Origin of the sequence: Pseudomonas sp. AF03-9 (assembly GCF_020515815.1) — a bacterium.
GTDB lineage: Bacteria > Pseudomonadota > Gammaproteobacteria > Pseudomonadales > Pseudomonadaceae > Aquipseudomonas.
Genome location: NZ_JAHPJF010000002.1, coordinates 1 through 55,297 on the forward strand (window position 1 = coordinate 1; position 55,297 = coordinate 55,297).

The 55,297-nt window shown below is 59.8% G+C and carries 59 protein-coding genes, 1 tRNA gene and 1 pseudogene (1 of these 61 cut by a window edge); 44 read left to right on the forward strand and 17 right to left on the reverse strand.

What is annotated here, in order from left to right; translation table 11 throughout:
• From araG to LIY36_RS03615, 3 genes and pseudogenes are all read left to right on the forward strand, one after another.
• Positions 1-238, forward strand: a pseudogene (gene araG / locus LIY36_RS03605) (L-arabinose ABC transporter ATP-binding protein AraG); the annotation flags it as partial.
• A gap of 16 nt (positions 239-254) precedes the next feature.
• Positions 255-1,220 (forward strand): L-arabinose ABC transporter permease AraH, encoded by a 966-nt coding sequence (gene araH, locus LIY36_RS03610; protein WP_192300696.1) that lies wholly within the window; start codon positions 255-257, stop codon positions 1,218-1,220.
• A gap of 182 nt (positions 1,221-1,402) precedes the next feature.
• Positions 1,403-2,206, forward strand: a complete 804-nt coding sequence (locus tag LIY36_RS03615; RefSeq protein WP_226454831.1) for an IclR family transcriptional regulator — start codon at positions 1,403-1,405, stop codon at positions 2,204-2,206.
• Here LIY36_RS03615 and LIY36_RS03620 read toward each other — a convergent pair whose 3' ends face one another.
• Positions 2,207-3,259: an NAD(P)-dependent alcohol dehydrogenase gene (locus LIY36_RS03620; RefSeq protein ID WP_226454832.1), complete on the reverse strand. Its 1,053-nt coding sequence runs from the start codon at positions 3,257-3,259 to the stop codon at positions 2,207-2,209.
• A gap of 183 nt (positions 3,260-3,442) precedes the next feature.
• Between LIY36_RS03620 and LIY36_RS03625 the strand changes: the two genes are divergently transcribed.
• Positions 3,443-4,336: an AraC family transcriptional regulator gene (locus tag LIY36_RS03625; protein WP_192300699.1), complete on the forward strand. Its 894-nt coding sequence runs from the start codon at positions 3,443-3,445 to the stop codon at positions 4,334-4,336.
• A 166-nt stretch (positions 4,337-4,502) separates the two neighbouring features.
• On the opposite strand, the gene LIY36_RS03630 is transcribed toward LIY36_RS03625, so the two are convergent.
• Positions 4,503-6,167 (reverse strand): electron transfer flavoprotein-ubiquinone oxidoreductase, encoded by a 1,665-nt coding sequence (locus LIY36_RS03630; protein WP_226454833.1) that lies wholly within the window; start codon positions 6,165-6,167, stop codon positions 4,503-4,505.
• A gap of 505 nt (positions 6,168-6,672) precedes the next feature.
• On the opposite strand from LIY36_RS03630, the gene LIY36_RS03635 reads away from it, so the two are divergent.
• The 14 genes from LIY36_RS03635 (at position 6,673) to LIY36_RS03700 (ending at position 18,250) form a co-directional block, all read left to right on the forward strand.
• Positions 6,673-7,422, forward strand: coding sequence for an electron transfer flavoprotein subunit beta/FixA family protein (locus LIY36_RS03635; RefSeq protein WP_024076934.1), 750 nt, complete (start codon positions 6,673-6,675; stop codon positions 7,420-7,422).
• Positions 7,423-7,424: 2 nt separating this feature from the next.
• Positions 7,425-8,354, forward strand: a complete 930-nt coding sequence (locus LIY36_RS03640; RefSeq protein WP_192300701.1) for an electron transfer flavoprotein subunit alpha/FixB family protein — start codon at positions 7,425-7,427, stop codon at positions 8,352-8,354.
• A 73-nt stretch (positions 8,355-8,427) separates the two neighbouring features.
• On the forward strand, positions 8,428-9,243 hold the full coding sequence (locus LIY36_RS03645; RefSeq protein WP_226454834.1) for a substrate-binding periplasmic protein: 816 nt from the start codon (positions 8,428-8,430) through the stop codon (positions 9,241-9,243).
• 9 nt (positions 9,244-9,252) lie between these two features.
• A complete protein-coding gene (locus LIY36_RS03650; RefSeq protein ID WP_226454835.1) occupies positions 9,253-9,615 on the forward strand; it encodes a DUF4398 domain-containing protein in 363 nt (120 codons plus the stop codon).
• Entirely contained in the window at positions 9,612-10,427 is an 816-nt protein-coding gene (locus tag LIY36_RS03655; RefSeq protein WP_226454836.1) for an OmpA family protein, read from the forward strand. Before LIY36_RS03650 ends, LIY36_RS03655 begins: the two co-directional genes overlap by 4 nt.
• Before the next feature lie 287 nt (positions 10,428-10,714).
• Positions 10,715-12,154 carry an aminotransferase-like domain-containing protein gene (locus LIY36_RS03660; protein ID WP_192297207.1) on the forward strand — a complete coding sequence of 480 codons (1,440 nt, stop codon included), beginning with the start codon at positions 10,715-10,717 and terminating at the stop codon, positions 12,152-12,154.
• A gap of 104 nt (positions 12,155-12,258) precedes the next feature.
• Entirely contained in the window at positions 12,259-12,726 is a 468-nt protein-coding gene (locus LIY36_RS03665) for a translation initiation factor 2 (protein ID WP_226454837.1), read from the forward strand.
• Between the two features lie 162 nt (positions 12,727-12,888).
• On the forward strand, positions 12,889-13,143 hold the full coding sequence (locus LIY36_RS03670) for a YkgJ family cysteine cluster protein (RefSeq protein ID WP_015885398.1): 255 nt from the start codon (positions 12,889-12,891) through the stop codon (positions 13,141-13,143).
• A 41-nt stretch (positions 13,144-13,184) separates the two neighbouring features.
• Positions 13,185-13,790, forward strand: a complete 606-nt coding sequence (locus LIY36_RS03675; RefSeq protein WP_192297205.1) for an START domain-containing protein — start codon at positions 13,185-13,187, stop codon at positions 13,788-13,790.
• A 103-nt stretch (positions 13,791-13,893) separates the two neighbouring features.
• Positions 13,894-14,130, forward strand: coding sequence for a hypothetical protein (locus LIY36_RS03680; protein ID WP_226455214.1), 237 nt, complete (start codon positions 13,894-13,896; stop codon positions 14,128-14,130).
• Positions 14,131-14,343: 213 nt separating this feature from the next.
• A complete protein-coding gene (locus LIY36_RS03685; RefSeq protein ID WP_025854181.1) occupies positions 14,344-14,685 on the forward strand; it encodes a ribonuclease E inhibitor RraB in 342 nt (113 codons plus the stop codon).
• A 400-nt stretch (positions 14,686-15,085) separates the two neighbouring features.
• A complete protein-coding gene (locus LIY36_RS03690; RefSeq protein WP_192297204.1) occupies positions 15,086-16,495 on the forward strand; it encodes a circularly permuted type 2 ATP-grasp protein in 1,410 nt (469 codons plus the stop codon).
• A gap of 4 nt (positions 16,496-16,499) precedes the next feature.
• Positions 16,500-17,450: an alpha-E domain-containing protein gene (locus tag LIY36_RS03695; RefSeq protein WP_192297203.1), complete on the forward strand. Its 951-nt coding sequence runs from the start codon at positions 16,500-16,502 to the stop codon at positions 17,448-17,450.
• Positions 17,447-18,250 (forward strand): transglutaminase family protein, encoded by an 804-nt coding sequence (locus tag LIY36_RS03700; RefSeq protein WP_226454838.1) that lies wholly within the window; start codon positions 17,447-17,449, stop codon positions 18,248-18,250. The genes LIY36_RS03695 and LIY36_RS03700 overlap by 4 nt, the downstream gene beginning before the upstream one ends.
• Before the next feature lie 68 nt (positions 18,251-18,318).
• On the opposite strand, the gene LIY36_RS03705 is transcribed toward LIY36_RS03700, so the two are convergent.
• Positions 18,319-19,125: a c-type cytochrome gene (locus tag LIY36_RS03705; RefSeq protein ID WP_226455215.1), complete on the reverse strand. Its 807-nt coding sequence runs from the start codon at positions 19,123-19,125 to the stop codon at positions 18,319-18,321.
• Positions 19,126-19,774: 649 nt separating this feature from the next.
• Between LIY36_RS03705 and LIY36_RS03710 the strand changes: the two genes are divergently transcribed.
• The 3 genes from LIY36_RS03710 (at position 19,775) to LIY36_RS03720 (ending at position 23,970) form a co-directional block, all read left to right on the forward strand.
• The gene (locus tag LIY36_RS03710) at positions 19,775-20,980 is read left to right on the forward strand and encodes an acetyl-CoA C-acetyltransferase (RefSeq protein WP_226454839.1); all 1,206 of its coding nucleotides are present in this window, start codon (positions 19,775-19,777) and stop codon (positions 20,978-20,980) included.
• 16 nt (positions 20,981-20,996) lie between these two features.
• The gene (locus tag LIY36_RS03715) at positions 20,997-23,141 is read left to right on the forward strand and encodes a 3-hydroxyacyl-CoA dehydrogenase NAD-binding domain-containing protein (RefSeq protein WP_226454840.1); all 2,145 of its coding nucleotides are present in this window, start codon (positions 20,997-20,999) and stop codon (positions 23,139-23,141) included.
• Between the two features lie 103 nt (positions 23,142-23,244).
• Positions 23,245-23,970 carry an amidotransferase gene (locus LIY36_RS03720; protein WP_192297199.1) on the forward strand — a complete coding sequence of 242 codons (726 nt, stop codon included), beginning with the start codon at positions 23,245-23,247 and terminating at the stop codon, positions 23,968-23,970.
• On the opposite strand, the gene LIY36_RS03725 is transcribed toward LIY36_RS03720, so the two are convergent.
• The 3 genes from LIY36_RS03725 to LIY36_RS03735 form a co-directional block, all read right to left on the reverse strand.
• Positions 23,967-24,938, reverse strand: coding sequence for a magnesium and cobalt transport protein CorA (locus LIY36_RS03725; protein WP_192297198.1), 972 nt, complete (start codon positions 24,936-24,938; stop codon positions 23,967-23,969). The two genes, LIY36_RS03720 and LIY36_RS03725, sit on opposite strands and share 4 nt — an antisense overlap.
• A gap of 125 nt (positions 24,939-25,063) precedes the next feature.
• Positions 25,064-25,786: a lysophospholipid acyltransferase family protein gene (locus LIY36_RS03730; RefSeq protein WP_226454841.1), complete on the reverse strand. Its 723-nt coding sequence runs from the start codon at positions 25,784-25,786 to the stop codon at positions 25,064-25,066.
• Between the two features lie 212 nt (positions 25,787-25,998).
• On the reverse strand, positions 25,999-26,691 hold the full coding sequence (locus LIY36_RS03735; protein ID WP_226454842.1) for a crotonase/enoyl-CoA hydratase family protein: 693 nt from the start codon (positions 26,689-26,691) through the stop codon (positions 25,999-26,001).
• Between the two features lie 336 nt (positions 26,692-27,027).
• Here LIY36_RS03735 and LIY36_RS03740 point away from each other — a divergent pair.
• The 3 genes from LIY36_RS03740 (at position 27,028) to LIY36_RS03750 (ending at position 29,579) form a co-directional block, all read left to right on the forward strand.
• Positions 27,028-27,117: transfer RNA gene (locus LIY36_RS03740), tRNA-Ser, on the forward strand.
• A gap of 204 nt (positions 27,118-27,321) precedes the next feature.
• Complete coding sequence (locus LIY36_RS03745) at positions 27,322-27,540, forward strand: hypothetical protein (RefSeq protein WP_226454843.1); 219 nt, start codon at positions 27,322-27,324, stop codon at positions 27,538-27,540.
• A 260-nt stretch (positions 27,541-27,800) separates the two neighbouring features.
• A complete protein-coding gene (locus LIY36_RS03750; protein ID WP_226454844.1) occupies positions 27,801-29,579 on the forward strand; it encodes an NACHT domain-containing protein in 1,779 nt (592 codons plus the stop codon).
• Positions 29,580-29,860: 281 nt separating this feature from the next.
• Here the strand turns inward: LIY36_RS03750 and LIY36_RS03755 are convergent, their stop codons facing one another.
• From LIY36_RS03755 to LIY36_RS03815, 11 genes are all read right to left on the reverse strand, one after another.
• Positions 29,861-31,045: an Arm DNA-binding domain-containing protein gene (locus LIY36_RS03755; RefSeq protein WP_226454845.1), complete on the reverse strand. Its 1,185-nt coding sequence runs from the start codon at positions 31,043-31,045 to the stop codon at positions 29,861-29,863.
• A 269-nt stretch (positions 31,046-31,314) separates the two neighbouring features.
• Positions 31,315-31,563 carry a hypothetical protein gene (locus tag LIY36_RS03760; protein WP_226454846.1) on the reverse strand — a complete coding sequence of 83 codons (249 nt, stop codon included), beginning with the start codon at positions 31,561-31,563 and terminating at the stop codon, positions 31,315-31,317.
• A gap of 66 nt (positions 31,564-31,629) precedes the next feature.
• Positions 31,630-31,923 carry a hypothetical protein gene (locus LIY36_RS03765; protein WP_226454847.1) on the reverse strand — a complete coding sequence of 98 codons (294 nt, stop codon included), beginning with the start codon at positions 31,921-31,923 and terminating at the stop codon, positions 31,630-31,632.
• 15 nt (positions 31,924-31,938) lie between these two features.
• Entirely contained in the window at positions 31,939-34,737 is a 2,799-nt protein-coding gene (locus LIY36_RS03770; protein ID WP_226454848.1) for a toprim domain-containing protein, read from the reverse strand.
• Positions 34,738-34,739: 2 nt separating this feature from the next.
• Entirely contained in the window at positions 34,740-34,973 is a 234-nt protein-coding gene (locus LIY36_RS03775; RefSeq protein ID WP_032887471.1) for a hypothetical protein, read from the reverse strand.
• Positions 34,974-35,046: 73 nt separating this feature from the next.
• On the reverse strand, positions 35,047-35,409 hold the full coding sequence (locus LIY36_RS03780) for a hypothetical protein (RefSeq protein WP_181644368.1): 363 nt from the start codon (positions 35,407-35,409) through the stop codon (positions 35,047-35,049).
• Positions 35,406-35,885 carry a YmfL family putative regulatory protein gene (locus tag LIY36_RS03785; protein ID WP_274603015.1) on the reverse strand — a complete coding sequence of 160 codons (480 nt, stop codon included), beginning with the start codon at positions 35,883-35,885 and terminating at the stop codon, positions 35,406-35,408. The genes LIY36_RS03780 and LIY36_RS03785 overlap by 4 nt, the downstream gene beginning before the upstream one ends.
• A 29-nt stretch (positions 35,886-35,914) precedes the next feature.
• Entirely contained in the window at positions 35,915-36,127 is a 213-nt protein-coding gene (locus LIY36_RS03790; RefSeq protein ID WP_122757077.1) for a DNA-binding protein, read from the reverse strand.
• A gap of 734 nt (positions 36,128-36,861) precedes the next feature.
• Positions 36,862-37,119: an ogr/Delta-like zinc finger family protein gene (locus LIY36_RS03805; RefSeq protein ID WP_181644371.1), complete on the reverse strand. Its 258-nt coding sequence runs from the start codon at positions 37,117-37,119 to the stop codon at positions 36,862-36,864.
• Positions 37,120-37,193: 74 nt separating this feature from the next.
• Positions 37,194-38,063 (reverse strand): phage portal protein, encoded by an 870-nt coding sequence (locus LIY36_RS03810; protein WP_226455216.1) that lies wholly within the window; start codon positions 38,061-38,063, stop codon positions 37,194-37,196.
• On the reverse strand, positions 37,975-40,026 hold the full coding sequence (locus LIY36_RS03815) for a terminase large subunit domain-containing protein (RefSeq protein WP_226454850.1): 2,052 nt from the start codon (positions 40,024-40,026) through the stop codon (positions 37,975-37,977). The genes LIY36_RS03810 and LIY36_RS03815 overlap by 89 nt, the downstream gene beginning before the upstream one ends.
• 162 nt (positions 40,027-40,188) lie before the next feature.
• Between LIY36_RS03815 and LIY36_RS03820 the strand changes: the two genes are divergently transcribed.
• The 20 genes from LIY36_RS03820 to LIY36_RS03910 form a co-directional block, all read left to right on the forward strand.
• Complete coding sequence (locus tag LIY36_RS03820) at positions 40,189-41,106, forward strand: GPO family capsid scaffolding protein (RefSeq protein ID WP_226454851.1); 918 nt, start codon at positions 40,189-40,191, stop codon at positions 41,104-41,106.
• A 1-nt stretch (position 41,107) separates the two neighbouring features.
• A complete protein-coding gene (locus LIY36_RS03825; RefSeq protein ID WP_226454852.1) occupies positions 41,108-42,127 on the forward strand; it encodes a phage major capsid protein, P2 family in 1,020 nt (339 codons plus the stop codon).
• Entirely contained in the window at positions 42,124-42,849 is a 726-nt protein-coding gene (gene gpM, locus LIY36_RS03830) for a phage terminase small subunit (protein WP_226454853.1), read from the forward strand. Before LIY36_RS03825 ends, gpM begins: the two co-directional genes overlap by 4 nt.
• A gap of 98 nt (positions 42,850-42,947) precedes the next feature.
• Positions 42,948-43,409, forward strand: coding sequence for a head completion/stabilization protein (locus tag LIY36_RS03835; RefSeq protein ID WP_032887489.1), 462 nt, complete (start codon positions 42,948-42,950; stop codon positions 43,407-43,409).
• Positions 43,406-43,852, forward strand: coding sequence for a phage tail protein (locus LIY36_RS03840; protein ID WP_226454854.1), 447 nt, complete (start codon positions 43,406-43,408; stop codon positions 43,850-43,852). Before LIY36_RS03835 ends, LIY36_RS03840 begins: the two co-directional genes overlap by 4 nt.
• Positions 43,839-44,522 (forward strand): phage virion morphogenesis protein, encoded by a 684-nt coding sequence (locus LIY36_RS03845; RefSeq protein ID WP_226454855.1) that lies wholly within the window; start codon positions 43,839-43,841, stop codon positions 44,520-44,522. The genes LIY36_RS03840 and LIY36_RS03845 overlap by 14 nt, the downstream gene beginning before the upstream one ends.
• Before the next feature lie 11 nt (positions 44,523-44,533).
• Positions 44,534-45,646 (forward strand): DUF2586 domain-containing protein, encoded by a 1,113-nt coding sequence (locus tag LIY36_RS03850; protein ID WP_226454856.1) that lies wholly within the window; start codon positions 44,534-44,536, stop codon positions 45,644-45,646.
• A 5-nt stretch (positions 45,647-45,651) separates the two neighbouring features.
• A complete protein-coding gene (locus tag LIY36_RS03855) occupies positions 45,652-46,101 on the forward strand; it encodes a phage protein (protein ID WP_032887496.1) in 450 nt (149 codons plus the stop codon).
• On the forward strand, positions 46,101-46,313 hold the full coding sequence (locus LIY36_RS03860; RefSeq protein ID WP_032887498.1) for a TraR/DksA family transcriptional regulator: 213 nt from the start codon (positions 46,101-46,103) through the stop codon (positions 46,311-46,313). Before LIY36_RS03855 ends, LIY36_RS03860 begins: the two co-directional genes overlap by 1 nt.
• Positions 46,310-46,606, forward strand: coding sequence for a hypothetical protein (locus LIY36_RS03865; RefSeq protein ID WP_122757064.1), 297 nt, complete (start codon positions 46,310-46,312; stop codon positions 46,604-46,606). Before LIY36_RS03860 ends, LIY36_RS03865 begins: the two co-directional genes overlap by 4 nt.
• Positions 46,603-47,136 (forward strand): lysozyme, encoded by a 534-nt coding sequence (locus LIY36_RS03870; RefSeq protein ID WP_226454857.1) that lies wholly within the window; start codon positions 46,603-46,605, stop codon positions 47,134-47,136. The genes LIY36_RS03865 and LIY36_RS03870 overlap by 4 nt, the downstream gene beginning before the upstream one ends.
• Complete coding sequence (locus LIY36_RS03875) at positions 47,136-47,585, forward strand: lysis system i-spanin subunit Rz (RefSeq protein ID WP_226454858.1); 450 nt, start codon at positions 47,136-47,138, stop codon at positions 47,583-47,585. The genes LIY36_RS03870 and LIY36_RS03875 overlap by 1 nt, the downstream gene beginning before the upstream one ends.
• Before the next feature lie 37 nt (positions 47,586-47,622).
• Positions 47,623-47,907, forward strand: coding sequence for a putative phage tail assembly chaperone (locus LIY36_RS03880; protein WP_032887505.1), 285 nt, complete (start codon positions 47,623-47,625; stop codon positions 47,905-47,907).
• 23 nt (positions 47,908-47,930) lie between these two features.
• Positions 47,931-48,071: a DUF6890 family protein gene (locus tag LIY36_RS27775; protein WP_032887507.1), complete on the forward strand. Its 141-nt coding sequence runs from the start codon at positions 47,931-47,933 to the stop codon at positions 48,069-48,071.
• 6 nt (positions 48,072-48,077) lie between these two features.
• Positions 48,078-50,363 (forward strand): phage tail tape measure protein, encoded by a 2,286-nt coding sequence (locus tag LIY36_RS03885; RefSeq protein WP_226454859.1) that lies wholly within the window; start codon positions 48,078-48,080, stop codon positions 50,361-50,363.
• Complete coding sequence (locus LIY36_RS03890) at positions 50,363-50,680, forward strand: DUF2590 family protein (protein ID WP_226454860.1); 318 nt, start codon at positions 50,363-50,365, stop codon at positions 50,678-50,680. Before LIY36_RS03885 ends, LIY36_RS03890 begins: the two co-directional genes overlap by 1 nt.
• On the forward strand, positions 50,677-51,846 hold the full coding sequence (locus LIY36_RS03895) for a baseplate J/gp47 family protein (RefSeq protein WP_226454861.1): 1,170 nt from the start codon (positions 50,677-50,679) through the stop codon (positions 51,844-51,846). Before LIY36_RS03890 ends, LIY36_RS03895 begins: the two co-directional genes overlap by 4 nt.
• Positions 51,843-52,367: a phage tail protein gene (locus tag LIY36_RS03900; RefSeq protein WP_226454862.1), complete on the forward strand. Its 525-nt coding sequence runs from the start codon at positions 51,843-51,845 to the stop codon at positions 52,365-52,367. The genes LIY36_RS03895 and LIY36_RS03900 overlap by 4 nt, the downstream gene beginning before the upstream one ends.
• Before the next feature lie 9 nt (positions 52,368-52,376).
• A complete protein-coding gene (locus LIY36_RS03905) occupies positions 52,377-54,707 on the forward strand; it encodes a phage tail-collar fiber domain-containing protein (RefSeq protein WP_226454863.1) in 2,331 nt (776 codons plus the stop codon).
• Between the two features lie 8 nt (positions 54,708-54,715).
• A protein-coding gene (locus LIY36_RS03910; RefSeq protein WP_226454864.1) for a DUF4376 domain-containing protein crosses the window boundary here: on the forward strand, positions 54,716-55,297 show its 5' portion. It continues 138 nt past the right edge of the window; 582 of the gene's 720 nt are visible here — the first part of the coding sequence; it begins with the start codon at positions 54,716-54,718; its stop codon lies off the right edge, out of view.

Sequence of the window (55,297 nt, forward strand, 5' to 3'; positions counted from 1 at the left end):
CGACGAACCCACCCGCGGCATCGATATCGGCGCCAAGTCGGAGATCTACCAGATCATCCATACCCTGGCGGCAAGCGGGATTGCGGTGATCGTGGTGTCCAGCGATTTGATGGAAGTGATGGGCATCAGCGACCGCATCCTGGTGATGAGTGAAGGCGCCTTGACCGGCGAATTGACCCGCGCCGAAGCGGACGAAGCACGGCTGTTGCAACTGGCTCTCCCGCGTTCGCGGGCTTGATGAATTCGAGGTGAGTATGTCCGAGGTAAAAACTGCAAAGGGCTTCTGGCCGGGTTTCAACCAGCGCAAGTTCCTCGATGACTGGGTGATGTTGCTCGCGGCGCTGGGCATCTTTGTGCTCAGTGCGTTGTTTATCGACAACTTCCTTTCGCCGCTGAACATGCGCGGGCTGGGCCTGGCGATTTCCACGGTGGGCATCGCCGCCTGCACCATGTTGTTCTGCCTGGCGTCGGGGCATTTCGACCTGTCGGTGGGCTCGGTAATCGCCTGCGCCGGCGTGGTGGCCGGCATCGTGATCCGCGACACCGACAGCGTGGTGCTCGGCGTGTCGGCCGCGTTGGCGATGGGCCTGGTGGTGGGGCTGATCAACGGCATCGTGATTGCCAAGCTGCGCATCAATGCGTTGATTGCGACGCTGGCGACCATGCAGATCGTGCGCGGCCTGGCCTACATCTTCTCCAATGGCAAGGCGGTGGGGGTGATGGATGAACGTTTCTTCGTGTTCGGCAACGGCCAACTGCTGGGTGTGCCGGTGCCGATCATCATCACCGTGCTGTGTTTTGTGTTCTTTGGCTGGCTGCTCAACTACACCACCTACGGGCGCAACACCATGGCCATTGGCGGCAACCAGGAAGCGGCGCTGCTGGCCGGGGTGAATGTGGATCGCACCAAGATCATCATCTTTGCCGTACACGGCTTGGTGGGTGCGTTGGCCGGGGTGATCCTCGCCTCGCGCATGACCTCGGGCCAACCGATGATTGGCCAGGGCTTCGAGCTGACGGTGATTTCGGCGTGCGTGCTGGGTGGGGTGTCGTTGAGCGGCGGGATCGGCATGATCCGGCATGTGATCGCCGGGGTGTTGATCCTGGCGATCATCGAGAACGCGATGAACCTGAAGAACATCGATACCTTCTACCAGTACGTGATCCGTGGTTCGATCCTGCTGTTGGCGGTGATCATCGATCGCATGAAACAACGCTAAGCCATGCCATGTGAGGACTAAATGTGGGAGCGGGCTTGCTCGCGAATGCGGTGGGCCAGCTAGCTCATCAGGTGACTGACACACCGCATTCGCGAGCAAGCCCGCTCCCACATTTTGATCTTCGCTGTGCTCAGGTTCAGCTTTTGCCATAATGCCCGCGCTTTCACACTTATAGGCCCGATATGCAGGAAAACGCCCACACCCCCGTCAAAGAAGCCGCCCCCACCGGCACCCAGACCCTGCTCCGTGGCCTGGGCGTGGTACAAGCGGTGGCGGCCGGTGCGCGGGATCTCAAAGAGATCGCCAAACGCATCGGCACCACCCGCAGCACCACCCACCGCCTGGCCAGTTGCCTGGTGGAGGAGCGCTACCTGCGCGTGGTGCCGCAAGTCGGTTACCTGCTGGGGCCCAAACTGATCGAGCTGGGTTTCCAGGCGCGTGAAGAGCTGCCGTTGGTGACGTTGGCGGTGCCGTACCTGGACGAATTGTCGGCGTTGACCGGGGACACCATCCACCTGGCCATCCGCGAGTACGACGACGTGCTCTACCTGCACAAGAACCCCGGCCGCAATGGCCCGGAAATGCGCTCGCGGGTCGGCCACCGCATGCCGCTGGCGCGTACGGGCATCGGCAAGGCATTGCTGTTGGATGATTCGGTCGAAGAGTGGCAGCGCCTGTACGACGTCAGCTTGCCGGCCGCAGGGAAAAGCCCGCAGTGGCCGCAGCACCCGGAGCAGTCCTGGGCCCAGTTCGAGCAGCGCATGCGTGAATACGTGGTGGGCGGTTATGCGTTCGACCTGGAAGACAACGAACCGTCGATCCGTTGTGTCGCGGCACCTGTGCGCGATGCCAGCCGGCGGATTGTCGCCGGCATCAGCATCGCCAGTACCGTGCCCTACATGCCGCTGGAGAAAATGGCCGAGCTGATCCCTGTGATCAAACAGGTCGCAGCGCGGCTGTCAGCGGAGTTGGGCGCGAAGGCCTGATCAGGCCTTGAGGGTCGCCATGTCGATGACAAAGCGGTACTTCACATCGCCGGCGATCATGCGGCTGTAGGCTTCGTTGATGTTGCGGATGTCGAGCATTTCGATGTCGCAGCTGATGCCGTGTTCGGCGCAGAAATCCAGGACTTCCTGGGTTTCGGCAATGCCACCGATCAGCGAACCGGCCAGCACCTTGCGGCCCAGGATCAGCTTGGCGGCGTTGACCGGCGGGTCGACCGGCTCGATCAGGCCGACCAGGATGTGCACGCCGTCAAAGCGCAGCACGTCGAGGTAGGGGTTGAGGTCGTGCTGCACCGGGATGGTGTCCAGCAGGAAATCGAACTGCCCGGCAGCAGCTTGCATCTGCGCAGCGTCGGTGGACACGATCACGTGGTCGGCGCCCTGGCGACGGCCTTCCTCGGCCTTGCTCGCCGAGCGGGTGAACAAGGTCACTTCGGCGCCGATCGCCTTGGCCAGCTTGATGCCCATGTGGCCGAGGCCGCCCATGCCCAATACGCCGACCTTGTCGCCAGCCTTGATGCCGTAGTGCTTGATCGGCGAGTACATGGTCACGCCGGCGCAGAGGATCGGCGCGGCGCTGGCCAGGTCGAGCCTGGCCGGGATCTTCACCACGAAGTGTTCGCTGACCACGATGCTGTCGGAGTAGCCACCCATGGTGTTGCTGCCGTCGACGCGGTCCGGGGTGGCGTAGGTCATGGTCGGGCCTTCGAGGCAGTATTGCTCCAGGTCCGACTTGCACGCGTCGCAGTGACGGCACGAGTCGACCATGCAGCCCACGCCGACCAGATCGCCGACTTTGTGCGCGGTGACGTCGGCGCCGACGGCGGTGACTTTGCCGACGATCTCGTGGCCCGGCATCAGCGGGTACACGGCGATGCCCCACTCGTTGCGTGCCTGGTGGATGTCAGAGTGGCACACGCCGCAGTACAGGATCTCGATGGCCACATCATCGACGCGCGGGCTGCGGCGCTGGAAGGACATGGGGGCGAGGGGAGTGGTGGCCGACTGGGCGGCATAACCGATGGCGGTGTACATGGGAAAAACCTCGCAAAAAGCAATGACAGGTGAGGCGGCGCATTCTCCGCGCCGGGCTTTGCAGCGGCCATGGCGATTGCTCCGAGTCTCATGCCTATTCGTCCGGAGGTGCCCCGGGTTTGGGTTTTTGTGTCGCCGGACCTGCGATGATGCGTTCATCCCTTTTTCGCGAAGTTTTTTGCCATGTTGTTGACTCGCCATCTTGATGCCAACGCCACGCTGGTTTCCTTGATTGAGGGGCTGACGCCCTGCGACGGTTTCTCGCCGACCCACCTGCCGGGCGTGAAGGTATTGCGCGCCAGCTGCGATGTGGCGCGCGGCCCGCAGATCTATGAGCCCAGCCTGATGTTCGTGGCCCAGGGCAGCAAAGTCGCCTACCTGGGCCCGCGCACGCTGGAGTATGGCGCCGGGCACTATTTGATCCAGGCCATGCCGGTGCCGTTCGAGTGCGAGACGTTTGCCATGGCACCGGATGCGCCGCTCTACGGGGTGACGGTGGGCATCGACCGTGTGGTGCTGGGGGAGTTGGTGATGGCCATGGGCATTCAGGCCGGGCCGCCGCCGACGGCGCAGACGTTGGAGTCGATGAGTTCGGTGGTGCTGGATGACGCCATGCGTGGCTGCGTCGAACGGCTGCTGCAGTGCCTGCATGATCCGCTGGAAAGCCGGATCATGGGCCCGGCGCGGGTGCGTGAATTGTTGTTCACCGCGCTGCGCGGGCCGCAGGCCGATGTGTTGCGCGCCTTGGTGGAACAGCAGGGGCAGTTTTCGCGAATCGCCACGTCATTGAATCACCTGCACGCCCATTATGCCGAGCCGCTGAATATCGAGACATTGGCGGGGTATGCGCACATGAGTGCGTCGACGTTTCACGAGCATTTCAAGCGCTGCACCTTGTTGTCGCCGGTGCAGTACCTGAAGCGATTGCGCTTGTTGAAGGCGCAGCAGTTGCTGATGGTGGAAGGCATGGGGGTGGCGCAGGCGGCGCATAGCGTGGGGTATCAGAGTACGTCGCAGTTCAGTCGCGAGTACAAGCGCTACTTCGAGCGTAACCCCGGCGAGGAGCGCGTCGCCTAGATCTTACTGATTCAATGGGTCAATGTGGGAGCGGGCTTGCTCGCGAAAGCGGTTTGTCAGTCAAATATGCTCTAACTGACCCACCGCTTTCGCGAGCAAGCCCGCTCCCACATTTGACCGAGTTCCTGCCACAAAAAAGGCTCCCATTTGGGAGCCTCAGTTGGCGTTACATATTCGGGTAAGTCGGCCCACCCGCGCCTTCCGGCGTTACCCAGGTGATGTTCTGCGAAGGGTCCTTGATGTCACAGGTCTTGCAGTGCACGCAGTTCTGGGCGTTGATCTGGAAGCGCTTGGCGCCGTCTTCCTGGGTGATCACTTCATACACGCCCGCCGGGCAGTAGCGCTGCGCCGGTTCATCGTAGAGCGGCAGGTTGGTACCGATCGGGATGCTCGGGTCTTTGAGCTTCAAGTGGCACGGCTGTTCTTCTTCATGGTTGGTACCGGAGATGAACACCGAGCTCAACTTGTCGAAGCTCAGCTTGCCGTCGGGTTTGGGGTAGTCGATCTTCTTGCTGTCCTTGGCCAGCTTGAGGCAGGCGTAGTCCGGCTTGGTGTCGTGCAGGGTGAATGGCATCTTGCCGCCGAGGATGTTCTGGTCGAACCAGTTGAAGCCGGCGCCGAGGATCGGGCCGAACTTGTGCATCGCCGGGCCGAAGTTGCGGCTGGCGAACAGTTCTTCGTAGAGCCAGCTGGACTTGAAGCTGTCGACGTAAGCGGTCAGTTCATCACCGCCTTCGGATTCGGCAAACAGGCGGTCGGCCACGGCGTCGGCGGCGAGCATGCCAGACTTCATCGCGGTGTGGCTGCCCTTGATCTTGGCCACGTTCATGGTGCCCAGGTCGCAGCCGATCAATGCGCCGCCCTTGAACACCATCTTCGGCAGCGAGTTGATGCCACCTTTGGCCAGGGCGCGGGCGCCGTAGCTGATGCGCTTGCCGCCTTCGAGGTACTGGGCCAGCACCGGGTGGTGCTTGAGGCGCTGGAACTCATCGAACGGCGACAGGAAGGTGTTGCTGTAGGACAGGTCGACGATCAGGCCGACGACCACCTGGTTGTTTTCCAGGTGATAGAGGAACGAACCGCCGGTGTTCTCGTTGCTCATGATGTCCAGCGGCCAACCGGCGGTGTGCACCACCAGGCCTGGTTGATGCTTGGCTGGGTCGATTTCCCAGATTTCCTTGAGGCCGATGCCGTAGTGCTGGGCGTCGGCGTCGCTGTCCAGGTTGAAGCGCTGGATCAGCTGCTTGCCGATGTGGCCACGGCAACCTTCGGCGAACAACGTGTACTTGCCACGCAGTTCCATGCCCGGGGTGTAGACGCCTTCTTTCGGGTTGCCTTCGCGGTCGACGCCGAGGTCGCCGGTGATGATCCCGCGTACCACGCCGTTTTCGTCGAACAGCGCTTCCTGGGCGGCGAAGCCTGGGTAGACTTCCACGCCCAGGTTCTCGGCCTGCTGGGCCAGCCAGCGGCACAGGTTGCCCAGGGAGATGATGTAGTTGCCTTCGTTGTGCATGGTCTTGGGCACAAAGAAGTCAGGAACCTTGGTGGAGGCTTCGGGGCTGCGCAGTACATAGATGTCATCGCGCACCACGGGGGTGTTGAGCGGGGCGCCGAGTTCTTTCCAGTCCGGGAACAATTCGTTCAGGGCGCGGGGTTCAAACACCGCACCGGAGAGAATATGTGCGCCCACTTCGGAGCCTTTCTCGACCACGCAGACGCTGATTTCCTTACCGGCTTCGGCGGCCTTCTGCTTCAGTCGGCAGGCGGCAGACAGGCCCGCCGGGCCAGCGCCGACGATGACCACGTCGAATTCCATGTATTCGCGTTCCACAGGTTATCTCCTACTCAAGGCTCAACAGGCTTTTTTTCTAATGGATGGAGGTTCGGTGTCGTCTGGCGCAAAGGCCTGACCCACCTTTCTCTCTAGGTGGCGCATTATATATAGACCACTGCGAGCGTCCAATACAAACGTTTGTTTGAATTGCCCGCAGGCTAGGTAAATCAAAGCAACGCGGCTTATGACTGGCTATTTTGCCGTATTGACCAGAATAGGCGTTCCGGTCAATATACGGTCGGTTTTGCGCTTACCGTAGGCAGACAGCAGGTTTCAAGAGCACGTCCAAAAGCAAGACAGGTGACGCGCGCCGAAACTCGGGCGCGCAGTTTACACGCTGCGATAAAGAATGACCTCTCAGTCACCACTGACGAACGGTCGTCATTTCCCGTGAGCAAGGTCATCCGCCGACGTTTTTGGAGGTGCCCTTGTGTGCCGATGAGCATCAACCGCCAGGTTCGCCTAGGCGACTTTCTTTTCACCGGAGAGTAACGAGGAATCCATGAAGGTTCTTGTAGCTGTCAAACGCGTTGTCGATTACAACGTGAAAGTTCGCGTCAAGGCGGACAATTCCGGCGTCGATCTTGCTAACGTCAAGATGTCGATGAACCCGTTCTGTGAAATCGCCGTGGAAGAAGCCGTACGCCTGAAAGAGAAAGGCGTGGCAACTGAAATCGTCGTGGTTTCCATCGGCCCGACCACTGCTCAAGAGCAGCTGCGTACCGCCCTGGCACTGGGTGCCGACCGCGCCATCCTGGTCGAGTCCGCTGAAGAGCTGACCTCCCTGGCCGTGGCCAAGCTGCTCAAGGCTGTTGTCGACAAGGAACAGCCTCAGTTGGTGATCCTTGGCAAGCAAGCCATCGACAGCGACAACAACCAGACTGGCCAGATGCTGGCTGCACTGACCGGTTACGGCCAGGGCACCTTCGCGTCCAAAGTCGAAGTGAGCGGTGACAGCGTCGCTGTGACCCGTGAAATCGACGGCGGCGCCCAGACCGTTTCCCTGAAACTGCCGGCCATCGTCACCACCGACCTGCGTTTGAACGAGCCGCGCTACGCGTCCCTGCCAAACATCATGAAAGCCAAGAAGAAGCCTCTCGAAGTGCTGACTCCGGATGCTTTGGGCGTTTCCACCGCGTCCACCAACAAGACCGTCAAGGTTGAAGCACCGGCTGCACGCAGCGCGGGCATCAAGGTCAAGTCGGTCGCTGAACTGGTCGAGAAACTGAAAAACGAAGCGAAGGTAATCTGACAATGACTATCTTGGTAATCGCTGAACACGACAACAAGGTCGTGGCCCCGGCCACCCTGAACACCGTGGCTGCTGCCGCTAAAATCGGTGGCGATATTCACGTGCTGGTTGCAGGTCAGGGCGCTGGCGCCGTGGCTGAAGCCGCCGCGAAAATCGCTGGCGTGAGCAAGGTGCTGCTGGCCGACAACGCCGCGTACGCTCACCAGTTGCCGGAAAACGTTGCCCCTCTGGTTGCAGAGCTGGGCGCTGGCTACAGCCACATCCTGGCTGCCGCCACGTCCAACGGCAAAAACATCCTGCCACGCGTCGCCGCGCAGCTGGACGTTGACCAGATCTCCGAGATCGTTTCGGTTGAAAGCGCTGACACCTTCAAGCGCCCGATCTACGCCGGTAACGCCATTGCCACCGTGCAATCGACGGCCTCGGTGAAAGTCATCACCGTGCGTGCCACCGGTTTCGACCCGGTTGCCGCCGAAGGTGGTTCGGCTGCCGTTGAAGCCGTTGCAGCTGCCCACAACGCGGGTACTTCCAGCTTTGTTGGCGAAGAGCTGGCCAAGTCGGATCGTCCTGAGCTGACCGCTGCCAAGATCGTCGTCTCCGGCGGGCGTGGCATGCAGAACGGTGACAACTTCAAGCACCTGTATGCCCTGGCCGACAAGCTGGGCGCTGCGGTCGGCGCTTCCCGCGCGGCCGTCGACGCAGGTTTCGTACCCAACGACATGCAGGTCGGCCAGACCGGCAAGATCGTGGCGCCACAGCTGTACATCGCCGTCGGTATCTCCGGCGCGATCCAGCACCTGGCCGGCATGAAAGACTCCAAAGTGATCGTTGCGATCAACAAGGACGAAGAAGCGCCGATCTTCCAGGTAGCCGACTACGGCCTGGTGGCAGACTTGTTCGAAGCCGTACCCGAGCTGGAGAAGCTGGTCTAATCCAGTCGCTTCACTTATAAAGAGCCCGGTCCTTGTGACCGGGTTTTTTTTTGACTTGCTGGAGCACCTCGCCATGGAACTGCGCCCCTGGACCTTACTGCTGAGCCTCACGCTACTGCCAGGCCTGGCGCTGGCCGCCGGCAAATGCGAGCGCCTGGTGATCACCGGCAGCCCCGACGCACCGCCTTTGCTCTGGCGCGACCCCCAAGACCCCACACGCCTGATCGGTGCCACCGCCGATGTGCTGCAACAAGTGGGCAAGGACCTCGGCCTGAAAATCGACCTGCTCTACGGCGGCAAACGCTCCCTGGCCCTGGACGAAGTGCGCAGCGGGCGCATGGACATCCTCGCCGACGCGCCGCTGAACCTGGGCGAGTTGGACACCCTCGATTACATCCATCCGGCACTGGTGCAGACCGACTACCTGGTCTGGACCCGCAAGGACTCGGCACTGGCCTACACCACCGCCGCCGACCTGCACGGCCACAAAGGTGCGGCCTCTGAGCGTGCACGTTTGAGCGCCGCTTTCGAAACGTTCGCCGGGCAGCAGCTCACCCTGCAACGCCTGCCGAGTCTGACGCCGGCGTTTCAGAAATTGCTGCTCGGGGAAGTGGACTACGTCCTTGCCGGTCGTTACTCCGGCATGGCCATGGCCCAGACCCTGGGGATGAGCAATGACTTGATTGCGCATGAGGTGCCCATCGATCAGCCCGGCCTGTACCTGGCGATTTCCCACAACTCTGCCTGCAATGATCCGTGGCTGCGCGGACAGCTGGCGAAAAAGATGACAGAATTGCCCGCGTCCGGTGTGGTGCAAGCGGCAACGCAGCGCAATCTCGAGCGCTGGAAAGCGCAATTGCAGCAACCTGTCGGCACTCCAGCAAAGTAAGGATTTTCAGTGACTCTTCGACCTCTTTTTGCGGCCCTCGCCGTTGTCGCTTTGGCGGGATGTGCGGCCGATCCTGCGCCGAATGAACAAATGCGCCTCACCCAGCAAGCCTTGGAACAAGCCAGCGCCGTGGGTGCCAACACCGATGAATCGCCCGAGTTGAAACTGGCCGAAGCCAAATTCGCCCGGGCCAAGGGCAGCATGGCCGACGAGTCCTACAAGAACGCCCGTATGCGCTCTGAGCAAGGCGAGCTGGACGCGCGCCTGGCCGAAGCCAAGGTGCTGACCCGCAAAAGCCAGGAACAGTTGAACGTGCTCAACACCCGCATCACACGCCTGCGCAAGCAGTTGCAGTTGGGGGAAGCCCAATGAGCCCGATGATCCGTGGTTTGAGTGGTGCGCTGCTGTTGGTTTCGGCGGTGTTGGGCGGTTGCGCCAGTCACCCTGATAGCGAGCAGGCTTTGCAGCAGGCGGGCAACGACTTCCAGAAGGTCAAGGAAGACGCCAACGTGCTGCGCTTTGCGCCCAAGGACGTGATCCGCGCCGGTGAATCCCTGGCCCGTGCCGACCGCCTGTCGAGCTACTGGGGCAGTGGCGCCGACGTTGCGCATTACGCCTATCTGAGCCAGCGTTACAGCGCGATTGCCCGCGAACACACCGAGCAGGCGCTCAATGCCGAGCGCGGTGCCAAGCTCGAGTTGGAGCGCCAGCGCCTGCAACTGGCCCTGCGTGAAAGCAAGCTGACCAGTGTGCAGCAACAGGGCAAATGGCTCGAAGAACAGATCGCCAGCCTGACCACCACTCAGACCGATCGTGGCTTGGTGATGACCCTGGGCGACGTGCTGTTCGATACCGGTGAAGCGGAACTGAAAAACTCCGCCAACCGCACCGTGCTGAAAATCGTGCAGTTCCTGCAACTGAACCCCAAGCGCGTAGTGCGTATCGAGGGTTACACCGACAGCACCGGCGGCGAGCAGGAAAACCTCAAGCTGTCCCGTGACCGTGCGCAATCGGTGGCCGATGTGCTGGTGGACCTGGGGATCGACGAAAAACGCATCCAGGTTGAAGGTTATGGTGACCAGTACCCGGTCGAAGCCAACGCTTCCGAGCGGGGCAGGGCGCAGAACCGGCGGGTAGAAATCGTGTTCTCCGACGAAAAAGGCCAGTTGGGCGCCGCCCGCTAGACGCCACACACAAATCCAAATGTGTAAGTGAGCTTGTGTGGGAGCGGGCTTGCCCGCGATTGCGGTAGGTCAGCCAGAGTTGTTTCTGCTGATACACCCCTATCGCGGGCAAGCCCGCTCCCACATTTTGTTTGGTGTACACCCAAAAGGCTCTTAAGCACCCTTACAGTTTTTACTGTCACTCCCGACCGCGCTCGACTATTGTGGCAACTGTCCCCGTACACTTTTAAACTGTGCCGGTATGTTTCACACAAAAATAAAATACCCGTGAAATCGAGTGCTGCGTCATGACCAATCTGTTGCTCTACCAACGTATCGCCCAGCAACTGGCCGAGGACATCCGGCGCGGCGTCTATCAACCGGGCGAGCGTGTGCCTTCGGTGCGCAAGATGAGCTCCCAGCTCAACGTCAGCCACGCCACGGTGTTGCAGGCTTATGCCAACCTGGAAGACCAGGGGCTGATCCGCGCACGCCCGCAGTCGGGCTACTACGTGCACCAGACGCCGGCGCTCACCGCGCCAACGCCAGACATCGCCCGCGTCGAGCGCCCAGGGTTGGTCACCCGCAGTAGCATTATCCAACAGGTATTGGTCGAATCGCGCCGCGAAGGCGTGTTCCCGTTGGGCGCCGCCGTGCCGAGTGTCGATTACTTGCCGGTGCGCGCGTTGCACCAGCAGTTGGCCAAGGTCACGCGCTTCCAGAGCCCACGGGCGTTCAGCTACATGTTCAGCCCCGGTTTCGAGCCGCTGCGCCGCCAGGTGGCGATCCGCATGCGCGATGCGGGCGTGGTGGTCGACCCGTCCGAAGTGGTGATCACCCATGGCTGCGTCGATGCGCTGCAGATGTCGCTGCGCGTGCTGACCCGGCCTGGCGACCTGATCGCCGCTGAATCGCCGACGTATTACGGCTTGCTGCAACTGGCTGATCTGCTTGGCCTCAAGGTCATTGAGATCCCCAGTGATCCAGCCTCCGGCATGAGCCTGGAAGCCTTGCAACTGGCGGCCAACCAATGGTCGATCAAGGCCCTGGTGCTGACCACGCGCCTGAGCAATCCCCTCGGTGGCACCATGCCCGAGGAACGGCAAAAACAGTTGCTACGCCTGGCGTCGGATTTCGATATTCAGATCGTCGAGGACGACATTTACGGCGAATTGATGTTTGAAGTCGGTCGCACCAAGGCCCTCAAGGCCTACGACCGCCTGGACCGGGTGATCTACTGCTCGAGCTTCTCCAAGACCCTGTCACCCGGCGTGCGGATCGGTTGGATGATTGCCGGCAAGTACCAGCAGGAAATCCAGCGCCTGCAGATGTTCAGCACCCATTCGGCGTGCAGCGTCACGCAGATGGGCGTTGCCGCGTACCTGGAGAACGGGGGCTATGATCGCCACCTGCGTTACATCCGCCAGGAGTACCGCAAGAACCTCAACGCCTTCCAGCTCGCCGTGCAGCAGTACTTCCCCGAAGGCACGCAGATGACCCGCCCCAGTGGTGGTTTTATCCTGTGGGTCAGTTTGCCGGGACGGGTCAATACCCAGGAACTGCACGTACGCGCCTTGCAACAAGGCATCAGCATTGCACCGGGGCTGATCTTCAGTAACACCGAGCAGTTCAACCACTGTATCCGTCTCAATTGCGGCACAGCGTGGAACCGCGAGGCAGAGCGGGCGCTGATGACGTTGGGGATGCTCGCCAGCCAACTTTGCCAGGAAACCGCCGCCGGCTTTTGAGCCCGGGAATAGGGACGTGACCGGCCGCTGGCCAATCACCGCGCTTGTCATGCTGCCCACAACAAGCGAGCATATGGCCCTCTGCCGTTAATGCTGTAGGCGATATGACCTGTATTTTTCGCGCTGTCTTGGTGATTGGCCTGTTAAGCCTGTGTAACGTCAGCACAGTGCTGGCGGCAGCACCTGTGACCCAGGGCAAGGTCACCGCCGGCGCCACGCAGAAGGCCCCGGCCAAAAAGGCCGTCGAGGCCAAGAAAAAAGCCGCTGCGGTGAAAAAGCGTACGACAAGCAAGTCGAAGTCGTCCCAGGAAGTTACCCAGACCAAATTGCCACCGGCACAGTTGGACCTGTCCCTGCCTTCGGACATGGTCAGGCACTTGCAACCCATCGGCACCATGCCCAAGCCCCAGAGCGTGCCCCTGCTGCCGCCGATGTTTGGCGAGAAACCGGCAGGCAACAGCGCCTTCCAGATCAACGGTCGCCTGCTCAGCAATGAGATGAAGCTGCAACTGCGCAACGAAGAGCGGCGTGACGTTGAAGGCGCGGCGTTGGAATTTGAGTTCAAGCAGTAAACTTTTCCTGCAAACGTGACGTGGCTCTTCGACCATGTGTCGGAGACTGGTCAGTCATTTTTGTTTTCTGCGAAAAACCCCTGTTAGACCATTTTAAAACGGCTGTTTAAGGGCGTACTCTAGCCCGGCCATCCACATTGAGTCGTCGAGGACCTGCCTGTCATGAATTGCCGTGAAGGCTGTGGCGCGTGCTGCATCGCCCCTTCCATCAGTTCGCCATTACCGGGAATGCCACAAGGCAAACCGGCAGGCGAACGCTGCCTGCACCTGTCGGTCGAACAACTGTGCCTGCTGTTCGGGCAGCCGGAGCGGCCGGCGGTATGCAGTGATTTCAAGGCGGACATCGAGGTCTGCGGTACCGACCAGGCCGATGCGATCCGCTTGATCGGTTGGTGGGAGCAGATGACGGCGGCTTGATGGGCTTTACTATCGGAACTTCAACAATAAGGAATACAACAATGGGTTCGCTGAAACGAATGGCTGTGCTGTGCGGGTTTACGGTGTTGTTTGCTGCTACGGCCCAGGCTGAGGATTGGCAGGTCGCCAAAGATGAAGACGGGATCAAGGTGTCCTTGAGTGAAGTGGCCGGCTCCAAGTACAAGGCCTATCGCGGCGTGACCACGATCAAGGCGCCGGTGGCCAAGATCCAGGCACTGCAAGAAGACGTTGCGGGTGCCTGTGCCTGGATTCACGAGTGCAAATCGCAAAAACTGCTCAAGCAGGAAGGCGACAAGAGCTGGACCTACACCCAGTTCAAGGCTCCGTTCCCGGTCACCGACCGTGACTCCATCCTGGAGATCACCACCTCCAAGGCCGCTGACGGCACCCTGACGCGCAAGCTGCTGGAAGTGCCGACCTACCAGCCGGAAGTCAAAGGCTATGTGCGTGTGGCCCAGGTCGAGGGCTTCTGGAAACTGGTGCCCAAAGGCGACAACCTGACCGAAGTCACTTACCAGGTGCACACCGAGCCAGGCGGCAGCGTGCCATCGTGGCTGGCCAACAAATTCGTGGTGGATGCGCCGTTCAACACCTTGAAAGCCCTCAAGGACCACGCCGAGAAGTAAGCGCAACTGATCCGGTGCCTCCAGCCTTGAGTGGAACGTTTGGCGATCCCTCAAGGTCCAGATGGATGTGAGCCCACACATGGGCTTTATCGAGGAGGCACCGATGCAAACGTGGAACATTACCTTCGTTGATGATCACGGCGAGACTTCGGTGGAGCAGTTCACCTGCAATGAAAAGCCCAGCCTTGAAGAAGCTGCGCACATGATCCGCAACAAGCTGCTGCCGGTCGCCGCCGAACTCGACCTCAATGACCTTGAGGGGCGCCAGTCTGAGCCGACGGTCAAAATCCTCAAAGACCAGAACAGCATTCAAATCCTCGACATTTTGCCCGCCGCCTGAACATTGCGTGGTTGCCACTAAAGTGCCTCTGGTGGTGGTCAAAGCTTCGCGCTACTCTGCAAGCGAGATCAGCGAATGAATCGCTAAGGTCTGGTCTTGTCAGCTACATGCTTGTTTTCCAGCGGTGTTGTCATCGCCGTAGTCCATGCGCCAGTACGGCGTGGGCCTCGGGAAGCACGGAAAGTCTATCCATCGGTCAGAGGAGCACTTTTCATGAGCACAGCCTATCAAGAAGACATCAGCACCAACGTTCTGCGCCGCATGAAAGAAGGCGGCTTCGACTTCTCGCGTTTCCACCCCATTGAGTTCTACGCCATTTTCCCGGATGAGGAACGTGCGCGCAGGGCTGCGGGTGAGTTTCGTGGGGAATCCCTGAATGCCCAGGTCAGTGCGCGCGACGATGGCGCCTGGTATCTGGAACTGAGCAAAATCATGTTTGCCACCTACGACGGTATAGGAGACTTCGAACAGGACTTCGGGGCGGTGGTAGAGCCTCTGGGCGGGATTATCGAAGGGTGGGGCGTCAAGCAGGAGGTGCGTGGGTTACCCATGTAGTTGTATGAAAAAACGCAGCGTATCGGCTGACCTTTGGGTCGGCCGATTTTGTTTGTGGCGTGGGAAAACTATTCTGAACTTGTGCGCCATTTTTCAGCACCAAAAAAAAGCCACCCAAGAAGGGTGGCCTAAAGGGAAGAGCGGTGTGCTGAAGGAGCGTGTTCAGCAGATGGGGCGATTATCCGCAGGCTTGGCCGGGCAGTGAAATCAACTCTGGCTATGCTGCTGATAGTCAAAGCCCGCATTGCGATGAAGCGCGCGACGTGACGGCGGGCATCTGGCTGCACCAGGACGGTGCGCTTGTGTCCTTGCTTTAATTCAACTCACTGATTTTTAAGTGTTTATGCCGCTGGCACGGGCCTTGCGATGGTTCTAGCGCCCGGGTGACAAGGAGTTCGGCATGATCCGCACTTATTACGATGAAATGTACGATGGGGCAGGCCAGGTCCGGCCTCATTACCGCGAGTTCGCCCGCTGGTTGGCCGAAACCCCAGATGATCTGTTGGCCCAGCGTCGGCGTGAAGCCGATTTGCTGTTTCACCGCGCCGGCATCACCTTCACCCTCTACGGTGACGAGCAGGGCACCGAGCGCTTGATTCCCTTCGACACCATCCCGCGCAGCATCCCGGCCAGCGAGTGGCGGGTTGTCGAGCGTGGCTGCATCCAGCGGGTCAAGGCGCTGAACATGTTTCTCGCCGACCTGTACCACGATCAGCGCATCATCAAGGCCGGGATCATCCCCGCCGAGCAGGTGCTGGCCAACGAGCAATACCAGTTGGCAATGCAGGGTCTGGACCTGCACCGCGACCTGTATTCCCACATCTCCGGGGTCGATCTCGTGCGTGATGGCGACGGCACCTACTACGTGCTGGAAGACAACCTGCGCACACCGAGCGGCGTCAGTTATATGCTCGAAGACCGCAAGATGATGATGCGCCTGTTCCCCGAGCTGTTCGCCGCCCAACGCATCGCGCCCATCGACCATTACCCCAACCTGCTGCTTGACACCCTGAAAAGCTCCAGCCCCCTGGACAACCCCAGCGTGGTGGTGTTGACCCCGGGGCGCTTCAACAGCGCGTTTTTCGAACATGCCTTCCTGGCCCGGGAAATGGGCGTGGAACTGGTGGAAGGTGCCGACCTGTTCGTACGCGATGACCGCGTGTTCATGCGCACCACCGATGGCCCCAAGGCCGTGGACGTGATCTACCGCCGCCTCGACGACGCCTTCCTCGACCCGCTGGCGTTCAATCCGGACTCCATGCTCGGCGTGCCCGGCCTGCTGGCCGCGTACCGTTCCGGCAATGTCGTGCTGGCGAATGCCATCGGCACTGGGGTGGCGGATGACAAGTCGGTGTACCCATTCGTCACCGATATGATCCGTTTTTACCTGGACGAAGAACCGATCCTCAACAACGTTCCTACCTTCCAGTGCCGTAAGCCCGACGAACTGTCCCACGTCCTGGCCAACCTGCCGGATCTGGTCGTGAAGGAAACCCAAGGCTCCGGTGGCTACGGCATGCTGGTCGGCCCTGCCTCCACCGCAGCGCAAATCGAGGCCTTCCGTGTACGTATCAAGGCCAAGCCCCACGCCTATATCGCGCAGCCAACCCTGTGTTTATCGACGTGCCCGACCTTTGTCGAAAACGGCATCGCGCCACGTCATATCGACCTGCGTCCGTTCGTCCTGTCCGGCAAGGAAACCCGTGTAGTGCCTGGCGGTTTGACCCGCGTGGCGCTGCGTGAGGGTTCGCTGGTGGTTAATTCGTCCCAGGGCGGTGGTACCAAAGACACCTGGGTGGTGGAGGACTGATGCCATGTTGAGTAGAACTGCCTCGGATTTGTATTGGATGTCGCGCTACCTGGAGCGCGCGGAAAACCTCGCGCGGATGCTCGATGTCAGCTATTCGCTGTCGCTGATGCCCCAGGACGGGCGCGGTGATGGCCTGCATGAACTGGCCATGCCGCTGTTGATTACCGGCACCCTGGATGACTACCGCGAGCGCCACGCTGAGCTGCACGCCGAACACCTGCTGCACTTCTTTGCCCTGGACGCGGCCAACCCGGCCAGCATCTACAGTTGCCTCGGCGCTGCGCGGGCCAGTGCCCATGCGGTGCGTGGGCGAATTACCGCCGACATGTGGGAAAACATCAACGCCACCTGGCTGGATATTCGCGACATTGCCCAGCAGGGCCTGAGCCGTTATGGCATGAGCCGCTTCTGTGAATGGGTCAAGGAGCGTTCCCACCTGTTCCGGGGCGCGACCTACGGCACCATCATGCGCAATGACGCATTTCGCTTTATCCGCCTGGGTACGTTCATCGAGCGCGCCGACAACACCCTGCGCCTGCTCGACGCACGTTATGAAATGGCCGGCGACCAGGCTGCAGCGGTCACCGACGGCACGGCCCACGCCTACTATCAATGGAGCGCCTTGCTGCGTGCGCTGTCGTCGTTCGAGGCCTACACCGAGATCTATCGCGATGCGCCAGGCGCGCGACAAGTCGCCGAATTGTTGTTGCTGCGCGCCGATGTGCCACGTTCATTGCGCGCCTGCAGCGAAGAGATCGACCAGATCCTCGCCAGCCTGCCCGGCCTCAACGGCCGCCCGGCCCAGCGCCTGGCCGCCGAGATGGATGCGCGCCTGCGCTTTACTGCCATCGATGAAATCCTCGAGGAAGGCCTGCACGCCTGGCTGACCGACTTTATCCCCCTGGTGCGCCAGTTGGGCGACGCCATCTACAGCTCCTACCTGGAGGCCGCATGAGACTCTCCATCAGCCACGAAACCACCTACCACTATGAAGACCAGGTTCGCACCAGCATTCAGTACCTGCGCCTTACGCCCCACGACAGCGAGCGTCAGAACGTCATCAGTTGGCAGCTCGACCTGCCGCGCCCGGTACGTGCGCAAGTGGACCCATTCGGCAACATCCTGCATGTGCTGACCCTGGACGAGCCCCATGACGCCATCATCATCGGTGCCCGTGGCCAGGTAGACATCGACGAACTGAGCGAGGCCGAACACGAGAGCCAATCGGCGTTCCCGTTCCTGCGCAGTACGCGCCTGACCGAGCCTGACGAAGCCCTGCGCGGGTTTGCCCTGCAACACTGCCATCAACGCCGCGACCGCAACGCGCTGATCGACTTGATGCACGCCCTCAACCACTCAATGGTCTACACACCCGGTGCCACCGAAGTCGACACCAGCGCCGCCGAAGCTTTCGCCGGCCGTGCTGGCGTATGCCAGGACCACGCCCATGCGTTCCTCGCCTGCGCCCGCAGCCTGGGGATTCCGGCGCGGTATGTGTCGGGGTATTTGTACAGCGAAGACAGTGCGCACCTGGCCAGCCATGCCTGGGCCGAAGCCTGGCTGGATGACGCGTGGTACAGCTTCGACGTGACCAACCAACTGGCGCGGCCCGAGCGGCACCTGAAGTTGGCGGTGGGCCTGGATTACCTCGACGCCTGCCCGGTACGCGGCATGCGCCGTGGCGGTGGGCATGAGCAGATGCATGCCAAGGTGTTCGTGGCGCCGACGCCGGTGATTGCTGTGCAGCAACAGTAGGCGAAGGCGATCAACGGTGGGAGCTGGCTTGTGTGGGAGCCAGCTCCCACCGTTGATATATGTTGTACTCAGGGTTGTTGTTTACGTCCCGCCATGTGCTTCAAATATCCCACCAACAAATCCAACTCGCGGTCCGGTAACACACTGGCCGCAAACCCCGGCATCTTCGCCTGTGGCCAGTGCCTCAGGCTTTGCGGGTCACGGATATAGCGCTTGAGAAAGTCACCGCTGAAATATTCCGTGGGGTTGTAGGGAATGTTCAGATCCGGCCCCACCTGCGCGTCCCCGGCACCATTGAGCCGATGGCACGCCAGGCAGTTTTTCTGGAACAACGCAAAGCCTTGGTTGATCGGATCATCGGCGGCCAGTTCCGGGGCCGGCAACAGTGCCGGAAAACGCTCTGCGACGGTCTTCAACTGCTTGATCGCGCAGATCTGGAACGGCCACTGTTCCGGGCTGATATGCCCGGCTTGCGGGTCGGTCCACACCAGATAGAACGGCCCGGCACTCGGTTTGCCATCTGCCAGCGCCGGCCATGGCTGCGCCGGGTCCTCCACCGCCAGCCAGGCGCGGGCGCCGTGGGTTGCCAGCAAGGGCGCGGCCGTGAGTTCGGCGGCAAACCCGTCCAGGGCAACCGCTTGCAGATGGCTCTGTGCTGTGAGGCCCGGTAGGAGTGCTGCCAGCGGCACCGCGCGATAAGTCATGGTGCGCTTGTAGGAAACGTCATCGATGATCTGAATTGTTTTGACCGCCGGGTGTTTGAGCAATTCGGCGGTCTGCCAGGTCTTGCTGGCATGGTCCAGGTCGATGGTCAATTGCGCCGCCGTGACCGGCAGGGCCATGAACAGGGCGAGGAGGGCAAGGATCGATTTCAAGAGGAAGGCCTGCTGCAAAGTGGCGATGGCGCTCACGATACCGGAAAAATCCAGGCAAAAAGACAGCCCCCGCAACAGGATTGCTATTGGCAATGTCCCGGCAGGTGCTGCCAAAAACTGTAGTCCTGATGCTGTGTATACGCGCAGTGCGGGTGTTTAAGGGTTACCCAATGATCTTGGTCAGGTTGGGTAGGATCAGAATCAGTGTGGTGGCGAACAGAATAAGTCCCGCCTGACGTACTTTCGAGTGCTTGAACATGGCTGACTGCCTTTTTTTGTTATTCCTGAGCGTCAAATACGTGCCGTTTTATCGCAGTATGACGGTATGACGTGTCGCTTTTCTTACAGTTGCTCCAGCAAAACCCGGCAGCAACCTCCTACTGATTCAACCTTAGAGCCCTCGTTCTGCGTGGCTTAGATCCATTTCATATCAGCTCATCAGCATTCGCGCTAAAAACGGCATGAGGCCTAACGCCATCTTGGCGCCAGACCGTTGGCTAGACAGCTAAAACGATTAATCAGTGGATTGCCCCGGCGACCTACCGTTCGTCCGAGCGAGGGGGTCAAAAGCAATGAGCGCATCCGTCATTGAAACCGTGTCAATCGGGCCTAAGGTAGGGGCACACAGGTACAGCGGTTCGAGGACGTCATGACCCAAGCTTTGATCTTTGATGCGATACGCACGCCCCGGGGCAAAGGCAAGGCTGACGGCGCCTTGTACAGCGTCAAGCCCGTGACCCTGGTGGCCGGCTTGCTCACCGCACTGGCCCGGCGCAACGACCTCGACACCCAGCAGGTGGATGACATCGTGCTGGGCTGTGTGACCCCGGTGGGCGACCAGGGCGCCGACATCGCCAAGACCGCCGCGTTGGTGGCGGACTGGGACGTCAGCGTCGCCGGCGTACAGGTCAACCGCTTCTGCGCCTCGGGCCTGGAAGCGGTGAACCTCGGCGCGATGAAAGTGCGTTCCGGTTTTGAAGACCTGGTGGTGGTCGGCGGCGTCGAGTCCATGTCTCGCGTGCCCATGGGCAGCGATGGCGGCGCCTGGGTGCTGGATCCGCACACCAACCTGCACAGCCATTTCACCCCGCAAGGTATCGGCGCGGACCTGATCGCCACCCTGGAAGGCTTTACACGCCAGGATGTCGACACCTTTGCCCTACACTCGCAGCAGAAAGCGGCGAGGGCGCGTGCCGACGGTTCCTTCAACAAGTCGCTGGTCGCGGTGCAGGACCAGAACGGCATCGTGCTGCTGGACCACGATGAATTCATTCGTGGCGATTCCACGCTCGAAGGGCTGGGCAAGCTCAAGCCGAGCTTCGAGATGATCGGGCAGATGGGCTTTGATGCCACGGCGCTGCGGGTCTACAGCCATGTCGAACGCATCCAGCACGTACACACACCGGGCAACAGTTCCGGGATTGTTGATGGCGCCGCGTTGATGTTGATCGGCTCCGAGGCCAAGGGCCGCGAACTGCGCCTGCAACCGCGGGCGCGCATTGTCGCCACGGCGGTGACAAGCACCGACCCGACCATCATGCTCACCGGCCCCGCGCCGGCGACACGCAAGGCCCTGGCCAAGGCCGGCTTGCGCGTCGAGGACATCGACCTGTTCGAGGTCAACGAAGCGTTTGCTTCTGTGGTGCTCAAATTCATCAAGGACATGCGTATCGACGCCGCCCGGGTCAACGTCAACGGCGGCTCCATCGCCATGGGCCACCCGTTGGGCGCCACCGGCTGCGCCATCCTCGGCACCTTGCTCGACGAACTGGAAGCACGCCAGCAGCGTTACGGCCTGGCCACCCTGTGTGTCGGCGGCGGCATGGGTATCGCCACCATCATCGAACGGCTCTGAGCCCAAGGAATCCAGCATGACCCAAGCCATTCGTTACGAAAAAGGCCAGGACCAGATCGTGGTGCTGACCCTCGACATGCCCGGCCAGAGCGCCAACACCATGAATGGCGCGTACCGCGAGGCCATGGCGGCCAGCGTTGCGCGTCTGGAGGCGGAGATAGACACGCTGGCCGGCGTGGTCATCACCTCGGCGAAAAAGACCTTTTTCGCCGGCGGCGACCTCAATGAACTGATCAAGGTCGACAAGGCCCAGGCCAAGGATTTCCATGACGGCGTATTGCTGCTCAAGGCGCAACTGCGCCGCCTGGAAACCCTTGGCAAGCCGGTGGTGGCCGCGATCAACGGCGCCGCCCTAGGCGGCGGCTGGGAGATTTGCCTGGCGTGTCATTACCGGGTCGCACTGGACGACAAATCCGTGCAGCTCGGCCTGCCGGAGGTGACCCTGGGCCTGCTGCCGGGTGGCGGCGGGGTGGTGCGCATGGTACGCATGCTGGGCCTGGAAAAGGCCTTGCCGTACTTGCTGGAGGGCAAAAAAATCCGCCCGCAACCGGCGTTGCAGGCCGGTTTGATCAACGAGCTGGCGGCGGATCGCGATGAGCTGCTGGCCAAGTCCCGCGCCTGGATTCTTGCCAACCCCGAGGCCCGGCAGCCGTGGGACAACAAGGGCTATCAGCTCCCCGGTGGCACGCCGTCGAACCCGAATGTGGCGCAGATGCTGGCAATCGCCCCGTCGATCTTGCGCAGCAAAACCCAAGGCTGTTTCCCGGCACCGGAGAAGATCCTGTGTGCCGCCGTTGAGGGCGCCCAGGTCGATTTCGACACCGCGCACCTGATCGAAACCCGCTACTTCACCGAGCTGGTCACCGGACAAGTGGCGAAAAACATGATCGGCACGTTCTGGTTCCAGCTCAACGAGATCAATGCGGGCAGCTCCCGTCCCCACGGTTTTGCGCCGTACGTCACGCGCAAAGTCGGGGTGCTCGGCGCGGGCATGATGGGCGCGGGCATCGCCTATGCGAGTGCCTGCGCGGGTATCGAGGTGGTGCTCAAGGACATCAACCCGGCGGCCGCCGAAAAGGGCAAGGCGCACTCGGCGGCGTTGCTCGACAAGAAAGTCAGCCGTGGGCAATTGAGCGCCGAACAGCGGGAAACCACCCTGGCGCGCATTCATCCTACGGACTCGGACGCCGACCTGGCGGGCTGCGATTTGATCATCGAGGCGGTGTTCGAAGACCGCGAACTCAAGGCCAAGGTGTCCGCCGCCGCCCAGCGCGTGGTGGGGGCCGACGCGGTGATCGCCTCCAACACCTCGACGTTGCCGATCAGCGGGTTGGCCACGGCCGTGCCGGACCAAGGCAAGTTCATCGGCCTGCATTTCTTCAGCCCGGTGGACAAGATGCCCCTGGTGGAAATCATCAAGGGCGTCCACACCTCGGACGAAACCCTGGCCCGAGGTTTCGACTTCGTACTGCAAATCAAGAAAACCCCGATCGTGGTCAACGACAGTCGCGGTTTCTTTACTTCCCGGGTGTTCGGCACCTTTACCAACGAAGGTATCGCCATGCTCGGCGAAGGCGTGGCGGCGCCGATGATCGAGACCGAAGCGCGCAAGGCCGGCATGCCGGTGGGGCCGTTGGCGGTGTCGGATGAAGTATCCCTCAGCCTGATGAGCCATATCCGACAGCAGGCGGCCAAGGATCTGCTCGCAGAAGGCAAGGCTGTGCCGCAGCACCCGGCGACGTTGGTGATTGATCTGTTGGTCAATGAATACAAACGCGGAGGCAAGGCGGCGGGGGGTGGGTTTTACGAGTATCCGAGCGGCGCGCAGAAATTCCTGTGGCCGGAGCTCAAAAGCCGCTTTGAACGGCCCGACCAACGCATCTCGCCGCAGGATGTGCGCGACCGCCTGCTGTTTATCCAGGCCATCGAAACCGTGCGCTGCGTGGAGGAGGGTGTATTGCGATCGACGGCGGATGCCAACGTCGGTTCGATCTTCGGCATCGGCTTTGCCGCGTGGACTGGCGGCGCATTGCAGTTTATCAATCAGTACGGCTTGAACGATTTCATCGCCCGCGCCCGCTACCTGGCGCAGCAGTATGGCGAGCGCTTCACGCCACCGGCGTTGCTGCTGGAAAAAGCCGCGCAGGGCGCATCTTTCTAGGCGTTCACACGGCTCAGACTGTGAGAGAGGGACTTGCTTTGCAGGTGGGTTTCGAGGCAGGCTTGGGTGTGCATTATTCCCATCACCGTGTCAGGTATTTTTTATGTCGCTACGCGTCTGCATTCTGGAAACCGATGTCCTGCGCCCGGAGTTGGTGGATCAATATCAGGGGTATGGGCAGATGTTCCAGCGTCTGTTTTCCCAGCAGCCGATTGCGGCCGAGTTCGTCGTGTACAACGTGATGAACGGCGAATACCCGGACGACAGCGAGCAGTTCGACGCTTACCTCGTCACCGGCAGCAAGGCTGACTCCTTCGGCACCGACCCTTGGATCGAGAGGCTGCGGGCGTACCTGCTCAACCGCTATGAGCGTGGCGACAAATTGCTGGGCATCTGCTTTGGCCACCAACTGCTGGCGCTATTGCTGGGCGGCAAGAGTGAGCGCGCAAGCCAGGGCTGGGGTGTGGGCATCCACAACTACAAGATGGCTGCCAAGGCGCCGTGGATGAGCCCACGGGTGGAAGAGCTGACGCTGCTGATCAGCCACCAGGACCAAGTCACCGCGCTACCGGAAAACGCCACCGTCATCGCCTCCAGCGATTTCTGCCCGTTTGCCGCGTACCACATCAACGACCAGGTGCTGTGCTTCCAGGGCCACCCGGAATTCATCCACGATTACTCCCGCGCCTTGCTGGATATTCGCCAGCAGAACCTTGGTGAGAAAATCTACAACAGCGGCGTGGCCAGCCTGGAACATGACCACCACGGCGTGACCGTGGCGGAGTGGATGATGCGTTTTGTCGCGCACAAGCCTGACGCAGCGGCTTAAAGCCAGCCCGAACGTTTGAAGCTGGCCCACAAGCCGGTGCAGCCCAGTGCGATAAACCCGAGCACCGCAAAATAGCCGTAGTGCCATTGCAGCTCGGGCATGTTCTGGAAGTTCATCCCATAAATCCCCGCCACCGCCGTGGGGAACGCGAGGATCGCCGCCCACGCGGCGAACTTGCGCTGCACCACACTTTGGCGCGACGCCTCCAGCAACACACCGATCTCGATGGTCTGGCTGGCGATGTCGCGCAGGGTGGTGAGGTCTTCCATCTGGCGTGTCACGTGGATCTGCACGTCACGGAAATACGGGCGCATATTCTTGTCGATGAACGGGAAGCTCAGCTTCTGCAGTTCCTGGCTGATCTCCACCATCGGCGCCACATAGCGCTTGAGCCGCAGCACGTCGCGACGCAGGCCGTGAAGGTTCTGGATGTCGCGCTCATTCAAAGAACTGCACAGCACGTTGCGCTCCAACTCATCGATCTCGGCATGGATCGCTTCGCTCACGGGCTGGTAGTTCTCGGTGACGAAATCCAGCAGCGCATACAGTACGAAATCTTCCCCGTGTTCCAGCAGCAACGGCCGCGCCTCACAACGCTGGCGCACAAAGCCGTAGGACGCCGAATGACCGTTGCGTGCCGTGATGATGTAGCCGTTACCGGCAAAGATATGGGTTTCGATAAACACCAGCTTGCCGTTCTCGCGCACCGGCGAGTACGTGACGATAAACAGTGCATCGCCGAACGTCTCCAGCTTCGGCCGGCTGTGTTTTTCCAGGGCGTCTTCGATGGCCAGTTCATGCAGGTTGAACTGGCGTTGCAGGTTGGCCAGCTCTTGGGCGTTGGGTTCTTCCAGGCCGATCCAGACAAAGTGGCCGGGTTTGGCGGCCCAGGCCGCGCCTTCGTCGAGGGTAATGTCAGTAACTTTCTTACCGGCGCTGTAGACAGCGGCCGCAACAACTCTACCCATGGTGCTGATCACTTCTTATTAGGAGGACAGGTGTTGGGCAGCTTAGCCCGAAAGGCGTTCCATTGTGGGAACACAAGCCTGTAATGCTTGCTCGCGCTGGGGCGCCAAGCGCTCCCAAGACATCCTCACCCCCGCACCCACTCAAGATCCATCTGCGCAATACAAGCCTCCATCTGCACCTGACACGCCTGCATCAACCTCGGCACGTCATCCACCGTCATGCCAACCGTAGGAATCGGCGGCAACGAGCGTATGAGCACATCACCACTGTTCCAGCGATTCAGGCGCATCTGCGTGACGTAATTGTTCACGCACACCTGCACGATCGGCACACCGGCGGCAATCGCCATATGGAACGCGCCCTTCTTGAACGGCAGCAAACCCTTGCCCAGGTTGCGCGTGCCTTCCGGGAACACCCAGATCGACGTGTCCTTGTGTTGCAACGTATCGGTGGTGGTGAGCATCGCCCGGCGCGCCTTGTGCGCATTGCCCCGGTCGATCAGCACATTGCCCGCCAGCCAGAACAGCTGGCCGAACAACGGCACCCATTTCAGGCTTTTCTTGGCGATACACACAGTGCGATGGGGCACCACGTTGCCAAACACAAACAGGTCATAGTTGGACTGATGGTTGGCGATGATCACACAGCCGCTGGGCTTGTTTCGCAACGAGTCCACGTCGGCCTTGAGGTTCAGCCCCAGAATCCACATGGCCGGCAGTGCGTATAAACGTGCGCACAGGCGACTGTTGTCCGGGTTGAACGGTCGGCAGATCCCGACGAGCACGCCCAGCACACCGGCGAGCATAAAATGCAGGCCCATCAACAACATACGCAGCAGAAAAAGCATCGACACGGCCTATCGGGACAAAAGGTGGCGCAGTGTACGGATGTGCACTGTATTCGGCAATTACCCCTGTAGAGGTAGGAGATAGGCGATGTTTAAGTACATGTTTCAACATGTGCCAGCAGTGGCCGGCTAGAGCGGCTAGGGAAGTTTCGAGTTTGTGTGTAAGAAAAAGCCCGACTCAAGGTCGGGCTCTGGTGTGGCGGATGTAAGGCTTAACTCAGGATATGGCCCTGATCCTGGATGATGGCGTCATCCAGGGCGTCCAGCAGCGCCTTACGCACCTTCAATTTGGTGTGCTTGTGGGCGTTCATGTTGATCTTTTTCAACTGCCGTGCCGCTTCCAGGGCGGCAGCGTGCAGCTCTTCAGGCGCCACCACCTTGTCCAGGAAGCCAGCCTGCAAAGCGCCTTGCGGGTCAAACATCTCGGCATTGATCACCGAGCGATGAAACGCCGACTTGCGCAGGCGATCCCGCGCCAGCTCGATCCCGGCGTGGTGCATGGTCATGCCGATCGCCACTTCATTGAGGCCAATGCTGAACGGGCCCTCGACCCCAATCCGATAATCCGCCGACAACAGCAGGAACGCGCCCTTGGCCACCGCATGCCCAGGGCACGCCACGATCACCGGGAACGGATGCGACAACAGACGGCGCGCCAACGTCGAGCCCGACGTCACCAGACCGATGGCTTCTTTAGGGCCGGCCGTCATCACCTTCAAATCATAACCACCCGACAAAATCCCCGGCGTCCCGGTGATGATCACCACCGCCCGATCCTTCTCGGCCTGATCCAGTGCCGCATTAAACGCACTGACCACATCCGGAGAAATGGCATTCACCTTGCCGTTGCTCAACGTCAGGGTCGCGATACCGTCTTCGAGGTGGTAAGTAATCAACTCACTCATGACGCGGTTCCTTGTATGACTTGTTATAGATAGGCTGTTTATAGAAACGCATCCCCAAACGTTACCCACCCCACCCGCCCCGGTAAAGCGCCATGACTGACTACCCAGTCAGACTTTTCCCGCTCACCCAGCGGCGGACGGCCTAGGGCAGGGCACGACAGCCGCCCCAGACACCCGCCGACGGTGCCTGAGAATGGCAGAAACACCACCCCTTGCCGGGCATGCAATGGCATATCCCGCTAAGCGCATGAAAATTCTGAAAAAAACCTTTGCCATCGGAAAGGCTTTCGACTACATTAGCGCGCCTCGACAGACTGAACTGGTTTGACGAGATACGGTGAAGTGTCCGAGTGGCTTAAGGAGCACGCCTGGAAAGTGTGTATACAAGAAATTGTATCGAGAGTTCGAATCTCTCCTTCACCGCCACATTCTGAAAACGCAAACCCCTGATTTTCCTAGAGAAAGTCGGGGGTTTGTGCTTTTTGGTGTCTGAAAAATGGCTATATGGGACAGATCTGGGACAGATGCTCAATTCTCGTGCGAAAAAGGTGGTTGATTAACGAGTGTTCAAGCAATGTGGTCCGGCGGCATGAACTAGGCTCTTCAAATCCATCACTCAAGGATGATTTCATGTCAGATAACTCAGATTCCAACATCGCCACGGCAGATGCTTTGACACTGCTCCTGCAGAATCAGTATGCCTTGGGGGCGGCGATAGAAGAGGTCACCAAGTGGCTTTCAGATAATGGTGTGGAGGATGTTGCCCTTAACGCAGTGACAGCTATGGAAACCTTGGACACAAACGCACAGGCACTGACAGATGCGATTATGTGGTTACGGCGGTCATAGGAGCTCGCAGTTGCATAGAGATGACCAGCCACCAGCAATCTTTTTCAGATCTTCACTGTAGGTAGCATAGGCCGGGGGCAGACAAATGAGCAAATGAGGAGTACACCCGATCATAATCGCCGCCAATGAGTTTGATTCATTTATTAAGTATTCTGCGGATTCTCGCCTTTTCACAATTTTGAGTCGGATGTATTTTCTACTAAATGACCCTGTTGCTACTCTCAGCTAGGGAGTAGATGTAAATTACAAGGATGCGAATCATGGCTATAGAAATTACTGCGACAGCCTTGGCCAAAGTGCTGACACCCACAATCACGACAATATTTAAAGAGCTAGGTGTCGCTTTTAAAAAACAGAAAACTAAGTGGGATGCAGCGGTATCTATCAATAGCTTGGCAGAAATTATTCTCAATATAAACACAGTAAAAACTATGTGGTCGCGTGACAAGGGAGTGTTAATTAGTGACTTTTACTACCCGCCACGAATAACTCAAAAAAACAGTCTGCATGCATATGCGGCGACAGAAGATATAATTAACGGAAACTCCGTTATTGAAGGTATTGTGGGGCAGGGAAAATCTATCCTGATGCGCAATCTTTGTAATGAGATTTTAAGTGTTGGCAGAATACCAATATTTATTGAGCTTCGTATGGTTTCTAGTGATCGGTCTCTACTGGATTTAATTTTAGACTATATGGATGCTGCTGGAATAATAGGCGGCAGAGTTGTTTTCGACTTCTTAGCTTCAGAGGGTAAAGCTAGTCTAGTGCTTGATGGGTTCGATGAGATCCCAGAGAGCATGGTTACTTCGACAGTTTATGCCATTCAAAATTTCCATAAAAAATATATTGACTTACCCTTGATTGTCTCTTCACGTCCGCATCATGCAGTGCAGCGTCTTGCGGGATTTAGAAATTTCAATATAGACGAATTTGAAGAGGAGGATTATCAACCTTTTTTGCGCAAGCTGATCGAAGATGTGATTCTTAGAGAAAATATATATCAGTCTATAATAGGCGCCCCCACTAATATACGCGGTGTAATTACAACGCCGCTTATGCTGACTTTGTTGTGTCTTGTATACGAGATGGAGAGTCATATACCGGCAACCCTGCCAGATTTTTTTAATAGCTTGTTTTCAGCCGTTTTTACTAGGCATGATAGGTTTAAGCCGGGTTTTCAAAGAGAACGGCACAGTGGGCTATCCGAGTCGAAACTCCATCGTCTATTTGATGCTTTTTGCTTCATGGCGATGCAGTTAGGCCTTGGCAGAACGATGAAAGATATTGAGTTTTATCGTGCGTTTAATGAGGCCTTGGAGTACGCGGGGGGGGTGTCATGTGAAGTTGAAGGTTTTCGGAAAGATATAGTTAACGTTGCTTGTTTGATGCTTGAGGATGGTTATGAACAAGTTAGCTTTCTTCACAAGAGCATACTTGAATATCATGCGGCCTCATTTGTAAGACATTCATCATCCGAAATGGCTTGTGAGTTTTACGAGATCGCAGCTAGCGATATGAACTCTTGGGACGACGTGTTGGGCTTCCTGAAGTATATGGATGAGTTTCGGTACGGCAAGCACTTCACTCTAAAGTATTACCCGGCGGAACTCGAGGAGATTTCTCTAGTAATCCTAAGTCAAAACGAAGAAAGTTATCTTCGCTATCTAGAGGGAAAACTTCCAGGGTTTCTCGTGGAGATGTCCGGAACTTCTATTAGTGCATTTGTGGTTATGCACCCGGAGACAATGTTTCCGTTCCATTATATTCTTGCGGATTCTATGCACGATGTTGTAGAGGCGGCAATAGCGAATGCTTCGGATCGAGAGATATATAGTTCAATAAGAGCAACGAAAACATCGCGTGCGGGAGTGTTGGGGATAAATCTCAAATCGATCTTCGAATATCTCAATCCGAAGGGTATTTTGTCAATGCTCATTGAGGTTGAAGAAAGTATCAAGGTGGAGCTAACCAAGTTTGAAGCCATAGTTGGAGCGGAACGAAAAAAACTAAAAATACTTCGACCAGATAAAAATTAACCTTTCCATAGGAGTTGTATCTTGTGAACCTCGGGCGCCAGAAAGTCAGCAGCCACAAAGCTTATGAATGCGTGCCCGTAAATTTAGACCAGCCAACTGGCTATTCGTGAGGCGGTCGTCTGATGCGTCGCTGGTCATGATAGGCAGTGGACCCTTTCCGTTCGGCTTAAGTGGGGCCACCGCGCGCCTGATCCCGATGCGTTCACGACATGAGCCATTGCGCGTCTGGGCAAGCCTGACGGCGGTGGGCCGGTTTGCCAAAACGGTCGGGCTTACAGGATTCAGGGTAGAGCTGTGATCGGCGAAAGCTTCAGTGCCAACTGCAGCATGCCCACTACATCTGGCCCATCCTCGTTGATCCAGATTCCATAATGCTGACGGATCATGTTGCCGTTGGTATGTCCCATCTGTTCGGCAATCCAATCAATTGACGCAACGCCCGTGGTCAGCAACTGACTGGCGTACGTGTGCCGGCACTGGCCAGGCCCGCGATAACGAACCCCTGCCGCAAGCAAGTGAGCCTTAAAGAATCGGTCGCGCACGACAAAGTCGTTGGCATGTGGCAAACCACTTTTGGTGTTCAAGAACACAAAGTGCAGAGTGTGCTGGCGCACCGTCTTGTTGTCCCGCTCAACAATCTCCACAGTTTCCGGTTTCCGCTTTCGGGTGAGTGCATCGATCTTGCGCAACGCTTCCCAAGCGGGAGCTAGCAGGCGAACCTTGCGCATCGAGCGGCGGGTTTTTGTGACGCGATAGGCGCCGCGTACCTTCGATCGGCGAAAGGTTACGCTGCCTTGTTCCAGGTCAACGTCTTCCCACGCCAAGGCGATGGTTTCAGACACTCGAGGACCGGCCCATAACATGAACTGCACCATCAGCAGCTCATAGGTACGCGGGGTCGGCGTTTCCAGGATCTGTTTGATTTCCGCCCGGGTGAACGGGTCCGGCGCCTCGGGATCTGGCAGTCGCACCATTAAACCCTCAGTCGGGTCGTGCGCAACTTTCATCCGGGTGCGATAGAGCCGGAAGACCTGACGTACGTTGCTGATGATGTCGCGGATAGTCTTGTTTTTGAGCGTTTTCGACAGGGTCACCTGTATCCATTCCTGTAGGTCCAAGTGGTCGATATTGTGGATCTGTACCTTCCCCCAGCGTGGCCGTACGTGAACCTCCGCCTTGTTGGCGTAGCCCCGATAGCTGGACGCTGCGACACTGTTGGCTTTGATCTTTAACCACAGGTCCAGGTAGTGACCGAATGTGTTTTCTACCAGCTTGACCGAGTTGGGAAAGTGCCGTGCGTAATCGAAGGTGCCGGCCTGAATCTCGTACTCGATGATTTCAACCATGCGCTTAGCCTGGGCCACGTTGGCCGGTGTGTTGCCGCCCGGGATTGCTTCCCGGCATTTCTCCCCGTTGTATTGAAAATAGATTCTCACGGACTTCCCGCGAGCTTCGACCCCACTCATGTAAACCCCTAAAGCTGTGCTTGTGTATCGACAGTCTGACGATCGGAAACAAAAAGGCCCGTTTCCGGGCCAAGTATCTGGTAGCGCATCTTCTTGTGGACGCGGCTTACCCTTTGGGCTTGTGGTTGCGTAGATGTGCGTTCTGCAGCTGGCGCCGCTGACTGCACTTGTCATGGTTACCTTGGGCGCGCCACCTGCCGCACTGATCGCAAAGGCTGGTGTAATCAATGTTCCAGGGGAAGCGCCGCGCTGGTGTTGCTGCAGGACTGTCAGACATTGCGCGATACGCCCCGGGTTGCCGGTTTGGCGAGCAGTTGGGCGACGACGGCGGCATCCGTTGCGCTGAGTTCGCCCAGGGTGTTGGCCATCTGGCTGAGGCTTTCAAGGCGGGTTCGTGATTCAGGGGTTTTGTGTACCAGGTAACCAATGACGGCCGCGCCGATGATCGCGGTGGCCACCAGGTGGCGTGCCGGTGTGGTAGCCTTCGCGCCGCTGCTGCTTAGGTTCTGTGCTTGCATGGTTATAGCCCTCTGTTGCGGTTAGGTGTCGGGGAGCTGCAACTCCTCGACACTGCTTTTTTAAGGTCAGTCCTTACGGGCCAGGTGGATCACCAGGCCGTCAAAATCCGGCTCATGCTCAACGCATGATTGCCATTCCAACACTTTCAAAATCTGTTGCCTGCTGCAGTCCTCCACCAGGATTTCGCGCTGGCCACCGGCCGCCCGGACTTCCAGAATCTCCAACAAACCATCTTCCCCATAAGCACCTGCCTGGATGATCGGCGCGCTCTCGCCGGTGAAGTCGAGACGGTCTTGCACTGACTGCAGCTTGCTTGTTTTGCCGTCGCCGGCATTGCCCATAAACACTTGGATCTGCATCGGTCTTGCTCTCCTTTACGCCTTGAATGTCCAGCACTTCACTGTGGTCGGCCGGGGTTGTGAACACGGGTTTCGGCTGTTGAACGCAGCACGTACAGCGCTGTGTACGGCTTTGTTGCTGTCTAGAAACTTGCGGGAACGGGACTCTTTGAGCAGGTCGCGCAACGTGGCCACGTCGGCCAGCTTCTGTTTGTGTTCAGCGGCACGCTCACAGAATTCGTTGAGGTTGATAGCGATCACGGTGGAGTCGCTGCTGTGGTCCACCACCGGGTCTTCGCTCAAGGATTCGAGGTAGTCGTAAACCTCCCAAAACTCGGCCACGGCCGCATGGTCGGAGCTGATCGACGCCTGGCGCTCGATGGCCATCCTCACGATCTGGCGCTGGGTGGCGGCGACCTGGGGATCACTCAATTTCAGGACCAGGCGAATACCGTCCAACAGCGAGAGCATTTGTGCGTGGTTTTTGCTGATGCGCTCCACGCGGATGTAGCCCCGCAGGTCATAGCCGCAGCTGGTGCAATTGCCCTGGTCACTGGCATAGGCCGTGCTGCAGGCGAAGCAATGGGTGTGCAAACGACGCAGCTTCGATTCGTGTTCGGGCATTCGCTGGGCGAATAGCTCAAGCACCGCGGACTCCTTGCCCACGGCCCGCAACAAGAAGTGGCTGAGGGTGCCACCGTCCAGGGCGTTGAGTTGATCCGCTGCAGCACGGCTCTCAGGTGTGACGGTCGGGCGCACGAAGTGCAGCTTCACAATGCGCGTCATGATCGCTTCGTGTGCAACCACTGCCGCGTTCTGGCTGATAGCAATCGTTCCCCGGAATGGTGGCTCGTATGTCTCGTTGCCGGCGGTCTTGACGCCTTTCGTAGCCAGGGTGCCGCCGCCATAGAAGTCTTTCAGCTCGTCCCATTCGAAGGTTTTAGCGTGCGCCCGATCATCGCCGTGGCGATCCGCCTCTAGGAACACTACCGGCATGCCGGAGACCTGGCCCATCAGGCGAGAGCGCCCAGCCTTGGTAGATTTCATCGGGTCAAATCCTTCATAGCCTTCGCGGCCGAGCAGTTTCCAGAGGAGGTTCAGCAGGGTTGTTTTGCCGGCGCCGGCTTCACCCGTGGCTTCCAGGAATGGGAAGGATTGGTAGCGGGCGCGAATTTGTTCGCAGTACAGCGAGCCAAAGAAGAACACCAACGCGACGAAGCCCTGGGCGCCGAAGCAGGTCCACAGCAATTGCACCCACTTCTCGTCAAAGCCCTTTGCTTCACGCTGCAGCTTGATCGGAACGCCTTTCTGCAGGGTTTTCAGGCGCAGCTTGCCGAACTCGAAATAGTCTTCACTGTTGACCTTGTAGGTGGTGCCGTCCTTGATCGCGATGTCGCCGTAGACGTAGCAGGCGTACTCCTTGCTGTAGCCCACGTAGTCGATGGTCGAAACGGTTTTGATGCCGAACAGCTGATCTTTCATGAGCTTGTCGAGCTGCTGGCCACTGCCGGTAAACATTGCACCCGCCGCCATACCGAGCAGCCGCTTTTTGAATTCGCTTGCTGCCGACAGCTGGCCGCTGGTGAACGTGTTTTTCACGCTTTCGGAGTCGTGGGGGAAGTCCACACGCATGTAGTACCAGGACTCGTCCGTTACCTCGTTACGTTGGAAATAGAGGGCCTGGGGGTAGCAGTTGGCAATCTCCACGACGCTGCCGGACTGCTGCAGTGCTTTTTCGCGCTGTTGCGCCTGGTTCAGCAGCTGGTCGTCGTGGTTCTCGCTGTCCTCGATGTCGGACATGGCGCGGTTGAATTTCTCCATGTCCAACTTGAACCAGTACAGGCGGCTCCCGAAGCCCAGGTGAAATTCCCCGCGCTTGTTCCAGTCGTACATGAGCAATGCCTTTTCCGCCGCGCTCTCGGCCAGCAGCAGGGCGCCCTGGTGTCGAGCTTGCTTGAGGTCGCTGGCGATCTGGTCGGCACGTTTGGTTTCGTCCTGGATGAAGTTCCAACGCTGGTGAAGATCGTTCCAGTCAGACTTTCGGCCGTCGCGTTGCGGGATCTGTGCGGACTCGCAGATGAAACCCAGGGCATGGGCTTCGCGCACCCAGCGCCGGGTGTAGGCGTTTGCGCTCGGTTCGTTGTCCAGAGCCCAAACCAGTTTGGGCAGCTTCCCGCCTTCCCGGGTTTTAACCAGCTCCCTGAGCGAGTCCCCAGGGAACGCGTTGGACGACATTGCAGACACGGCAGCGATGTCGTTGTGCACCAGGGCAATGGCGTCGAAGATCCCTTCAACGATCCAGATTTCCTTGGCCTCAAGCAGATCGACGCAGGGCGGGCACCACCAGACGCCGCGATAGCTGTCCTTGGACTTGAAGCGGGCCTTCATCTTGCCGAAGCGATGCGGTTGATCAATCAGGCGCTCCCACCAGCCACCTTTGTCCAGGGCGAAGCGCACGGTCGCGCTGCCGGCGTTGTGTTCGGCGGAATAGAAGGTTTCCTGGGTGAACCAGCCCTGGATCAGCTCAAACCGAAAGCCCCGGGCGAACTCCAGATAGGCGCGTGCGGTCGCGTTGGGGTGTTGATCTGTTGCCGGCGCTCGTTTGCTCCAGTCTTCGAACAAATCGTCGTACAGCTCTTTTACGTGCAGGGTGTGGCCGCACTTTTCAGGGCGACCACAGATGACCATCCATGGCGTGTCAAACCGAGAGTACAGCTCCTTTTTTTTGCACTTGGGGCATGTGCCGCCGCGCATGTAATCGGTGCCTGTGCGGTGCTTGAGCCCGAAGTCGGACTGGAGGCGTTGCAACACGTCGTGGCGAAGATCTTCTTTCATGGTTACTTCACTGCTTTCAGGCTGTGGGACAGGGCTGCCATAAGGCGTTTTTGCGCAGCCATTACCGGGACATGGGCGAGAATTGCGCCGTGGCGCAGACCGTCCGCCACAAGGCGGAACTGGTCGGCATACCAGTGTTCGTTGAGGCTCAAGCGGTACTGTTCGCGCAAGTTGGCCAACAACGCTTCGGCCTCTGCGGGTGGCAGTTGGGTGGTGACAATTACGGCGGTTGCCATCGTGAAACCTCGTTTTTGGGCGCAGCTCACCCAAACCCACGGCAGGTAGGCTCAGGACATTGCTAAAGGGGTGTTAGGTAGCGGGGGTAATGCGAGTGGCGCGGCCGGCGGCTATCAGGTGTTCATAGATCAAGTGAACAGGCACTGACCAGGTGCAGCCGCGTACGGGATCGGTGATAACCACGGCATCTGATTTGCTGGCCTTGATGTCGATCTGTTGTCGAACATTGATTTCAGCAAGATCGCCCAAAGCCTCACATGTGAGCCGCAGGGCAAGCGCTTTATCAGCTTGGAAGCTATCCACCAGGTGGCTGATGGTCCGTTCAATGAATTGGCCCTGATCACCCAAATGTTCCCCCTGGTGGCGTTCCAGGAATGTGAGTGCAGCGGCGCGGATGGTGCTGCGATAGTCCATGTCCGTTGAGGCGTTGTTCATTGTGCTTTCCCCGATTTGGCGCGGTATAGGTCTATCGCGGCATAGACTTCGGCAGTTCGTGCTGCCATGTGCAACGTGTGTGCGTTCTGAATCAACTCGGCTTCGGCGTCGGTGATCACGCCATCTTCAAGCGCCTGGGCAATGGCTTGATCGACCGTTCCCTGTTTGGCCGAACTCTGCATGGCCCGTGCGTACATCTCCACGTTATCCAGGTTCTCGGGGTGGGTAACCGGCACGAACATGCCGCCGTACATAGCCGCCACGTAATTAGCAAAGTGTTGTGTGCCGGTGACTTGCTCCAACTGGAAAATCTGCGCATCTGTCAAAGGACGGCAGTTGTTGTTCTCATATGCGTGGTTATCAAACTTCTTGAGCGGCAGGCCAATCCTGGCAGCGGCGCATTCGCGGCCACCTTCGAAGATGCAAATAATTGCACTGACGACTTCGCGACGTGTTTTTAGAACCTGGCTTTCCATCTTCTGCTGTTCCCTCAGTACGTTGCCCATTACTGTGCGATGACGCCGTCTTTGATACCAAGCAGGACGGCAGCGCGATGTGCCTCCCCACGACGGCATTGGCTTTGGCCACTCAGGACCGCATAGACGGTGCTTGGGTTGAGCTGGTGTTGGGTCGCGAAGTCTTTGGCGGACTGACCCCTTTTTTCTAATGCTTCCCGTGCTTGCTGACGGGCTTGCTCGGTAACGCTTGAGTTCGGCATAGTGCAGATCCGTGCAATTTCATGTGGTGTGAGATGCACAATGATGCACTTAGGTGCACTTGTAAATAGTAAGGATGAAAAAAAGTGCATCTTTCTGAAGAGATCGGTTCTCGGCTGCAAGAAGAGCGGAAGCGGTGCGGCATGACGCAGAACCAGGTCGCGGAAGCACTTGGGATAGCCAAACGAACGCAGGCGAACTACGAGGCTGGATCTAGCGATGCCACGGCGTCGTACCTGAGTAAGGTTATGGTTCAGTTCCAATTCGACGTGCCCTACATCCTCACGGGACTGCGTAGCACTCTGGCCCTCGATTCGCTGAATGAGGATGAAGACAGCGTTGTTCAGCAGTACCGTAGTATCCCGGCAGATGATCAAAGAGCCATTCGGCGTTTCGTTAAGGCCATGGCAGACGATGCTGCCAAAGGGCTGAGCTGACCTCGATGTTTGCGCCTTGCCAGCCGCTTGCCCCCATATCAGTGCGTCAGCAATAGATTTTATGGAGTGGTAAGCATGTTGGATCGCACTAACGCCGATGCCGGTTACGTTGAAATAGCTGCATCTGCGCGGTATGAGCTTTCGCATATTGAGCGACGCTTGATTGGCTTCTATCGCCAGTTGAGTCAACGTGACCAGGAGCAATTGCGCAGGTTGACCGAAGCGCTGATAAGCAACCCGGATCCGTCCGACGAAGATTGATTCCTGAGCCGCCGACATGTGGTTGTCGGCGGTTTGCATCATGCAACTGCCTGCAAACCAAGCTGTTCAAACAACTCCCGCTGTTGTGCCCTGGGCATGTCTCTAAGCCGATCGATCAGCATCCTGTCGAACGTCTGCGCAGACGGGCTGAGCGTGTGAGAGAACGTGAGATTTGCCACCCAGCTATGCCCGCATTGGGCGTCAAGGCACTGGCAGTAGAGTTTCGCAAAATCGGCAGATAGCACCTCACGTGATGCAATTCGGCCTTTGTGTCCGCATTTACAGGTTACTCGCATGTTCCCTCCCCAGGGTGCAGCAAATTGCCACTATTTTCGCACTTGATGCAGTATTTTTCTCTATCTTTGAAGCATTAGGTAGCGCTTTCCGCTGCTTTCTCGGGCTCTCGCCAGTTGATGCGCCTGTCTAGTCGTAGCCGGTCATTCACCTGGTTGAACAACTGGCAAATCGGCCTGATCTCGTTGCTGGTGTACACGCGATCGATCTTCTCAATATCACCAAACCCGCCGTTGTTTTCCGGGATGATCCCGGCCAGGGCAGGGTTCATCCGCCAGGCGGCGATCACGTCGTTGCGCGTGATGTTCTTCACCTTTTCCAGCTCGTCCTTGGCCTGAAAATCACCCACGGGGATGATCTGGATCGCGTTCTCCTTGCCGTTGGGGATGTTGACGAACATCGAGCGGAAGTTGCCCACACCCTTGCTGGCGCTGATCTGGGCGCGCAGGTTTTCTTCGTCCTCTTCGGTCAGGTCCGGGTCGTTGGTGTAGAAGATGTAACCCGCGTGCGCGCCGTTGCTGTAGTAGCGCCGGCGGAACAGGGTCGCGGCTTCGTTGAGCAGCAGCGCCTGCAGGCCGCCCAGGTAGTCGGGCACGCCGTAGATGTTTTGTTCCACGTCGTAGTCCAGGACGTGTTCGATTTCGTCCTGGTCGAAGTCCATGTACTTGCTGTCGGGCAGCAGCATCCTGAACCCGCCATCCACCTTCACCCGCATGTTGATCGCCGGTAGGTGCTGCATCTCCAGCACTTCGCCGAAGGCGTTGGTGTCGCGGTAAAAATACGCCTCGCCAAACACCATGTAGTCCAGGCTCGCCCGGCCCATGGTTTGCGTGGTGCAGCCCTCGGACGGGATGAATTCACGCAGCAGAAGGTTGCGCTTGAACTTGGGAATGGCGCCGTGGTGCGCGTTGGCGCGCAGCAGCTTGGCCAGGCCCGCCCGTGACACTGGCGGCTTGTAGATCTCGCCGTCGTCGCTGAGAAACACGCCCAGGTACTCGCCGATGTTGCCGGACAGCACCTGTTCGGGTTCCCCGAAGGTGAACGCTCGCATGGGCTGTGGCTGTTGCACCTGCTGGCTGGCTTGGGGCTTTTTGTGTCGTGGCTTGGGCATTGGTTCCGCTCGTAACGTAGCGGCTGCGGCGCCGCTTGTTGTGGTTTAGGGGTTCATTGGCTAGGGCGTGCATGACCGCCCAGGCGATGTCCGCGTGACCGGTGGCGTCGGTACGCGAAGCGCTGTAGGTCACTTGGCCGCTGGTGGTGGTGCCGCGCTTGATCGTCAGGAACGCCTGGGCGATGTCGGTCCAGCCTGCGTCCCACTCGATGCGACTGCCCTGGATCGTGTCCTGGGCCTTGAGCACCAGGGTGTTTTTGGTTTCCAGGCTGTAGTGGATCGGCGTGGCCTTCGCGTAGAAGTCGCGCACCAGGTCGAACACGCCATAGCCCACGCCGGTGATGTCGATGCCGATATGTTGCACGTTGAAGCGCTCGGTGAGCTTCTTGACCTGGGCAGCCTGGAAGGTGAACGAATGCCCCCGCCAGCTGTGCTTTTCCAGGATGCGGAATTTCGCCCCGGGTTCCAGCGGCGGGGCGACCACCACACAGGTGGCGTCGTCGCGGGTACGGCTTGGATCGTAGCCAAGCCACACCGGGCTGTTGCCGAAAGGCCGATCCAGTTCCGGGTCGTAGTCCTCCCACAAGGACAGGTCGGAGTAGCAGCGCTCCAGATCCTTGAGCCCGAACGCGCTCTGGCTGCTGTCGATGAACTTGCAGTAGAACAACTGCTGGAATTTGTCCTCGTCGTACTCCAGCTGCAGCTGCTCCAGGTCGAACAGATCGCAACCGCCGGCGATGGCATCGTCCAGGGTGATGGTCTTGCGCCACTGACCATCGGGGCACAGTGCACCCTGGGTGTACGCCGCTTCGGTGGGCCAAACGCCGCCGGCCTTCTTGCCGCGTTTGCTGTTGCGGAATTCCTCACCTGACCAGAACGGATACGCCTGGTGCGACACAGCGCTGGGCGTCGAAAAGTAGGTTTTTCTCCACTTCTTGTGGGTGCCCATGGCGCTGGCCACAGTGCTGAGCTTTTCGAAGTCGCGAATCCAGAAATACTCATCCACGTAGACGTGGCCATGGTAGCCCTGGGCGGTGCTGCTGTTGGTGCTGAGGAAGCGCAGTTCGGCGCCGTTGCTGAGCGTGATCGGGTTGCCGGTCAGCTCAATGTCGAACCACTGCTTGGCGAACTGGATGATGTAGCTGCGGAAGATTTCCGACTGCGAGCGACTGGCCGACAGGAACACCTGGTTGTCGCCGTTCAGTACCGCGTCCATGAACGCTTCGCCGGCGAAGTAGTAGGTCAGGCCCACCTGGCGGCTTTTGAGGACGTTACGGACGCGACAGGTCAGCGGGTTTTGCTTGGCAGCGAACAGTTCCTGCTGATAGCGGTACATCTTGCTGATGAACTTATCTAGGAAGTCCACTTCGGACAGCCCGCTGATGTCGTTCTTGGCCTTCTTGTCCTTTTTCTTGCCTCCACCTTCGCCACGGCCCGAACGCTCACCACGAGCACCAGGGCGACGTTCCTGGGGCTCGCCGGCAGATTCCCCGGCTGGCGCCGGCAACGGTTTGACCGCTTGCTTTAACAGGCGCTCGCGAACGACGGTCAGTCGATCCAGTTCGTTCAGATCGTCTTTGGAGAGGCTGCCAACTTTGTCCAGGAGGAGGGTGATCCGCCGGCCAACGGCGGTCAGCGGTTCTTCGTCCGACAGCATGTCCTCCCATCCGCCCTGGCGTATCCAGTAGTAGACGATTCGGATGTTGGGCAGGTTGAGCTGCGCCTGAATTTCCTTGGCCTTACAGCGGCGCAGAAACAAGCGTTTGGCGGCTTCTTTAACTTCGGTCGAGTAGTACATGGGCCGCAGTCTATGCGGCGAAAACGCTGGAAACGCGGGGTTAAATTCCGCGATTCACCTATATCGTGAATATAGGAGAAACGCGCATTTGAACCGTTTGTTTGAGGGCGGGCAGCTCCCTATCTTGGCGGCTCATTCAACGATTGAGCGCAGTTATCGCCCATGCCCCGTTCCCTTGTTTCGTTCTGGAAACGTGTCGCCACCAGCGGCATCACCGCCGATGGTCGCGAGATCCTTCCCCAGGAACTGCGCGACATCGCTGAAACCTATAAGCCGTCGAAATACACCGCTGTGATCTGGTGCGAACACCAGCGCGGGGAAGGTTCTTTCGGCACCGTTTACGCGGTGCGTCTGGTTGAAGAGGGCGACGACCTGGAAGAAGGCCAGATTGCCCTGGAAGCTCAGCTCAAGCCCAACGACCGACTGCTGTACCTGAATGACCAGGGGCAGAAGCTGTTCACCAGCATTGAGATTTGGCCAAATTTTGCAGGCAGTGGCAAATCCTACCTGACCGGTCTTGCGGTCACCGACACACCGTCGAGCCTGGGTACACAAGAACTCTATTTTTCTCGCCAAACCAACAAGGCGACGTACTACGCCGCGTCCGTTGAGCTGGGCGCCTTTCAAGCAGAGCCCCAAGGCGAAGTGGGCAAGCTGATTGGCGCGCTCACCGGTTTTTTCAAGCGCTTCGCGGCGGTCGTTGAGCCCGTCGAACCCACCACCCCAACCGAGACCGAACCCCCTATGGATGAAGCTACCGCAACAGCTTTGAAAGCCCTGCTGGCTCAACTGCTGATTGTCGCTGCCGGCATTCAGGCCGTGATTGAGCCCGTCGCCGAAGAGGCTCCCGAGCCGGAACCTGAGCCGATTGACGACGTGCAGGCTGCCGTCGATGGCATCGTGACTGCCGCCGAAGAAACGCGTGAGTTCAGCCGTAAAGGCAGTGCTACGAACAAGGCCCTGTTGGCGAGCATGGACGCTCTGCAGAAGCAGTTCACTGCGCTGCAGAACACTTCCGCCGGTCGCCAGTTGCCACGCAACCCAGGCCCGGTAACCACCGTCAAAAAGCGGGTGCTCTGACATGGCCTATTCCCTGAGTGCCTACGGCGCCCAAATGTTTGCGCAGCTGCAGTTCGCCATTGCGGAAACCTACGGCGTTGACCTGGCCACCAAGATGTTCAGCGTTGATCCGACCATTGCCCAGGAGCTGAACGACGCCATCACGGCCAAGTCTGATTTCCTGGCGCGTATCAACGTAATTCCGGTGACCGAGATCAAAGGTCAGAAGGTCTTCATTGGCGTGTCGGGTCCAGTCACTGGCCGTACCAACACCAACAGCAAGGACCGCGAAGCCAAGGATGCATCCGCGCTCGATCAGACGACCTACGAACTGTCGTCTACCGAGTCAGATGTGGGCATGCCGTACGCCAAGATCGACGCCTGGGCAAAGTTCCCGGACTTCCATCAGCGCTATTCCGCAGCTGTACAAAAGCAGATCGCGCTGGACCGCATCATGGTCGGCTTCCACGGCACTCACGCTGCCCCGCAGACTGATATTGCCCAATACCCGATGCTGCAGGACGTCAACAAAGGCTGGCTGCAACAAGCCCGTGAGCAGATCCCGGCCCAGGTACTCAAGGAAGGCAAGGTCGCCGGCAAAGTCACCCTCGGCGCCGGTGGCGACTACGCCAACTTGGATGCCCTGGTGCACGACACCAAACAACTGGTGGACGAACGTCTGCGCGATGCCGGCGACCTGATCGCGATCATCGGTACCGACCTGCTGGCCGCTGACAAGGCCAAGCTGTATTCGAAGCAGGGCGACACCCCGACCGAAAAAGAGCGCATCGAAGAGGCTCAGGTAATCGCCACCTACGGCGGCTTGCCGAGCTTTAGCGTGCCGTTCTTCCCGGTCAACGGCGTCGTCGTCACCAGTTGGGACAACCTGTCGATCTACTTCCAGGACTCCAGTTGGCGTAAGCAGACCATCGACAATCCGAAGCGCTCCCGCGTCGAGGACTACAACAGCCGCAACGAAGGTTATGTGATCGAGCAGTTGGAAAAGTTCGCCATGACCGAAAACGTGGAGCTGGTGGCGTGAGTCTGGCCCTGGCGCACAAGCGCCGCACCATCGCCCTTGGAGGCGCCGCCGTTGTGGCGGCTGCCGCCTCCGCAGCGCTTCCTTACTCGCCGGCGGAAGCCCTGAGCAGCCCAGCCAATGCGCGCAAGCACTTGCTGCTGCAGGAAGCCGCACTGGACCAGGATCTGGAGCGCATCAGCGCAATCAACGGCCTGGCCGGACGCCAGGCCCTCAAGCGCGAAGAACTGCTGCCCAAGTACCAGGAATACGTCCAGCGCTATTGCGAGTCGGGGCTGAATTTCCCCAATCGCGTCGCGGTGCAGGTGCTGGTCTGGCTGTTCGACACGGCCCAGTTTGAAGACGCCCTGTGCCTGGCCGACTTCCTGATCGAGCAGGGCCAGCAGATGCCGGAGCGCTTCAAGCGCCGCGACATCCAGACCTTTGTCGCCGACGCCGTGTGCGAGTGGGCCTACGCCGAATACAAAGCCAACCGCAGCCCGGAGCCTTACCTCTCCGACCTGCTGCCGCTGGTTGACGGTGAGTGGCAACTGACGGAGCAGATCCCGAGCAAGTACCACAAGTTGATCGGCATGCGCGCCATGGAGGCAGGGCAGTTTGAGGTCGCACTCAAGCACCTGGAGCGTTCAACGGAGCTGTACGCCCAGGCCGGCAACGACACCCGTATCGAAAAGGTCCGTAAGGCCCTGGCAAAACAAGCGGCCGCTAACCCGGCCACCGAATAACCGGCTACCCCCCCCAGCGGGGACTTGTGGAAGTGAGCCGCCTATTTATGGACCGTCCCACTGAAAACAGGCTCCCCGCCCAATTTGAGCGGCCAGCAATGAGCTTTTCCGGGAAACCCACCACATTTGTGGAACAGGCGATTGAGAACGACGGCTTTTGGCCCGACCTCTCCGTGTCCGAGTTCCAGAAGGAACAACGCCTGCCGGCGGAGTACCTGGTGGAGCTGCTGGCCGACGCGTTGAACACTGCAATGGTTGAGGTCAATACGGACCTAGCCAAGTGCAAAGCCCGCTGGCAATCCAACGGCGTCACGCGTGTCGAGTCCGCTGACTCCACGGTGCTGCCTGAACGTGCCTTCCAGGTGAAGTTGTACAAGCGTGCGGTGTACTGCCGCGCCAAAGGTAACGCGCTGCCGCAGTTCCCCACCGTGACCCGCCGCGAAAGCGCCGAGAACACCGGCAAAGAAGCCCCCGAGCGTGCGGAAACCTTCCTGGCTTTCAGTCAGCAGGCCGTGCGCGCCCTGCAGGGCCGTGGCCGCATCACGGCGGCGTTGCTGTGATCAAGCTGCAGGCCATGACGGCCTATCTGATCGAGCGCCGCCTGGTCGAGCCTGAACAGCTCGACAGCTGGACCGACCAGGTCAAGTTAGACCTGATCTGGAAGCCCGACGTTGGCGGCATGCGTATGGGCGACATGCGCTACCTCGCCACGATTGCCCTGGAGCGTTATGCCGATCATCCGGGGCGCCTGATGGCGTTGGTGGGCAGTTGGCTTGAAACCCACGACCAGAACCGCGACGACCTGCCCGGGGCGAGTTTTGACATCACCATGCTCGATAACGATCTGGCGGACGTGGACATCACCCTGGAGTTCATCGAGCCGCAGTACCTGGCCGAAGACCCCGCCGGCGAGATCGAGGCGTTCGGTAAGTCCTGGTCGTTTATCCCATTCGACCTATGGATTGCCGAACACGGTGAGGTCTCCAGCAATGGCCGGACGTAGCACGTTAGAGCTGGATGCCCGGGGTTACCTGGGCGTCCAGGAACAACTCGCGCTGTTGACGCTGTCGCCGCAATTGCGCCGGCGTTTGCTGAACAACGTGACCAAGCGCGTGCGCACGATGAACCGAAAAAACGTGCGCGACCAGAAGAACACCGATGGCACCCCGTTCGCCGCCCGTAAGGGCGAGACCAAGGGCCAAAAGAAGATGGAAGCGGGCCTGGCCAAGCTGATGCAGGTCACGCGGGTCAGCCCTGATGAAGCCGTGCTGGGCTGGCGTAACGCCCTGACCAGTTGGGTCGCCGCGCAGCAGCACAACGGGGCCAGCGAGCGCCGTACCGCCGCGCAGATGCGCAAGTGGAACAACGTTTCCCCCGGCCTGGCCGCGACCGACAAGCAGGCCAAGCGCCTGCGCCGTCTCGGTTTCAAGGTGCGCCAGGCCGGAAAAAAGTCGCTGACCAGGCCCTCGGTGGCCTGGATCAAAGAGCACGTTAACTACGCCAAAGCGGGCCTGCTCATTCGCATCCTGGACGACGAAAAGAAAGAAAGCACCGGCGCCCAAAGCTGGGAAATAACCCTGCCAAAACGCCAGTTCATTGGGGTCAGCACTGAGCACGATACCGGCTTGCTGATTAACCAGGTGCTGCAACAAATCCTTAATTCACCCCGCTAGCGAGGCATTGCATGGCACTCGGTAAAGTCAGCGTCAACAATCTCAACCTCGGCCAAGGCGCCGTTACCGAGATCGAGCGCTATTTCTTGTTCATCGGTCCCGCCGCGAAAAACGTCGGCAAGCTGGTGTTGCTCGACACCCAAAGCGATCTGGACACCCAACTGGGCGTCCCAGCCAGCGACCTGAAAACCCAGATTCAAGCCGCACGCCTGAATGGCGGCGACCGTTGGGCCTGTGTGGCGGCGCCCATCGCCGAAGACATCACCTGGCAGGATGCCCTGGCCGCTGCCACTCGCACGTACTCCGTCGAGGCCGTGGTGATCACCCATCCAGTTACCAGCGGTGCCGAGCTGTCGGCCATGCACGATGCCGCCACTGATTTGAGCAACCGCCTGGGTCGTCGCGTCTTTGTGATGGCAGCTACCCCGGGCATCGCCCTGGAACAAACCTGGGACGCCTACGTCGTTGAGCAAACCGCGATTGTGAAAGGTCTCGCCGCGCCCCGCGTTCTGCCGGTGCCACAGCTGCACGGCAATAACCAGGGCGTGTTGGCCGGTCGTTTGGCCAACGCGGCGGTGAGCATTGCCGATACCCCGATGCGTGTCGCGACCGGCGCCGTGATGGGGCTGGGTGCCGAGCCCAAGGATTCGAGTCGCGACCCGTTGCCGTCCGCTGTGCTGACCCAACTGGACGCCGCCCGTCTTTCGGTGCCGCAGACGTACCCCGACTACCCAGGCGTGTTTTGGGGCGACGGCAATCTGCTGGATGCCCCGGGCAGCGACTTCCAGGTGATCGAGCACCTGCGCGTGATCGACAAGGCAGCGCGGCGTGTACGCATGTTGCTGATTCAGCGCGTGGGTGATCGCAAGCTGAACAGCTCGCCCAACTCGATGGCGGCCGCCACCTCGGCGCTGATGGCACCCCTGCGCCAGATGGCCAAGTCCGTGACCTTCGCCGGCCAGCAGTTCCCGGGTGAGATCGAGCCGCCCAAAGATGGCGACGTAACCCTGGTCTGGAAGAGCAAAACCGCCGTCGAGGCGTACCTAGTCCTGCGCCCCCTCAACTGCCCGAAAGACCTGACGGCGAACATCGCCCTGGATCTTTCCACTGACGACTCGGAGTAACCCTTATGGCCCGCATTGGCGGTATGAACTTCGACGTGAACATGGGCGACCTGCTTGTTCACGTCGAAAACGCGACCCTGGACATCACCGACAACTCGGCGGTGGCGCAGACCAAGGGCGTCCCGGACGGCTTCATTGATGGCGACGTGGCTGCCGCCGGCGAGCTGGAGCTGGACACCCAAAACTTCAACCTGGTGATCGAGGCGGCAGGCAAAGCGGGCAGTTTCCGCAAGCTGGAAACCTTCGACCTGGTGTTCTTTGCCAAGACCGCCGACGAGGAAATGCGCGTCGAGGCGTTCGGCTGCAAATTCCGTATTTCCAGCCTGTTGAGCATTGCCCCTAAAGGCGGTGAGAAGTCCAAGCACAAGCTGCCGTTTGACGTCACCAGCCCGGATTTCATCCGAATCAACGGCGTGCCGTACCTCGACAGCACCGAGACCGAGGGCCTGCGTTGATGTCCTGCCTGTTCGACCGCGCCCAGGCCCTGGAGCAACGCGAGCGTGATCAAGCCATCGCCGCCCAGTTGGCCCGCAAGCGGCCGAGCGGGCCAAGCCTGACCCACTGCGAAGACTGCGACAAACCCATCCCGGAACAGCGCCGTGCCCTGGGCGGAATGACCCACTGCGTACCGTGCCAATCCCTTATTGAGCAAGGACAGCGCCGATGACCATTCGCGCCACGCCCAAACGCAACCTGGAAAGCCGTGTCGCCGTGCTTGAACACCGTTTCAGCGACCTAGAAGACCGCCACGCAACCGTGCCGACCCGCGTCACCCGGTTGGAAGGCGAGTTCGAACACATGGCGGTACAGCTCTCGGATCTGAACGATGGCCAGCGCGAACTGACGGCAACCGTGGCCGACATCGGCACCAAGGTCACCCGTATGTTGGCGGTGCTGACCGTGCTGGGCATCCTGGCGCAGATGATTGGTGCCGCGTTGCTGCGGGTGCTTTTCCCGTGAGCCTGCGCAGCAAGATTGCCGCCGGCGCCATCGTGCTGGTTAGCGCGCCGTTGCTCGCCTTCCTGGGCAAGTGGGAAGGGCAGGGCCAGAACATCGTCTACCCCGATCAACTCGCCCGTGGCCTGCCCACGGTGTGCAAGGGCATCACGCGTTACACCAGCCCGTACCCGCTGGTGGTTGGTGACTACTGGTCGCCGGCACGTTGCGCCGAGGTGGAGCAGCTGGTGGTGGAAAAGGGCCAGTTGGCCCTGGCCGACTGCCTGACGAATCCACGCGTCGGCCAGCAGACGTTCGACGCACTGAGCAGCCATGGCCACAACTTCGGCGTGCCCAGCACCTGCGCCAGTCGGGCCGTTGGCCTGATCAACTCCGGCCGCATCAGGGATGGCTGCAAGGCGCTCGCCTGGGGAGCTGATGGCAAAACCCCTGTGTGGTCGTCGGTCACCGATGCCCAGGGGCGCAAGCGCTTTGTACCAGGACTGCACGCTCGTCGGCGCGCCGAAGCGGCCATGTGCGCGGAGGGCCTGTGATGCGCGATGCCCTTTTCATCCTGGTGCTGTGCCTGGCGGCCTGGTTCAGCGTTCACCTGCTGCAAGGCCAGCGTGACGCCGCCCGCGCCGAGCGTGACCAGGCGCAAGACGAGCGCGACGGCCTGCGCGAAGCCGCCCGTATCACCAGTGAACGGATGGCCCAGGCCGCGAGCAATGACGTTAAGCACACTCAGGAACTGACCGATGCACGCGACAAAAACCTTAATCGCCGGCGCGCTGTTGATGCTGGCGATCAGCGGCTGCTCGTCAAAGCCGCCTGTCCAGCCGCAGTGCCCGCCCATGCCGGCACCGGCGGCGTGGCTGATGCAGGCGCCGCCGAACTCGCAACAAACGCTCGACCGGATTATTTCACCCTCGTTGATCAACTCGCCCTCAGCCGGCAAATGATCCTCGGCCTGCAGGACCAGGTTCGGCTTTGCCTGCGCTGATACCCCCACTTTTTCTTGAGCCACACGGAGCTACACCATGACTCGCCGCACCATCACCCTGACCATCGCCGACAAAGATTTCGACTTCACCCTGGGCGCGCCCGAGGTCACCAAGTACTTCAACGCCATGACCCAGACCAACAAGATCGCCCCGGCTCATAACCTGCTTTCCACCAGCGTGAAAGCGGATCAGCGCGACGACCTCAAGTTGTACCTGGTCAACCCGGTGACCGTCATTCAGATCGCCGGCGCGCTGCTGGAAGAGTTCAGTCCTGACGTCGAGATCACCGTAAAAAAGCCCTCGGATACGCCGAGCGCCTGACCGAAAACAGCCTGGGCCAGCTCTTGGCCCTAACCGCACGCTGGTTACCTGGTGCGGAGCCTACGGTGGAAAACCTGGGCTCTGCCAAGTGGCTTGAAGACGAATACTGGAAACGCATGGAATTTGCCGTGGCCAACGGCATTGCCCACGCGTTTAACGGATAAGCACCGATGGCTGATCGCTCCTCTCGACTGGATTTCATCCTTGCCCTGACTGACAAAGTCACCGCCCCGTTGGGCAAGGTGAAAACCGGGTTTTCCGACCTGGCAAGCCAGAGCCAGGAGCACTTCAAGACCATGGGTATCGGCCTGGCAGGGGTCACCGGTGGCTTTATGGCCATGGGTGCATCGTTGGAGCCCGCCCTGGAGATGAACCGCGCCCTGGGCGAAGTTCGCTCGCTAAACGTGGCCGAAGACGCGCTTGATTCGCTCAACGCCAAGGCCCTGGAGTTTTCCGTCAACTATGGCGAAAACGCCGAGGCTTTCGTCGCGTCGGCGTATCTGGTTGAAGGTGCAATCAAGGGCCTGACGGGCAGCCAGTTGGCCACGTTCACCAACGCTAGCAACGTGCTGGCCAAGGCCACCAAGACTGATGCCCACACCATGGGCGAGTACGTCGGCACCCTCTACAACCTGCAGAAGTCCCAGGCGGATGCGATGGGCAAAGGCGCCTGGGTGGAAAAGCTGGGCGGGCAGACGGCCCTGGCTACTCAGTTGTTTCGTACCAGTGGTGCGGCGATGAAAGACGCCTTCAAGGAAGCCGGGGCGATTGCGACCACGGCCGGCGTCGATCTGGCCGAGCAAATGGCGGTGATCGGTACGCTCAGCAGCACCATGGAAGGGGGCGATGCCGGCGGGCGCTACAAGGCGTTGTTTGAAAACATGGGCGCCGCCTCGGAAAAGCTGGGGATGAAACTGTCGGATCAGCAGGGCAAGGCGCTGCCAATCCTCGACATTATGGACAAGCTACAGGGCAAGCTCGGCGACCTTACCAGCGCCTCGGCCGGCGTGAAGCTGACCGAGGCGTTTGGTGGTGAGGGTGCCCAGGTCATTGCCGCGCTGGCCAAGGATGCTGGCCGCTTGCGAAACGGTATCGACCAACTGAGCAAAGTCCGGGGCTTGGAGCAGGCCGAGAAGATGGCCAAGGCCATGGTTGACCCCTGGCAGCAGTTCGGCGCAGCCGTGCAAGCGTTGCGCATCGCGTTTGGCCAATCGCTGATTCCGATCCTGACCCCATTGATGGATCGCCTGGTGGGCATCGCCGGCACACTGACCCGCTGGACTCAGCTGTTTCCAAACATCACCCGCCTGATCGGCATTGTCTCCCTGACGTTCCTGGGCCTGGCCACGGCCATGGGCCTGCTGACGTTCGCCGTGGGCCTGAGCAAAACCGTCTGGCTGGCACTGGTGACGGTCTGGAACGTGTTGACCTGGACCGGCTTCCGGTCCATTGCCATGTTCTTGTTTCACACCGTGATGATCACGGCCTTTGCTGCCGGGCTGGTGGTTATGTACACCGGGATCGGCCTGGTCAGAGGCGCCATGTTGCTGTGGCAGGGCGCTATTTGGCTGGTCAACGCCGCCATGATGGCCAACCCGGTGGGAGTCGTGATCATTGGCATCGTCGCGCTGGTTGCGGCAATCACGGCGGTAGTTGTCTATTGGGACGACCTGGTGGCTGCGCTGATGAACACCGCCGCGTTTCAGTGGGTCTCGGCCCAACTGGAAGCACTTAGCGCCTGGTTCACGTCCATGGGCGGCTGGTCGGGCATGGCGAAGGCCGCATGGGACAGCATTGTGGCGATTTTTCACGCCGCGATTAATGGCCTGATCGCCATGCTCAACAAGATCCCGGGCGTCAACATTGAGACCACTTTCGACGATATGCCGACGCCCCCGGCCGTGCCGGATCTGGTGGCCGGCACCGTCGCGCCGGCGGACGTCTCCAGTTTGCCCGGGGCGACCTCGATGGCGACCGCTGCCGCCGCAGCTGCTGTACCGGCACCGCTGATGCTCTCCCAACGCGCCACTGAGCCCGTGGCGGTCAAGCAACCGCTAATGGCCCCTATGTTGCCCCTGGCTGCACCTGCCGTGCCGTTGCAGAAGCTCGCGCCAGAGGTGAAGCAACCGGCACCGATCATGCTGCCGCCGGCGTCAGCCGACTTGGCCACGTCGCCGAAAATTATGCCGCTGCCAGTCGTGATGCAGAAGGCTACCGAGTTGCCGGACAAGGTGGACAAAGGCATTCAAGCCCGCGAATCCCTCAACCAAAACACACCGGCAATCAGCCCAACCAAACCCCTGGCCGTACCCAAAGGAGGACTGATGCAGAGCATTCAGAACACGACCCAGAACCAGCGCAGCGGCCCTCACATCGAGAAAGTGGAGATCCACAACAAGGAGCCTATGACGCCGCTGCAGATGGAAAACATGCTTGCCATGGCGGTGGGTGGCTGATGAGCGAATACATCGACCTGCTGATTTCCGGCAATGACCTGGTGCTCGATCCGGCACGCCAGCCGCTGTTGGTCAGTGACCGGGCTTCAATTGCCCAGGACATTGCCCACATGATCCGCGAAAGCGGCCTGCTGGTGACCCTGGTGGCCGAGCGCGACCGTATGCGTCAGCGCGATTGCATCCAGCAAATGGAGCTGCTGGTGGAGGCCGACGAGCGCCTGGTGCCGGGAACTGCCGAGATCATCCAGGCATCACCAGGTCAGTACCTGGTAACCGCCACCACGGTGAAGTTCGGCCGATTGGAGGTGAGCCTGTGAGCGTTGATTTCAAGCAGGCAATGAGCGATTCCGGGATTCCGATCACCGAAGCGCAACTGAAACAGTCGTGGGAAAAGCTGGCAGCGGAGCAGGGCAGCACCCTCAGCAACACCAGCGCCTACAGCCCGTTCTGGCGGATCGTCACCGCCCTGGTGACCAAGCCCGTGCTGTGGTTGCTGGAGTTTGTCAGCGGCACCGTGTTGCCGAATTTCTTCGTACAGACCGCCACGGGCGTTTGGCTGGACACCTTGTGCTGGGCGGTGAACGTCGAGCGTAAGGGCGCGACGGTCGCCACCGGTGAACTGCTGTTCACCAGGGCCAACACCGGCGGCGCGCTGGAGGTGCCGGCGGGCACCGTTGTCCAGTCGCCAACCCTGAATGAGCACATTTACCAACTGGTCACCACTGAGCCGCGCAGCTTTGAAGAAGGCCAAAGCCAGCTGGCCGTGCCGGTCAAAGCGATGGGGGCGGGCAGTGGCTACAACCTGGCCCCAGGTTATTACGCGGTCCTGCCGGAGCCGGTGCCGGGCATCGTCCAGGTGGTCAACACCACCGACTGGATGCATGAGCCCGGCGCCGATGCTGAGCCCGACGACCAACTGCGCCTGCGCGGCCGTAATCAGTTCTCGGCCGTCAACCAGTGGCACACCGATGCTGTGTACCGGGCGATCATCACCGGCTTCCCGGGTGTGTCGGCCGATGGCGTTTACTTCGAACATGGCGCGCCCCGTGGCCCGGGCAGCGCGAATGCCTTTGTGTTGTTCGACGCCGGCGTGCCTGCTGACACGTTCCTGGAGCAGATCAACACGCATATCCGCGACGGCGGCAACCATGGCCACGGCGATGATCTGCAGGCGATGGCCATGCCTGAAACCTTCCACGCGATCAGCGTGAAAGTGTGGCCCAAAGCCAACCTTAGTGAGGTCCAGCTGGAGACGCTGGAAACCGAGGTCGGCCTGTTCATCCGCGCCGCGTTTCGCGAAAGCACCCAGCGCGATTACAAACCGACCAGGACCTACCCACAGTCGCGGTTCAGTTTCAGTCGCTTGACCGAGGAACTGCACGCCCGTTTCCCCAACATCGAATCGCTGACGTTCGCCGGTACCGACATCGTGTCGGGCCTGAACATCCCGCGCATCCAGAGCCTGGCGGTGGTCCTGCAATGATCAAGCTCAAATTGCCGTTCTGGCTGTCGGGGCCTGAATTGACCAGGTTGATGGGCGCCGCCCAGCGCTGGTGGGAAATGGCGGTGGAGTGGCTGCGATGGCCCTACCTGCAGTTCGACCCGGACACCTGCCACCTGTCGATCCTGGAGCTGTGGGCCTGGCAGCGCGACGTCACGCGCTTCAACGGCGAACCGGAAAGCCTGTTCCGGCTGCGGGTCAAGTACGCCTTTATCAACTCGGTTGACGCCGGGAGCGTGGCGGGGCTCAAGCGAATCATGCAGCGCCTCGGTGTTGGCTACATCGAGATCGAGGAGCGCATGCCCGACCGCGACTGGGACGTGGTGCTGCTGACCCTCAGCGACTCGCAACTCTCCGAAAACCCCGACCTGTTGCGCGTGCTGATCCGTCAGTACGGCCGCACCTGCCGGCGCTACGACTTCGTGACCATTACACCAGTGCGGCTTGCAGTTGCCCTGGTCGACTTTAACGACGACCAGCAAACGCTGATCGCCAGCCTGTAGGGAGTATTCATGGCTGCAAGCATCACACTGGCCGGGCAAAGCCTGATCGCTCAAAAACAAGCGGCTGGCCAAGTCTTGACCGTCGCCCGATTCATCCTGGCCAACGTGCCTGGGCTGGACGTCAATGCACCGGTAAACCGTGCTGGGCTCAAGCCCCCGTCGGGCCAGATCGTTTACACCTCACCGGTGACCCAAACCGGCTACGTGAACCCCAACCAGGTCGTGTACAGCCTGATGATGGGCACCGACATCGGTGACTTTGATTTCAACTGGATCGGCCTTGAAACCAGCGACAACGTGCTGCTGTCGGTGGCCTACGTACCGTTGCAGCAGAAGCGCAAAAACATTCTGCCCGAGCAGATCGGCAACAACATCACCCGCAACTTCATGCTGGTGTTCGACGGCGCCCAGCAGCTGACCGCAATCACCATCGACGCGAGCACCTGGCAATTCGACTACACCGCGCGCATGAAAGGTATCGACGAGCGGGAGCGCCTGAGTAATCGCGACATGTTCGGGCGGGCCTGCTTTTTCGGCACCGCCCTGCAGATGACGAAAGTGGGCAGCGTGTATCAGCTCAAGCCGGGCCTGGCGTACATCGAAGGTGTGCGTTTGGAGCGCGCCGCCGTAACACCCGTGACGGTGCCGGCAGTGCCCAACAAGGCTTGGCTGGACGTCGTGCTGCAGCGTGAACAGAGCGATGTGGTGGGTAAGTTCCAGGTGGTATTCGGCGCCAATAAAGTCGACTACTCCGACAGCGTTGGTGCACGGCATTACCTGGTGCCGCTGGCCGATCTACCGACATCGAGCACTATCACAGACCTGCGTGTGGTCGAAGCCATCGACAGCGAGCTGGTTAAGCACTTCGCGGCGCGTGTCGGTGACTATCCCGACCTGCGCGCACGCGCCACGACCAAGGACGACGTTGGGCTGAGCAAGATCCCCAACGCGATTAGCGATGCGGCTGACAGTGACAGTTCGGCAATCCTGGCCACCACCAAGATGGTCGCCGGCGTACGCAAGCTGCTACAGGACGCGATCACCGCGCTGATTAACGGCACCTCGGTTGCGGGCAAAGCGGCCCGCTGGGCGACGGCTCGCAAGCTGTCGCTGACCGGCGGGATCACCGGCGAGGTTTCGCTGGATGGCAGTGCAGACGCGAGCATGAGTGTCACGGTTAAACCCGAGGGGCATACCCACACCATTGCGCACACCACCGGCTTGCAAGGCGCGCTTGATGCCAAGTTGTCTTTGGCTGGCGGGCTGGTAAGCGGTGCCACTGCGTTTTTCCAAGGCATTCATGGCGGTTACGGTAATGGCAACGGCAACAGCGCCGACTGGGGAGCGTGCATCTGGGGAATGGGGGCGTCTTATGACGGCGCCGGTGCGAATGCCAGTTACACAACGGCGAGCCATTACGGGATGTCCTGGATTCGTGCGGGCCACGGCGATGCTATCTCCCAGATTGGGGAGGGTGTGTACTTTTACCAAAATGGCAGCCTTCGGGGTGGAGTAGGTAATGCCGGCGTTTTCACTGCCGGGGTTTTCTATGGAAGTGGGGCAGGTATCACCCAGCTCAATGCCAGCAATCTGGCCAGCGGCACGCTCCCCGATGCGCGATTGTCCGGCACGTACACCGGGGTAAACATAACTGGTAATGCGGCTACTGCCAGCAAGTGGTCAGCACCTCGGACCATCACGTTCACCGGTGGTGCTACCGGTTCTTTGACCTTGGACGGTTCCGCAAACGTGAACTTTGCGCTGACTGTTCCTCCGTCCGCGCACACCCATACCGTCGCCCAGGTCACAGGGCTGGATACGGCACTGGCTGCGGCAGCTCCACCAGGACTGATCGGAGCGTTTGCCCGTGCCGATGCACCGGCGGGCTGGCTCAAGGCGAATGGTGCAGCGGTTTCGCGCACCTCCTATGCAGCGCTGTTTGCTGCCATCGGCACGCGCTTCGGCGCCGGTGACGGCAGCACCACCTTCAACCTGCCGGAAGCCCGGGGCGAGTTCGTTCGAGGGCTGGACGATGGGCGCGGCATCGACGTGGGCCGCGTCCTGGGCTCGTGGCAGGCAAGCCAGAACCTGGCGCACACCCACACCGCGACCGCCGCCGTCGATGGCGCGCACACGCACACCTTCACGATCAACCGACAAGGCTCGTCGTCGGATCACCGCGTATTGGACATGCCGCCAGGCCGTACCGGCAGTGAAGGCACTGGCAAGGTTTCGGTGGACGCTGCAGGTGAGCATACCCACGCCATCACGGTAGGCGCGAACGGCGGCACCGAAGCCCGCCCGCGCAACATCGCGTTCCTGCTCTGCATTAAATATTGAGGCCCACCATGACCAGCACGACGGCAAAAACCGTTTTTCAGACAGATCACCTGGGCATCTACATCGGTGCCACGACTGCCGACGCGTCTCCGCTTGAACCCGGGGTTTGGTTGATTCCTGCCCGCTGTGTGGAGAAAGCCCCACCTGTTGCGAGCGAGCACCAGTTGCCGCGTTGGGACGGCGAGCAGTGGACCCTGATCGACTCCTACGCGGGCCTGACCGCTTACAGCATTGAGACCGGGGCACCACTGGTGATCGAGCGTCACGGCCAGTTGCCGTTCGGCTACACGTTGCAGGCACCTGGTCAGCATCAGGTTTGGAACGGTAGCGGCTGGCAGGACGATATTCCCGCCGTGGTCGAGCGCGACTACAGCGCCAAACGCAACGAGATCAGCGCCGCCTGTGATCGTGTGATTTCTGGCGGCTTCTGGTCCGAAGCCCTGGGCGCACGCCATTTCTACAGCAGCACGCTGGAAGATCAGTTGAACCTGACCAACATGACGATGCGTGCTCTGCCGGCGGCGTTCCCATGCGTGGACGTGGCCGGTCAAAAGGAGTTCAAGGAACACACGGCGGCGCAGTTGCAGCTG

Coding starts and splice junctions, on each gene's coding strand:
- araH (WP_192300696.1), top strand. CDS start 255: ATGTCCGAGGTAAAAACTGCAAAGGGCTTCTGGCCGGGTTTCAACCAG.
- LIY36_RS03615 (WP_226454831.1), top strand. CDS start 1,403: ATGCAGGAAAACGCCCACACCCCCGTCAAAGAAGCCGCCCCCACCGGC.
- LIY36_RS03620 (WP_226454832.1), bottom strand. CDS start 3,259: ATGTACACCGCCATCGGTTATGCCGCCCAGTCGGCCACCACTCCCCTC.
- LIY36_RS03625 (WP_192300699.1), top strand. CDS start 3,443: ATGTTGTTGACTCGCCATCTTGATGCCAACGCCACGCTGGTTTCCTTG.
- LIY36_RS03635 (WP_024076934.1), top strand. CDS start 6,673: ATGAAGGTTCTTGTAGCTGTCAAACGCGTTGTCGATTACAACGTGAAA.
- LIY36_RS03640 (WP_192300701.1), top strand. CDS start 7,425: ATGACTATCTTGGTAATCGCTGAACACGACAACAAGGTCGTGGCCCCG.
- LIY36_RS03645 (WP_226454834.1), top strand. CDS start 8,428: ATGGAACTGCGCCCCTGGACCTTACTGCTGAGCCTCACGCTACTGCCA.
- LIY36_RS03655 (WP_226454836.1), top strand. CDS start 9,612: ATGAGCCCGATGATCCGTGGTTTGAGTGGTGCGCTGCTGTTGGTTTCG.
- LIY36_RS03660 (WP_192297207.1), top strand. CDS start 10,715: ATGACCAATCTGTTGCTCTACCAACGTATCGCCCAGCAACTGGCCGAG.
- LIY36_RS03665 (WP_226454837.1), top strand. CDS start 12,259: ATGACCTGTATTTTTCGCGCTGTCTTGGTGATTGGCCTGTTAAGCCTG.
- LIY36_RS03670 (WP_015885398.1), top strand. CDS start 12,889: ATGAATTGCCGTGAAGGCTGTGGCGCGTGCTGCATCGCCCCTTCCATC.
- LIY36_RS03675 (WP_192297205.1), top strand. CDS start 13,185: ATGGGTTCGCTGAAACGAATGGCTGTGCTGTGCGGGTTTACGGTGTTG.
- LIY36_RS03680 (WP_226455214.1), top strand. CDS start 13,894: ATGCAAACGTGGAACATTACCTTCGTTGATGATCACGGCGAGACTTCG.
- LIY36_RS03685 (WP_025854181.1), top strand. CDS start 14,344: ATGAGCACAGCCTATCAAGAAGACATCAGCACCAACGTTCTGCGCCGC.
- LIY36_RS03690 (WP_192297204.1), top strand. CDS start 15,086: ATGATCCGCACTTATTACGATGAAATGTACGATGGGGCAGGCCAGGTC.
- LIY36_RS03695 (WP_192297203.1), top strand. CDS start 16,500: ATGTTGAGTAGAACTGCCTCGGATTTGTATTGGATGTCGCGCTACCTG.
- LIY36_RS03700 (WP_226454838.1), top strand. CDS start 17,447: ATGAGACTCTCCATCAGCCACGAAACCACCTACCACTATGAAGACCAG.
- LIY36_RS03710 (WP_226454839.1), top strand. CDS start 19,775: ATGACCCAAGCTTTGATCTTTGATGCGATACGCACGCCCCGGGGCAAA.
- LIY36_RS03715 (WP_226454840.1), top strand. CDS start 20,997: ATGACCCAAGCCATTCGTTACGAAAAAGGCCAGGACCAGATCGTGGTG.
- LIY36_RS03720 (WP_192297199.1), top strand. CDS start 23,245: ATGTCGCTACGCGTCTGCATTCTGGAAACCGATGTCCTGCGCCCGGAG.
- LIY36_RS03725 (WP_192297198.1), bottom strand. CDS start 24,938: ATGGGTAGAGTTGTTGCGGCCGCTGTCTACAGCGCCGGTAAGAAAGTT.
- LIY36_RS03730 (WP_226454841.1), bottom strand. CDS start 25,786: ATGCTTTTTCTGCTGCGTATGTTGTTGATGGGCCTGCATTTTATGCTC.
- LIY36_RS03735 (WP_226454842.1), bottom strand. CDS start 26,691: ATGAGTGAGTTGATTACTTACCACCTCGAAGACGGTATCGCGACCCTG.
- LIY36_RS03745 (WP_226454843.1), top strand. CDS start 27,322: ATGTCAGATAACTCAGATTCCAACATCGCCACGGCAGATGCTTTGACA.
- LIY36_RS03750 (WP_226454844.1), top strand. CDS start 27,801: ATGGCTATAGAAATTACTGCGACAGCCTTGGCCAAAGTGCTGACACCC.
- LIY36_RS03755 (WP_226454845.1), bottom strand. CDS start 31,045: ATGAGTGGGGTCGAAGCTCGCGGGAAGTCCGTGAGAATCTATTTTCAA.
- LIY36_RS03760 (WP_226454846.1), bottom strand. CDS start 31,563: ATGCAAGCACAGAACCTAAGCAGCAGCGGCGCGAAGGCTACCACACCG.
- LIY36_RS03765 (WP_226454847.1), bottom strand. CDS start 31,923: ATGCAGATCCAAGTGTTTATGGGCAATGCCGGCGACGGCAAAACAAGC.
- LIY36_RS03770 (WP_226454848.1), bottom strand. CDS start 34,737: ATGAAAGAAGATCTTCGCCACGACGTGTTGCAACGCCTCCAGTCCGAC.
- LIY36_RS03775 (WP_032887471.1), bottom strand. CDS start 34,973: ATGGCAACCGCCGTAATTGTCACCACCCAACTGCCACCCGCAGAGGCC.
- LIY36_RS03780 (WP_181644368.1), bottom strand. CDS start 35,409: ATGAACAACGCCTCAACGGACATGGACTATCGCAGCACCATCCGCGCC.
- LIY36_RS03785 (WP_274603015.1), bottom strand. CDS start 35,885: ATGGAAAGCCAGGTTCTAAAAACACGTCGCGAAGTCGTCAGTGCAATT.
- LIY36_RS03790 (WP_122757077.1), bottom strand. CDS start 36,127: ATGCCGAACTCAAGCGTTACCGAGCAAGCCCGTCAGCAAGCACGGGAA.
- LIY36_RS03805 (WP_181644371.1), bottom strand. CDS start 37,119: ATGCGAGTAACCTGTAAATGCGGACACAAAGGCCGAATTGCATCACGT.
- LIY36_RS03815 (WP_226454850.1), bottom strand. CDS start 40,026: ATGTACTACTCGACCGAAGTTAAAGAAGCCGCCAAACGCTTGTTTCTG.
- LIY36_RS03820 (WP_226454851.1), top strand. CDS start 40,189: ATGCCCCGTTCCCTTGTTTCGTTCTGGAAACGTGTCGCCACCAGCGGC.
- LIY36_RS03825 (WP_226454852.1), top strand. CDS start 41,108: ATGGCCTATTCCCTGAGTGCCTACGGCGCCCAAATGTTTGCGCAGCTG.
- LIY36_RS03835 (WP_032887489.1), top strand. CDS start 42,948: ATGAGCTTTTCCGGGAAACCCACCACATTTGTGGAACAGGCGATTGAG.
- LIY36_RS03845 (WP_226454855.1), top strand. CDS start 43,839: ATGGCCGGACGTAGCACGTTAGAGCTGGATGCCCGGGGTTACCTGGGC.
- LIY36_RS03850 (WP_226454856.1), top strand. CDS start 44,534: ATGGCACTCGGTAAAGTCAGCGTCAACAATCTCAACCTCGGCCAAGGC.
- LIY36_RS03855 (WP_032887496.1), top strand. CDS start 45,652: ATGGCCCGCATTGGCGGTATGAACTTCGACGTGAACATGGGCGACCTG.
- LIY36_RS03860 (WP_032887498.1), top strand. CDS start 46,101: ATGTCCTGCCTGTTCGACCGCGCCCAGGCCCTGGAGCAACGCGAGCGT.
- LIY36_RS03865 (WP_122757064.1), top strand. CDS start 46,310: ATGACCATTCGCGCCACGCCCAAACGCAACCTGGAAAGCCGTGTCGCC.
- LIY36_RS03875 (WP_226454858.1), top strand. CDS start 47,136: ATGCGCGATGCCCTTTTCATCCTGGTGCTGTGCCTGGCGGCCTGGTTC.
- LIY36_RS03880 (WP_032887505.1), top strand. CDS start 47,623: ATGACTCGCCGCACCATCACCCTGACCATCGCCGACAAAGATTTCGAC.
- LIY36_RS03885 (WP_226454859.1), top strand. CDS start 48,078: ATGGCTGATCGCTCCTCTCGACTGGATTTCATCCTTGCCCTGACTGAC.
- LIY36_RS03890 (WP_226454860.1), top strand. CDS start 50,363: ATGAGCGAATACATCGACCTGCTGATTTCCGGCAATGACCTGGTGCTC.
- LIY36_RS03900 (WP_226454862.1), top strand. CDS start 51,843: ATGATCAAGCTCAAATTGCCGTTCTGGCTGTCGGGGCCTGAATTGACC.
- LIY36_RS03905 (WP_226454863.1), top strand. CDS start 52,377: ATGGCTGCAAGCATCACACTGGCCGGGCAAAGCCTGATCGCTCAAAAA.